This window comes from Achromobacter sp. FW305-C-30-7, from assembly GCF_058783105.1.
This window is the reverse complement of the sequence record NZ_JBYSYI010000008.1, coordinates 55,435-109,310: the sequence shown is the minus strand read 5'-3', so window position 1 is coordinate 109,310 and position 53,876 is coordinate 55,435. Positions and strand designations below refer to the sequence as shown.

The 53,876-nt window shown below is 64.8% G+C and carries 61 protein-coding genes and 1 tRNA gene (2 of these 62 only partly in view); 17 read left to right on the top strand and 45 right to left on the bottom strand.

Going from position 1 to position 53,876, the window contains the following annotated elements:
• The 6 genes in view from AC3WOB_RS23940 to AC3WOB_RS23915 are tightly spaced (at most 55 nt apart) and all read right to left on the bottom strand, a layout consistent with a single transcriptional unit that may run on beyond the window.
• Nucleotides 1–1,133: the 5' portion of an AMP-dependent synthetase/ligase gene (locus tag AC3WOB_RS23940; protein WP_492276359.1), read on the bottom strand. 727 nt of this gene lie to the left of the window's left edge; 1,133 of the gene's 1,860 nt are visible here — the first part of the coding sequence; it begins with the start codon at nt 1,131–1,133; its stop codon lies off the left edge, out of view.
• Nucleotides 1,130–1,924, bottom strand: a complete 795-nt coding sequence (locus AC3WOB_RS23935) for an ABC transporter ATP-binding protein (RefSeq protein ID WP_041655753.1) — start codon at nt 1,922–1,924, stop codon at nt 1,130–1,132. Before AC3WOB_RS23935 ends, AC3WOB_RS23940 begins: the two co-directional genes overlap by 4 nt.
• Before the next feature lie 52 nt (nt 1,925–1,976).
• Nucleotides 1,977–3,158, bottom strand: coding sequence for an ABC transporter substrate-binding protein (locus tag AC3WOB_RS23930; RefSeq protein ID WP_332016385.1), 1,182 nt, complete (start codon nt 3,156–3,158; stop codon nt 1,977–1,979).
• Nucleotides 3,159–3,213: 55 nt separating this feature from the next.
• The gene (locus AC3WOB_RS23925) at nt 3,214–4,251 is read right to left on the bottom strand and encodes a branched-chain amino acid ABC transporter permease (RefSeq protein ID WP_492276358.1); all 1,038 of its coding nucleotides are present in this window, start codon (nt 4,249–4,251) and stop codon (nt 3,214–3,216) included.
• Nucleotides 4,252–4,254: 3 nt separating this feature from the next.
• Nucleotides 4,255–5,133: a branched-chain amino acid ABC transporter permease gene (locus tag AC3WOB_RS23920; protein ID WP_088141197.1), complete on the bottom strand. Its 879-nt coding sequence runs from the start codon at nt 5,131–5,133 to the stop codon at nt 4,255–4,257.
• Nucleotides 5,133–5,957, bottom strand: coding sequence for an ABC transporter ATP-binding protein (locus AC3WOB_RS23915; protein WP_207464376.1), 825 nt, complete (start codon nt 5,955–5,957; stop codon nt 5,133–5,135). Before AC3WOB_RS23915 ends, AC3WOB_RS23920 begins: the two co-directional genes overlap by 1 nt.
• 230 nt (nt 5,958–6,187) lie before the next feature.
• Here AC3WOB_RS23915 and AC3WOB_RS23910 point away from each other — a divergent pair, with 230 nt between their 5' ends.
• Nucleotides 6,188–6,991, top strand: a complete 804-nt coding sequence (locus AC3WOB_RS23910) for an enoyl-CoA hydratase/isomerase family protein (protein WP_013394585.1) — start codon at nt 6,188–6,190, stop codon at nt 6,989–6,991.
• Between the two features lie 26 nt (nt 6,992–7,017).
• Here AC3WOB_RS23910 and AC3WOB_RS23905 read toward each other — a convergent pair whose 3' ends face one another.
• Genes AC3WOB_RS23905 through AC3WOB_RS23895 form a run of 3 tightly spaced genes read right to left on the bottom strand, consistent with a single transcriptional unit; the run spans nt 7,018 to nt 10,006 of the window.
• Nucleotides 7,018–7,803 (bottom strand): enoyl-CoA hydratase/isomerase family protein, encoded by a 786-nt coding sequence (locus AC3WOB_RS23905; protein WP_492276357.1) that lies wholly within the window; start codon nt 7,801–7,803, stop codon nt 7,018–7,020.
• A 14-nt stretch (nt 7,804–7,817) separates the two neighbouring features.
• Nucleotides 7,818–9,011 (bottom strand): CaiB/BaiF CoA transferase family protein, encoded by a 1,194-nt coding sequence (locus tag AC3WOB_RS23900; RefSeq protein ID WP_492276473.1) that lies wholly within the window; start codon nt 9,009–9,011, stop codon nt 7,818–7,820.
• A 20-nt stretch (nt 9,012–9,031) separates the two neighbouring features.
• The gene (locus AC3WOB_RS23895) at nt 9,032–10,006 is read right to left on the bottom strand and encodes a Bug family tripartite tricarboxylate transporter substrate binding protein (protein WP_492276356.1); all 975 of its coding nucleotides are present in this window, start codon (nt 10,004–10,006) and stop codon (nt 9,032–9,034) included.
• A gap of 129 nt (nt 10,007–10,135) precedes the next feature.
• Between AC3WOB_RS23895 and AC3WOB_RS23890 the strand changes: the two genes are divergently transcribed.
• Nucleotides 10,136–11,095, top strand: a complete 960-nt coding sequence (locus AC3WOB_RS23890; protein WP_492276355.1) for a LysR family transcriptional regulator — start codon at nt 10,136–10,138, stop codon at nt 11,093–11,095.
• Here AC3WOB_RS23890 and AC3WOB_RS23885 read toward each other — a convergent pair.
• The 11 genes from AC3WOB_RS23885 to uvrB form a co-directional block, all read right to left on the bottom strand.
• Nucleotides 11,088–11,972: a methylglyoxal synthase gene (locus AC3WOB_RS23885; RefSeq protein WP_013394590.1), complete on the bottom strand. Its 885-nt coding sequence runs from the start codon at nt 11,970–11,972 to the stop codon at nt 11,088–11,090. The genes AC3WOB_RS23890 and AC3WOB_RS23885 overlap by 8 nt on opposite strands.
• 139 nt (nt 11,973–12,111) lie before the next feature.
• Nucleotides 12,112–12,306: a Fe-S cluster assembly protein IscX gene (gene iscX / locus AC3WOB_RS23880; protein ID WP_013394591.1), complete on the bottom strand. Its 195-nt coding sequence runs from the start codon at nt 12,304–12,306 to the stop codon at nt 12,112–12,114.
• On the bottom strand, nt 12,306–12,647 hold the full coding sequence (fdx, locus tag AC3WOB_RS23875; RefSeq protein WP_013394592.1) for an ISC system 2Fe-2S type ferredoxin: 342 nt from the start codon (nt 12,645–12,647) through the stop codon (nt 12,306–12,308). Before fdx ends, iscX begins: the two co-directional genes overlap by 1 nt.
• A gap of 9 nt (nt 12,648–12,656) precedes the next feature.
• The gene (gene hscA, locus AC3WOB_RS23870; protein WP_492276354.1) at nt 12,657–14,519 is read right to left on the bottom strand and encodes a Fe-S protein assembly chaperone HscA; all 1,863 of its coding nucleotides are present in this window, start codon (nt 14,517–14,519) and stop codon (nt 12,657–12,659) included.
• A 72-nt stretch (nt 14,520–14,591) separates the two neighbouring features.
• A complete protein-coding gene (hscB, locus tag AC3WOB_RS23865) occupies nt 14,592–15,104 on the bottom strand; it encodes a Fe-S protein assembly co-chaperone HscB (RefSeq protein WP_013394594.1) in 513 nt (170 codons plus the stop codon).
• A 3-nt stretch (nt 15,105–15,107) separates the two neighbouring features.
• The gene (iscA, locus tag AC3WOB_RS23860) at nt 15,108–15,431 is read right to left on the bottom strand and encodes an iron-sulfur cluster assembly protein IscA (protein ID WP_013394595.1); all 324 of its coding nucleotides are present in this window, start codon (nt 15,429–15,431) and stop codon (nt 15,108–15,110) included.
• Between the two features lie 2 nt (nt 15,432–15,433).
• Nucleotides 15,434–15,838 (bottom strand): Fe-S cluster assembly scaffold IscU, encoded by a 405-nt coding sequence (gene iscU, locus AC3WOB_RS23855; protein WP_013394596.1) that lies wholly within the window; start codon nt 15,836–15,838, stop codon nt 15,434–15,436.
• Between the two features lie 33 nt (nt 15,839–15,871).
• Nucleotides 15,872–17,083 carry an IscS subfamily cysteine desulfurase gene (locus AC3WOB_RS23850; protein WP_013394597.1) on the bottom strand — a complete coding sequence of 404 codons (1,212 nt, stop codon included), beginning with the start codon at nt 17,081–17,083 and terminating at the stop codon, nt 15,872–15,874.
• A gap of 21 nt (nt 17,084–17,104) precedes the next feature.
• Nucleotides 17,105–17,647, bottom strand: a complete 543-nt coding sequence (iscR, locus tag AC3WOB_RS23845) for a Fe-S cluster assembly transcriptional regulator IscR (protein ID WP_013394598.1) — start codon at nt 17,645–17,647, stop codon at nt 17,105–17,107.
• Between the two features lie 194 nt (nt 17,648–17,841).
• The gene (locus tag AC3WOB_RS23840) at nt 17,842–18,333 is read right to left on the bottom strand and encodes a low molecular weight protein-tyrosine-phosphatase (protein WP_006386176.1); all 492 of its coding nucleotides are present in this window, start codon (nt 18,331–18,333) and stop codon (nt 17,842–17,844) included.
• Between the two features lie 250 nt (nt 18,334–18,583).
• Complete coding sequence (gene uvrB, locus AC3WOB_RS23835) at nt 18,584–20,704, bottom strand: excinuclease ABC subunit UvrB (RefSeq protein ID WP_237709918.1); 2,121 nt, start codon at nt 20,702–20,704, stop codon at nt 18,584–18,586.
• A gap of 75 nt (nt 20,705–20,779) precedes the next feature.
• Here uvrB and AC3WOB_RS23830 point away from each other — a divergent pair, with 75 nt between their 5' ends.
• Nucleotides 20,780–21,979, top strand: a complete 1,200-nt coding sequence (locus AC3WOB_RS23830) for an amino acid aminotransferase (RefSeq protein WP_492276353.1) — start codon at nt 20,780–20,782, stop codon at nt 21,977–21,979.
• A 203-nt stretch (nt 21,980–22,182) separates the two neighbouring features.
• Nucleotides 22,183–22,833 (top strand): transcriptional repressor LexA, encoded by a 651-nt coding sequence (gene lexA, locus AC3WOB_RS23825; RefSeq protein ID WP_492276352.1) that lies wholly within the window; start codon nt 22,183–22,185, stop codon nt 22,831–22,833.
• Between the two features lie 123 nt (nt 22,834–22,956).
• Here lexA and lon read toward each other — a convergent pair whose 3' ends face one another.
• The 5 genes from lon to loiP all read right to left on the bottom strand — a co-directional run bounded on the left by lon (nt 22,957) and on the right by loiP (nt 29,959).
• The gene (gene lon, locus AC3WOB_RS23820; RefSeq protein ID WP_013394602.1) at nt 22,957–25,407 is read right to left on the bottom strand and encodes an endopeptidase La; all 2,451 of its coding nucleotides are present in this window, start codon (nt 25,405–25,407) and stop codon (nt 22,957–22,959) included.
• A 259-nt stretch (nt 25,408–25,666) separates the two neighbouring features.
• Entirely contained in the window at nt 25,667–26,965 is a 1,299-nt protein-coding gene (gene clpX / locus AC3WOB_RS23815) for an ATP-dependent Clp protease ATP-binding subunit ClpX (protein WP_013394603.1), read from the bottom strand.
• A gap of 100 nt (nt 26,966–27,065) precedes the next feature.
• Nucleotides 27,066–27,719 (bottom strand): ATP-dependent Clp endopeptidase proteolytic subunit ClpP, encoded by a 654-nt coding sequence (clpP, locus tag AC3WOB_RS23810; RefSeq protein ID WP_013394604.1) that lies wholly within the window; start codon nt 27,717–27,719, stop codon nt 27,066–27,068.
• Nucleotides 27,720–27,723: 4 nt separating this feature from the next.
• Nucleotides 27,724–29,034 carry a trigger factor gene (tig, locus tag AC3WOB_RS23805; RefSeq protein ID WP_013394605.1) on the bottom strand — a complete coding sequence of 437 codons (1,311 nt, stop codon included), beginning with the start codon at nt 29,032–29,034 and terminating at the stop codon, nt 27,724–27,726.
• 169 nt (nt 29,035–29,203) lie between these two features.
• The gene (loiP, locus tag AC3WOB_RS23800; RefSeq protein ID WP_013394606.1) at nt 29,204–29,959 is read right to left on the bottom strand and encodes a metalloprotease LoiP; all 756 of its coding nucleotides are present in this window, start codon (nt 29,957–29,959) and stop codon (nt 29,204–29,206) included.
• Between the two features lie 260 nt (nt 29,960–30,219).
• Between loiP and AC3WOB_RS23795 the strand changes: the two genes are divergently transcribed.
• Entirely contained in the window at nt 30,220–30,771 is a 552-nt protein-coding gene (locus AC3WOB_RS23795; protein WP_013394607.1) for a TIGR00645 family protein, read from the top strand.
• A gap of 141 nt (nt 30,772–30,912) precedes the next feature.
• Here AC3WOB_RS23795 and AC3WOB_RS23790 read toward each other — a convergent pair whose 3' ends face one another.
• The 5 genes from AC3WOB_RS23790 to AC3WOB_RS23770 form a co-directional block, all read right to left on the bottom strand.
• Entirely contained in the window at nt 30,913–31,119 is a 207-nt protein-coding gene (locus tag AC3WOB_RS23790) for a cold-shock protein (protein WP_006225311.1), read from the bottom strand.
• 334 nt (nt 31,120–31,453) lie between these two features.
• The gene (locus tag AC3WOB_RS23785) at nt 31,454–32,017 is read right to left on the bottom strand and encodes a DUF924 family protein (RefSeq protein ID WP_013394608.1); all 564 of its coding nucleotides are present in this window, start codon (nt 32,015–32,017) and stop codon (nt 31,454–31,456) included.
• Nucleotides 32,018–32,247: 230 nt separating this feature from the next.
• A complete protein-coding gene (locus AC3WOB_RS23780; protein ID WP_006220190.1) occupies nt 32,248–32,451 on the bottom strand; it encodes a cold-shock protein in 204 nt (67 codons plus the stop codon).
• 375 nt (nt 32,452–32,826) lie between these two features.
• Nucleotides 32,827–33,147 carry a hypothetical protein gene (locus AC3WOB_RS23775; RefSeq protein ID WP_492276351.1) on the bottom strand — a complete coding sequence of 107 codons (321 nt, stop codon included), beginning with the start codon at nt 33,145–33,147 and terminating at the stop codon, nt 32,827–32,829.
• A gap of 93 nt (nt 33,148–33,240) precedes the next feature.
• On the bottom strand, nt 33,241–33,639 hold the full coding sequence (locus AC3WOB_RS23770; protein ID WP_013394610.1) for a hypothetical protein: 399 nt from the start codon (nt 33,637–33,639) through the stop codon (nt 33,241–33,243).
• 124 nt (nt 33,640–33,763) lie between these two features.
• Here AC3WOB_RS23770 and AC3WOB_RS23765 point away from each other — a divergent pair, with 124 nt between their 5' ends.
• Nucleotides 33,764–34,063, top strand: a complete 300-nt coding sequence (locus tag AC3WOB_RS23765) for a DUF2513 domain-containing protein (protein WP_041655757.1) — start codon at nt 33,764–33,766, stop codon at nt 34,061–34,063.
• Between the two features lie 19 nt (nt 34,064–34,082).
• Here the strand turns inward: AC3WOB_RS23765 and AC3WOB_RS23760 are convergent, their stop codons facing one another.
• From AC3WOB_RS23760 to AC3WOB_RS23750, 3 genes are all read right to left on the bottom strand, one after another.
• Nucleotides 34,083–34,355 (bottom strand): hypothetical protein, encoded by a 273-nt coding sequence (locus AC3WOB_RS23760; protein WP_013394612.1) that lies wholly within the window; start codon nt 34,353–34,355, stop codon nt 34,083–34,085.
• Between the two features lie 79 nt (nt 34,356–34,434).
• Nucleotides 34,435–34,821, bottom strand: a complete 387-nt coding sequence (locus AC3WOB_RS23755; protein WP_013394613.1) for a RidA family protein — start codon at nt 34,819–34,821, stop codon at nt 34,435–34,437.
• 23 nt (nt 34,822–34,844) lie between these two features.
• Complete coding sequence (locus AC3WOB_RS23750; RefSeq protein WP_013394614.1) at nt 34,845–36,002, bottom strand: DSD1 family PLP-dependent enzyme; 1,158 nt, start codon at nt 36,000–36,002, stop codon at nt 34,845–34,847.
• A gap of 98 nt (nt 36,003–36,100) precedes the next feature.
• Between AC3WOB_RS23750 and AC3WOB_RS23745 the strand changes: the two genes are divergently transcribed.
• Complete coding sequence (locus AC3WOB_RS23745) at nt 36,101–37,006, top strand: LysR family transcriptional regulator (RefSeq protein WP_013394615.1); 906 nt, start codon at nt 36,101–36,103, stop codon at nt 37,004–37,006.
• Here AC3WOB_RS23745 and AC3WOB_RS23740 read toward each other — a convergent pair.
• Together AC3WOB_RS23740 and AC3WOB_RS23735 are read right to left on the bottom strand one after the other, a co-directional pair.
• Nucleotides 37,003–37,401 carry a RidA family protein gene (locus tag AC3WOB_RS23740; protein ID WP_013394616.1) on the bottom strand — a complete coding sequence of 133 codons (399 nt, stop codon included), beginning with the start codon at nt 37,399–37,401 and terminating at the stop codon, nt 37,003–37,005. The genes AC3WOB_RS23745 and AC3WOB_RS23740 overlap by 4 nt on opposite strands.
• Nucleotides 37,402–37,463: 62 nt before the next feature.
• Nucleotides 37,464–38,654: an MFS transporter gene (locus AC3WOB_RS23735; protein ID WP_013394617.1), complete on the bottom strand. Its 1,191-nt coding sequence runs from the start codon at nt 38,652–38,654 to the stop codon at nt 37,464–37,466.
• 93 nt (nt 38,655–38,747) lie between these two features.
• Between AC3WOB_RS23735 and AC3WOB_RS23730 the strand changes: the two genes are divergently transcribed.
• From AC3WOB_RS23730 to AC3WOB_RS23715, 4 genes are all read left to right on the top strand, one after another.
• Nucleotides 38,748–39,332, top strand: a complete 585-nt coding sequence (locus tag AC3WOB_RS23730; protein WP_013394618.1) for a TetR/AcrR family transcriptional regulator — start codon at nt 38,748–38,750, stop codon at nt 39,330–39,332.
• 118 nt (nt 39,333–39,450) lie between these two features.
• Nucleotides 39,451–40,893 (top strand): MFS transporter, encoded by a 1,443-nt coding sequence (locus AC3WOB_RS23725; RefSeq protein ID WP_013394619.1) that lies wholly within the window; start codon nt 39,451–39,453, stop codon nt 40,891–40,893.
• 94 nt (nt 40,894–40,987) lie between these two features.
• On the top strand, nt 40,988–41,296 hold the full coding sequence (locus tag AC3WOB_RS23720; protein WP_013394620.1) for a hypothetical protein: 309 nt from the start codon (nt 40,988–40,990) through the stop codon (nt 41,294–41,296).
• A 121-nt stretch (nt 41,297–41,417) separates the two neighbouring features.
• Complete coding sequence (locus AC3WOB_RS23715; protein ID WP_013394621.1) at nt 41,418–41,849, top strand: hypothetical protein; 432 nt, start codon at nt 41,418–41,420, stop codon at nt 41,847–41,849.
• Nucleotides 41,850–41,874: 25 nt separating this feature from the next.
• Here the strand turns inward: AC3WOB_RS23715 and AC3WOB_RS23710 are convergent, their stop codons facing one another.
• Nucleotides 41,875–43,524 (bottom strand): PqiB family protein, encoded by a 1,650-nt coding sequence (locus AC3WOB_RS23710; RefSeq protein ID WP_013394622.1) that lies wholly within the window; start codon nt 43,522–43,524, stop codon nt 41,875–41,877.
• A 176-nt stretch (nt 43,525–43,700) separates the two neighbouring features.
• Here AC3WOB_RS23710 and AC3WOB_RS23705 point away from each other — a divergent pair, with 176 nt between their 5' ends.
• Nucleotides 43,701–44,186, top strand: coding sequence for a GNAT family N-acetyltransferase (locus AC3WOB_RS23705; RefSeq protein ID WP_013394623.1), 486 nt, complete (start codon nt 43,701–43,703; stop codon nt 44,184–44,186).
• Nucleotides 44,187–44,210: 24 nt separating this feature from the next.
• On the opposite strand, the gene AC3WOB_RS23700 is transcribed toward AC3WOB_RS23705, so the two are convergent.
• The 9 genes from AC3WOB_RS23700 to AC3WOB_RS23660 form a co-directional block, all read right to left on the bottom strand.
• Entirely contained in the window at nt 44,211–44,519 is a 309-nt protein-coding gene (locus AC3WOB_RS23700) for a hypothetical protein (protein ID WP_013394624.1), read from the bottom strand.
• Nucleotides 44,520–44,585: 66 nt separating this feature from the next.
• On the bottom strand, nt 44,586–45,443 hold the full coding sequence (gene kdsA / locus AC3WOB_RS23695) for a 3-deoxy-8-phosphooctulonate synthase (RefSeq protein ID WP_013394625.1): 858 nt from the start codon (nt 45,441–45,443) through the stop codon (nt 44,586–44,588).
• Between the two features lie 92 nt (nt 45,444–45,535).
• The gene (locus AC3WOB_RS23690; protein ID WP_013394626.1) at nt 45,536–46,099 is read right to left on the bottom strand and encodes a cytochrome b; all 564 of its coding nucleotides are present in this window, start codon (nt 46,097–46,099) and stop codon (nt 45,536–45,538) included.
• 77 nt (nt 46,100–46,176) lie between these two features.
• Nucleotides 46,177–46,866: an MgtC/SapB family protein gene (locus tag AC3WOB_RS23685; protein ID WP_013394627.1), complete on the bottom strand. Its 690-nt coding sequence runs from the start codon at nt 46,864–46,866 to the stop codon at nt 46,177–46,179.
• Between the two features lie 51 nt (nt 46,867–46,917).
• Entirely contained in the window at nt 46,918–47,631 is a 714-nt protein-coding gene (gene aqpZ / locus AC3WOB_RS23680; protein ID WP_013394628.1) for an aquaporin Z, read from the bottom strand.
• Between the two features lie 257 nt (nt 47,632–47,888).
• Nucleotides 47,889–48,281, bottom strand: coding sequence for a VOC family protein (locus tag AC3WOB_RS23675; RefSeq protein ID WP_013394629.1), 393 nt, complete (start codon nt 48,279–48,281; stop codon nt 47,889–47,891).
• A 148-nt stretch (nt 48,282–48,429) separates the two neighbouring features.
• The gene (locus AC3WOB_RS23670) at nt 48,430–48,759 is read right to left on the bottom strand and encodes a hypothetical protein (protein ID WP_013394630.1); all 330 of its coding nucleotides are present in this window, start codon (nt 48,757–48,759) and stop codon (nt 48,430–48,432) included.
• Nucleotides 48,760–48,803: 44 nt separating this feature from the next.
• Nucleotides 48,804–49,136, bottom strand: coding sequence for a cupin domain-containing protein (locus AC3WOB_RS23665; RefSeq protein WP_013394631.1), 333 nt, complete (start codon nt 49,134–49,136; stop codon nt 48,804–48,806).
• A 279-nt stretch (nt 49,137–49,415) separates the two neighbouring features.
• Nucleotides 49,416–49,502 (bottom strand) — tRNA-Leu (locus AC3WOB_RS23660).
• A gap of 47 nt (nt 49,503–49,549) precedes the next feature.
• On the opposite strand from AC3WOB_RS23660, the gene dapC reads away from it, so the two are divergent.
• The 5 genes in view from dapC to AC3WOB_RS23635 are tightly spaced (at most 25 nt apart) and all read left to right on the top strand, a layout consistent with a single transcriptional unit that may run on beyond the window.
• A complete protein-coding gene (gene dapC, locus AC3WOB_RS23655) occupies nt 49,550–50,746 on the top strand; it encodes a succinyldiaminopimelate transaminase (protein ID WP_013394696.1) in 1,197 nt (398 codons plus the stop codon).
• A 25-nt stretch (nt 50,747–50,771) separates the two neighbouring features.
• Nucleotides 50,772–51,593, top strand: a complete 822-nt coding sequence (gene dapD / locus AC3WOB_RS23650; protein WP_013394697.1) for a 2,3,4,5-tetrahydropyridine-2,6-dicarboxylate N-succinyltransferase — start codon at nt 50,772–50,774, stop codon at nt 51,591–51,593.
• Nucleotides 51,594–52,727, top strand: coding sequence for a succinyl-diaminopimelate desuccinylase (dapE, locus tag AC3WOB_RS23645; RefSeq protein WP_013394698.1), 1,134 nt, complete (start codon nt 51,594–51,596; stop codon nt 52,725–52,727). It abuts the gene before it with no gap.
• 13 nt (nt 52,728–52,740) lie between these two features.
• The gene (gene prmB / locus AC3WOB_RS23640) at nt 52,741–53,637 is read left to right on the top strand and encodes a 50S ribosomal protein L3 N(5)-glutamine methyltransferase (RefSeq protein WP_013394699.1); all 897 of its coding nucleotides are present in this window, start codon (nt 52,741–52,743) and stop codon (nt 53,635–53,637) included.
• Nucleotides 53,634–53,876 carry the 5' end (the start) of an ABC-F family ATP-binding cassette domain-containing protein gene (locus AC3WOB_RS23635; RefSeq protein ID WP_085947807.1) on the top strand. 1,692 nt of this gene lie beyond the right edge of the window, so the window shows 243 of its 1,935 coding nt (coding positions 1–243); the start codon lies at nt 53,634–53,636; the stop codon falls past the right edge of the window. The genes prmB and AC3WOB_RS23635 overlap by 4 nt, the downstream gene beginning before the upstream one ends.

Genomic DNA, 53,876 nt, shown 5'->3' with positions numbered 1-53,876 from the left:
ACGTCGGGCGAGATCGGCGCGGCCCCCGTCATGGCCACGCGCACCCGCCGCAGACCGATGAAGTTCTGCAAGGCGCGCAACACCAGCCAGTACCAGAGCCAGCGGGTCCAGCGCTCGCGCAGCGTGTATTGCGCAGGAGACTTCTCCAGGAACGGCGTGCACGCCGCCAGCGCGCGCCGGTACAGCCATTGCTGCAAGCGCCCCGCTTCCTGCATCTTGATCGAAATGGCGGCGTGCAGCTTTTCCCAGATGCGCGGCACGCCCAGGAATATCGTCGGCGCGACCTCGCGCAGATCTTCCTGCACCGTGCGTATCGATTCGCCGAAGTTCACCTGTGCGCCCAGGTAGAGGGGCACGAAGGTGGAGAGCATCTGTTCGGCCACATGGCACAGCGGCAAGTAGGACAGGTGCACGCTATTGCCGTCCATCGCCAGCCGCTCGGCGATGCCCGGCGCCACGCCGCGCATATTGCCGTAGCTCAGCATCGCGCCCTTGGGCTTGCCGGTGGAGCCGGAGGTGTAGATCATGAGACCGGTGTCGTCCAACCGCTGGGCGTCCAGCGCCTGGTTCAAGGCAGCGAGCTCGGCCGCCTCGCGCCGCGCGCCTTCGGCCTCGATCTCGGCGTAGGTCACGATGCGCTCGCGCTCCGCCGGCGCATAGGAGCGCAGGCCCTTGGTTTCCATCATGACGATGCGGCGCAACAGCGGCAGCCTGTCGGCCACCTGCAGCACCTTGTCGGTCTGCTCCTGGTCCTCGCACACCACCAACTCAACGTCCGCATGCTCCAGCACGTAGCCCATTTCCTCGGCCGGGCTGGTGGAGTACACGCCCACCGCCACCGCGCCGACCGCGCCCGCCCCCATCTGGGTCAGCAGCCATTCCACGCGGTTCTCGGAGACGATGGCGACCCGTCCGCCCGCGCTCAGACCCAGGGCGCGCAGGCCCAGTCCCACGCGGCAGGCCCGGCTCCAGTATTCCGCCCAGGTCATGGGCTTCCAGATGCCGAAGTCCTTCTGCCGGATGGCGATGGCCCCGGGCTGGCGGCGCGCCTGCTCGCGCAGCATCTGCGGCAGCGTCAGGGCCGGCCACGCCTGCGCCGAAGCGCCGGAGATATCCATGTGCTTGTCCGTCATGACAGCCAGCGCTTGCGGCGCTTGTAGTGCTTGATGTCGCGAAAGCCGCGGGCCTCGCCCGTGCCGCCCACGCCCAGGTAGAACTCGCGCACGTCCGGGTCCGCCGCCAACTTTTCGGCGCTGCCGTCTATCACCACCTTGCCGGTTTCCATGATGTAGCCGTAATGGGCCACCGCCAGCGCCACCGAGGCGTTCTGCTCCACCAGCAGCATCGACACTCCTTGCTCGTGGTTGATGCGCGCAATGATGGAAAAGATGTTCTCCACCAGCATCGGCGACAGGCCCAGCGAAGGTTCGTCCAGCAGCATCAGGCTGGGCTGCGCGATCAGCGCGCGGCCGATGGCCAGCATCTGCTGCTCGCCGCCCGACAGATAGCCCGCCAGGCCGCGGCGGCGCTCGAACAGGCGCGGGAAGTAGCCATAGACCAGATCGAAATCGACCTTCGCCCCCGGCCTGCCCGTCAAGGCATAGGTCGCGGCCACCAGGTTCTCTTCGACAGTCAGGTCCTCGAACACCCGGCGCCCTTCCATCACGTGCGCCAGCCCCGCGCGCACCAGGTTCTGCGGCCTGGCGCCCGCGGTGTCGCCGCCATTGAAGACGATCTGCCCGCGCACCAGCGCCCCGTCCTCCAGGTCCAGCAGGCCGGACACGGCCTTCAGCGTGGTGGACTTGCCGGCGCCGTTGCTGCCCAATAGCGCCACGATGCTGCCGGCCGGCACCGACAAGGACAAGCCGCGCAGCACCTGCACCGCCTTGTTGTAGACGACTTCGATGTTGTTGATATCGAGCACCGCCGGAGCCGGCGGCGCGGCCTGCGCCTCATGTCCAGGGTTCACAGGCGCCTCACTTCAGCACGATCCAGTCGGAGGCCGGCACCATCTGCTTCTGCTTCACATCGGCGCGATAGATCCGGCCCACCGGGATCGAATTACCCTTGATCGAAATCGGCACGCCGATCAGGCCGCCCGTGTCGAAATCCTTGATGCCGTCCAGCGCCGCCTTCATGTTGGCGCTGGTCAGTTCCTTGCCGGCGTCCAGCGTGCGCTTGGCGACCTCGGTGAACAGCATGGCGGCCAGGAAGCCCTGCATGTAGCCCGTGCTCTGGTACGTCGGGCGCATCTCGCGGATCTTCTTCAGCATCGGCGCGTCGGCCGCCGTGTCGTAGTAGTAGCGGTACGGCATCACGCCCATGAAGCCCTCGGCGTCCTCGCCCATCTGCATCACGGTGGAGTTGTCCATGGTCCAGAACGTGCCCATGTAGCGCGTCTTCAGGCCCATGCGCTTGCCCTGCCCCACGAACTCGGGAATGGGCGCCAGCACGTAGCCGTGGAAGATGGTGTAGTCCGGATCGGCGCGGCGCAGCTTGATGACTTCGGTCGACACGTCCACGCTGCCCGGCGGCGTCATGATCTCGGTCGCAACCTTCAGGCCCAGCTTTTCCGCCACCGCGCGCGAGCTGGCGATGGGATCGCGGCCGAATTCCGTGTCCGAATACACGAACGCCACCTTGGCGCCGGGCTGCTCCTTGGCGATGTAGCGCAGCAGGATGCCGAACATTTCCGTGTAATCCGGTCCCAGCATGAACTGGGCCGGATACTTGGCCGGATCGTTCAATTCGGTGGCAAACGACGCGCCGGTCATCAGGATATCGCCCGTGCGGTTCAACTCGGCATTGATGGTCTTGGAAAAGCCGGTGGAATCGCCGTAGTAGAAGTTCACCTTGTTCTGGCTGGTGATCTTCTTGAACGCCGCCACCGACGCATCCACCTTGTAGGCCGTGTCTTCCGGCACGTAGCGCAGCTTGCGCCCCTTCACGCCGCCCTGGTCGTTGACGATCTTCACGTAGTCGGTAATGCCGGCATGGATGCCCTGCCCCGCGAAGGCAAACACCCCGCTCAGCGGGATGGAGCCGCCCAGCACCAGGTCCTCGGCCGCCTGCGCGGCCGGCGCTGCCGACAAGGCCGCAGCCAGGCCCAGGGGGGCCAACAACCTCGATAAACCGCTGCCGATCCGGATGCGCTTCATGGTTAGTCTCCTGAGGGTCTTATGGATGGCCGCCGCCGCGCTCGCCTCGCATGGGCTAGGTGCGGAAGGGCCAGAGGTGGAAGTAACGGCGCACGCGCCGCCAGATTTCCGCGAGCCCGTGCGGCTCGAAGATCAGAAAGCCCACGATCAGCAGGCCGAAAACAATGGTGCGCACCGGCGAAATCAGGCGCAGCGCGTCGCCGCCCACCGGCAGCCAACCGACGATCAGCTTGAGCAGTTCCGGCACCATGGTCATGAAGATGGCGCCCAGGATGGAGCCCAGGATCGTGCCCATGCCGCCCACGATAATGGCGGCCAGGAAGAAGATCGACATGATCAGCGGGAAGCTCTCGGGGGTGACGACCCGGAAGAAGTAGGCCCACATGCCGCCCGCCACGCCCGCATAGAACGAGGACAGGCCGAACGACAGCAGCTTGTAGCGCAACAGGCGTATGCCCAGCACCTCGGCCGAGATGTCACGGTCGCGTATGGCGATGAAGGCGCGGCCGATGCGCGTGCGGAACAGGTTGGCTGCGCCCAGCACCATCAGCGCCGTCACCGGCACGATCAGCCAGTAGATCTTGAACGAGGTGTCCAGGTCCACGCCCAACATCCGCGCCGGCGGCACCTGCATCCCCGTCGTGCCGCCCGTGAACTGCCAGTTGGCGAAGATGAAATGCGCAATGAACGAGGCGGCGATCGTGGCGATGGCCAGGTACAGGCCCTTCACCCGCAGGGACGGAATGCCGACCAGCAGGCCGCCCAGCATCGCCACCAGGCCGCCAGCCACCAGATTCAGCAGCACTGGGGTGCCCAGCCGCTGCTCCAGCACCGCCACCGTGTACGCTCCCAGGCCCATGAAGGCCGCCTGCCCCAGGCTGACCAGGCCGGTATAACCCGTGAGGATGTTCAGCCCCGTGGCACTGGCGACATTGATGGCCACCAGGCAAGCCAGGTACAGCCAGTAGGCATCGGCCACGAAGGGGAACATGACCAGGGACGCGGCCAGCAAGACCAGCCACGCCTTCTGCGTACGGGTGTCGAACAGCGCTTCGTCCGCAAGATAAGTCTGCTTGGCAGTCGCGATGCGCATCGGTCAGAGCCTCTCGATTTCACGGGTGCCGAACAGGCCGTAGGGCCTGACCATCAGCACCACCACCAGCACGATGAAGGTAGCCAGCAATTTGTATTCGCCGCCCATGTAGGCGCCGGCCCAGGCTTCCAGCAGGCCGATGAAGACGCCGCCCACCAGGGCGCCGGCCACGCTGTCCAGCCCGCCCACGATCACCACCACCAGCACCGACAGGCCGAACACGCCCATCGACGAAGAAATGCCGCCGATCGCGCCGACGATTACTCCCGACACCGCGGCCAGCGCGCCCGCCGCCACCCAGGCCAGCGAGAACACGCGCGGCACGTTGATGCCCATGGCATACGCCGCGCCCTGGTCCGAGGCCGTGGCGCGCAACGCCACCCCGCCGCGCCAGTAGCGGAACACCACCAGCACCAGCAGCGCCAGCACCACCGCCACCCAGAAGCCGTAGAACACCTTGGGCGCGACGAAGGCCTCGCCTATCATCACCGGCGAACGCGGCATGAATTCGGGCAGGCGGCGCTGGTCGGCCGTCCAGATCAGTTCCACCGCGCCCACCAGGATCGACGCCAGGCCCACCGTAATCATGAACACCGAGATCGGCGCCTCGCCCAGCATGGGACGGATGGTCAGGCGCTCGACCACGGCGCCCAGCGCACCCGACACCACCACCGCGCCCACGATGGCCAGCCAGATCGGCCACTCCATGCCGGTGGCGAAGGCGTAGAACACGTAGGCGCCCAACATCAGGAATTCGCCAATGGCGATGTTCACCACCCGGGTCGCCTTGTAGACAATGACGAAGGCCAGCGCCGCCAGCGCGTAGAGCCCGCCGCTGCCCAGCCCGGCCAGCGTCACTTCCAGGAAAAACAGCATGTCCATCAGGCCGCCTCCCGCAGGCGGCGACGCAGATCGCCGACGTCGCCCGCACCCAGATAGGCCTGGATGACCTGCGGATCGGCCTGCACCTGCGCCGGTGTGCCATCGGCGATCACCTGGCCGAAGTTCAGCACCACCACGTGGTCCGACAGGTCCATGACCATGCCCATGTCGTGCTCCACCATCAGCACCGTCACGCCCCATTCGGAGCGCGCGTCCAGGATGAAGCGCGCCATGTCGTCGGTCTCTTCGCGGTTCATGCCCGCCACCGGCTCGTCCAGCATCAGCACCTTGGGATTCATGGCCAGCGCCCGCGCCAGCTCCACGCGTTTTTGCAGGCCATAGGACAGCGCGGCCACCGGCGCGTGGCGGATGTGGTCGATTTCCAGGAAGTCGATGATGCGTTCTTCGATGTCGGCGCGCAGCGCCATTTCTTCGCGGCGCGCCCGCCCCAGATAGAACAAGGCGTCCAGCACATTGGTGCGCAGGTGGGCGTGGCGGCCCAGCTTGATGTTGTCCAGCACGGTCATGCCGCGGAACAGCGCAATGTTCTGGAAGCTGCGGGCCAGGCCCAACCGCGCGCGTTCCGGCGCGGCCATGCGCGTGATGTCGCGACCCTGGAAGCGGATCTGCCCGGATGCCGGACGGTAGAAACCGGAAATGGTATTGAACAGCGAGGTCTTGCCCGCGCCATTGGGGCCGATGACCGTGGTGATGGACCCAGGCGCCACGCGAAAGCCCACGCCGGTAAGCGCCTTGACCCCGCCGAACGCCAGCGTGACCCCATCCACCTCCAGCAAGGCAGTGCTGTCGGACTGATCCACCATTTGTCTCCTCGCTTTTACATGCGAAGTTTTTATCGACGTCGGTCTGGCGAACCCGCGAGGCAGGAGATGCAACGAACCTGTCTTTACCTACGCCAGTACAGCGCCGGAAAATCGTTCTATGCGTTACGCTAAGCGTGCTTAAAAGAAAACCAAGCAAGCGCTCGGTTCAGACCATAGCATCGCGGTTTTTGGATCGACAGCTGGTACTTACCCGATAACGGAGACTCGCCATGACCCAAGGACTTCCCGTTTTCCAGACGCTGTTTCTGGAGACCGACGGCGCAATCGCGACCGTGACGCTGAACCGCCCCGATGCCCTGAATGCCATCGACGTGGCGCTGGCGCAGGACCTGCAAGGCGCCGCGCAATGGCTGGAAACGCGCGATGAAATCCGCGCGGTCCTGCTGCGCGCCACCGGCAAGGCCTTCTGCGCCGGCGGCGACATCAGCATGTTCATGGGCGACCCGGCCCAGGTGCGCGCCACGCTGCTGGACCTGTTCACGCCGCTGAACGATTTCATCGCGCGCATCGCCCGCATGGACAAGGTCTGGATCGCCCAGGTGCACGGCATCGCCGCGGGCGCGGGCCTGTCGCTGGTGCTGGCCTGCGACCTGGCCATCGCCGATGCCGAGGCCCGCTTCATGACGGCCTATCTCAAGCTTGGAGCGACGCCGGACGCCGGCATGACGCACGGCCTCACGCGGGTGCTGGGCGCCCGACGCGCGCTGGACCTGCTGCTGCGCCATGACGCCTTCTCCGCGAACGACGCGCTGGCCTGGGGCATCGTCACGCGCACCGCCGCATCCGGCGAACTTGCGCAAGCGGCGCAAGCCTATGCGCAGGACATCGCCCGCCACGCGCCGCACGGCATCGCCGGCGCCAAGGACCTGTTGCGTTCGGCCGAACACGCCACGCTGGAAACCCAGCTGGCCGAAGAAACGGCGCGCTTTTTGGACACGGCTGCGCGCCAGGATTTCGCCGAAGGCGTGCGGGCGTTCCGCGAGAAGCGGACGCCGCAGTTCAAGGGAAAGTAGGCCAAGGCACGCACGCGGCGCCGGCTCTACCCGCCGTTGCGCAGCCCGCTCCAGTCCGGCGCGCGCTTTTGCACGAAGGCGCTCAGGCCCTCGCGCGCCTCGGGCGTGGCGGCTGCATTGCAGAACACTTCGACCGCCGTCGCCACCCTGCGACGGTATTCGTTGTCGTTGCTGTAGACGAAGGCGCGCCGCCCCATCGCCAGGACTTGCGGCGGCTTGTCCGCCAGCGAGCGCGCCAGCAGGCGGGCCTGCTCCAGCAATTGCGCCGCAGGCGCGACGCGCGCCACCAGCCCCAGCTCGTGCGCCTCTTGCGCATCGAAGATGCGCCCGGTGAACAGCAGGTCGAACGCCCGGTGCTTGCCCACGATGCCCGGTAGGTGCACGTAGTGGATCGCCGGCAAGACGCCAACATCGATTTCCGGATAGCCGAAAGTGGCGGTATCCGCGGCCACCACCAGGTCGCTGGAAATGGCCACCGTCATGCCGCCACCGCGCACCGCGCCCGACACCACCGAGATCGAGGGCTTCGTCAGGTTGAACTGCGTGTCGTAGAGCTTGATGTACAGCTTGGACAACAGCGCATGAATCCGCGCCGGCGTGCTGTCCAGCAACTTCTTCATGTCCAGCCCGGCGCAGAAGCGCCCAGGCAAATCGCTGGCCAGCAGCACGGCGCGCACCGCGGGATCGGCATTGGCCCGTTCCAGCGCGGCGATCAGCGCGTCCAGCATGTCTTCGTCCAGCGCATTGACGGGCGCATGGCACATATGGATTTCCGCAATCCGATCGCGGACTTCGTAGCGCAGGAATGTCATCTGTCTTCTCGCATTCAGGAATGGGTTTGCACGCTGCCCGACGCCAGCAGCGCTTCGATTTCAGCTTGCGCGTAGCCCAGTTCGGCCAGGACTTCGCGAGTGTGCTCACCCAGCACGGGCGCGGGCAGCGCAGCCTGGCGAGGCTGGCGGCCGAACCGTATCGGCAGGCCGACGTTGCGGACCTCGCCCAGCACCTTGTGCTCACTCTTGACGATCAGTTCGCGCGCAGCGACCTGCGGATGCGCCAGCGCTTCGTCCAGCGTGTGGATGGCGGAACAAGCAATGCCCGCGGGCTTGAGCGCATCCAGCCATTGCGCCACGCTGCGCGTCTGCATGCGCGCCTGGACCAGCGCGACCGTCTCGGCAAAATGGCGGACCCGGTCGGCGTTGGTCGCGAATTGGGGCGCATCGACATGGTCCTGCAGTCCCGCGACCGCGCAAAAGCGCTGCCATTGCGCATCGTTGCCCACGCCCAGCATGATGTCTCCATCGGCCGCGCGAAACGCCTGATAAGGGCACATGGCCGGATGGCCCGTGCCCATGCGGCGCGGAATCTGGCCGGTGCGCCAGTAGTTCTGCGCCATGTACGACATCAGGCCAAGCGAAGTGTCCAATAGGGAAACGTCCAGATACTGTCCCTTGCCGGTCTGGCTGCGCTCCAGCAGCGCGGCCAGGATCCCGCTCAGCGCGAACGAGCCCGTGCCCAGGTCCACCGGCGAGAAGCTGGCGCGCGCGAAATTTCCATCAGGCTCGCCCATGGTGCTGATCATGCCGCTGAAGGCCTGCAGCATGACGTCATAGCCCGGCTCCTCGCCCATCGGGCCCTCGCGGCCATAGCCCGATATCTCGCAGTACACCAGACGGGGATTGAGGCCGCTGAGCGTCTCGTAATCCACGCCCAGGCGCGCGGCGGTCTTGCCGCCAAAGCCCTGCAACACCACATCCGACTGTTGCGCGAGGCGGTGCACCACGGCGCGCCCTGCCGGCGTCTTGAGATCCACGGCCAGGCTGCGCTTGTTGTGGTTCACCGCCAGGAAAGTTGCGGATTGGCCGGCATCCTGCGGCAGCCAGGCGCGCGTGTCGTCGCCCTTGCCCACGGGTTCGACCTTGATCACCCGCGCGCCCAGTTCGCCCAGATACTGGCCGCATAGCGGCCCGGCCAGCACCTTGCTCAGGTCCAGGACGGTGATGTTCTTCAACGGTATCATGCGTGCTTCAGTCGACATGATTACTGCTCGCCCTTCAGGCCGATGGTTTGCGCAGCCTGGGTCCATTGCGCGGTTTCGCGCTTGAAGAACGCATCCAGTTCGGCGGGAGCGACTCGGAAAGCCTCCGCGCCGCGCTCCTGCATCGCCTTGCGGTAGGCATCGCTCGCGACCACTCGGGCCACGGCCTCGCGCAGCTTCTGCACCACGTCCGGCGGGGTGCCCGCGGGAGTCTGCAGGGAGAACCAGAATTTGAGATCCAGGCTGGGATAGCCCGCCTCCTTCAGCGTGGGCACGTCCGGCAACAAGGGCGAACGCTCGGCGGCGGTAATCGCCAGCGCCCTCAGCCGGCCGCCTTGCACCTGGCCGAGGCTGGTCGACATGCTGTCGAACAGGAAATCGACCTGCCCGCCGATGACGTCGGTCACGGCGTTCGCGCTGCCCTTGTAAGCCACGCCCACGGCCTGAAAACCCGCAAGCTTCTGCAACGACGCGCCATAGACGTGCGGCGAACTGCCGGGGCCGAAGGTGGCATAGCTGAGCCCGTTCTTCATGTCGCGGCCGCGCTGGACCAGCTCGGCCAAGGTCTTGACCGGCGTGCGCTCGGGATTGACCACCAGCAGATTAGGCATGGCGCCCGTCGTGCCGACCGGCACATAGTCCTGCAGCGGAGCCATCTTCGCGCTCGGGTACATCAGCGGATTGATGGCCTGCATGGCCACCGTGTTGTGCATCAGCGTATAGCCATCCGCGGGACCGTTCAGCACGCTCTGGTAGCCGACATTGCCGCTGGCACCCGGCTTGTTCTGCACGATGACCTGCTGCCCCAACTCGCGCGCCAGAGGCTCGGCCACCAGGCGCGCGATGAAATCAGTCGGACCGCCGGCCGAAAACGGCACGACCAGCGTAATTGGCTTGGCAGGCCAGGTATCTGCCAACGCCGGGCCGGACAGCGCCGCCGCAGCCGCGCAAGCGGCAAGAATTCTTTGGAACGCCATGATGTCTCCGTTGTGTTCTTAGAGGGATGGCGTCCATTATGCGAAGCGTCTTGATATATTAGAAATACCGTTTAAATATGCAGGCCATAATAAATTTGTGATGGCCTGCCTGCACGAGGTTCACGCATCATGTCGATGTCCATCCGCGCGATGCAATGCTTTGTCGCCGTGGTTTCCACTGGATCGATCAGCCGCGCCGCCGCCGCGCTCCATGTCGCGCAACCCGCGCTAAGCCTGCTGATACGCAATCTGGAAGAGGATCTGGGCGTGGTGCTGTTGCATCGCAGCGCCCGCGGGGTCACGCCAACGGCTGCGGGATCGCGCATGCTGGCGCACGCGCGGGAGATACTTGGCCGCATCGACGCGGCGCGCGCCGACGTGCGCGAAGACCTCAGCGCACCGCGCGGGACCGTCTCGCTGGCCATGTCCATGTCCATGGCCAAACTGCTCACCGTGCCGCTCCTGCGCTTTTCCCTGGAACACTGGCCCGGCGTCTACCTGAAGATCATCGAGTCCAGCACCGGGTACATCCCGGGCTTCGTCAGTTCCGGCCATGCCGACCTGGGACTGACCTTCAGCGACGACGCCTCGGTCGACCTGCGCTTCCAGCACCTGATAGATGAAGAACTGGTCGTGGTTTCGCCGCCGTCGGCCAAGCCGCGCAAAAAGCCGGCCCCAGCCGCGCTACATGCGCTGCCGGTCATGGATCTGCACGCGCTCGCCGAATTGCCGCTGGTATTGCCTGGCAGCCAGCACAGCCTGCGCCGCCTGCTGGACCAGTATCAACAACAGGAACGCGCCGAATTCCGCGTGATTGCCGAGGCCAACGCCATTCCGCAACTGATCGAACTGGCGCAGGCTGGCATCGCGCACACCATCCTGTCTTACGCGGCGGTGCACCAGGAAGCCGCGCGCGGCGAGGTCATCCTGCACCGCATCGTCAAGCCGCGCCTGGCGCGGCCCGTGTTCCTGTGCAGGTCCGATGTCCTGCCATTGTCCATGGCAGCATCCGCCGTGGCCGACCGGGTCAGCCGCATCATCACGGACTCCCGACCTGGCGACGCGCCCACCCGGGCCAGGTTCAGATGACGCGCTTTTCCACCGCCTGCGCCCAGCGCCGCGCCACCACCGGCGAAGTGGCGCAGGTCGCGGACTCGGTCACCACGCGCACCGCGCGTTCCAGCAGCTGGATGTCGGCCTCGTGCTGGCGGGCCACATGCGGATCTTCGAAGAAGATCACGCGCTGGCATTGGTGTTCCAGCACCAGCTCCGCGATCTGGGCGTCGCCGCCCAGCGGCCCGCTCAGGTAGCGGTGCACCCAGGGCGTATCCTTGGGCCAGCCGCGCGACCAGGCCAGGTCGTTCAAGCGGCCGCCGGTGGTGCCTGTGGCCACGCGCCGCGCAAACCGCGACAGCACGTCGAAATGCTCGCTGGCGAACGCCACCATCTCGTCCTTGAGCGCATCGTGGGCGATCAGCGCGACGGTCTGGCCGGTGAAGTTGAAATGGCGCGAAGCCGAGACATCCGGCGGCAAGCCGGCATGGACGCGTTCGACTTCCATCCATTCGATGGCGCCCGCGAGCGTCGAAATGAACGGACGGCCGTGCGTGATGCACTGGCGCTTGAGCGCCAGCGCCTCCGGGAAAATCGATGACGGGTCGACGGGATCGATCAGGTAGATCGCGCCGTCGAACGGCGCCTGCCCGTCGCGCCCTTCCGTCACCCGGGCCACCAGCTTCATCAAGCCGCCCTCACGGCCGTAGGGATAGCGGATCAGCCCACCGTAGCCCTGCAGCATGCCCTCGCGCACGATCGCATCGTGGGTGCGGCCGACGGTGTGCAGCTGCACACCCAGCTCGCGTATCGTGCCCGAACATGCGCGCAGCCAGGTAAACAGCGCGGCATCGGGAGTTTCGTGGTGCAGCCGGTTGGCGGCCAGGCCAAAGCGCAATTGGGCAGCGGGCATCGGTGGACTCAGGGAGGTAGGGACGACAGGAAGATCCTTGATGATACCGTGGCGGACATGGCCGCGGCGGGTTCGGCCCGCATCTGCAGCGCTCCAAAACAAAAAACGCTCCCCGCAGGGAGCGTTTTCGACTCAGCGATCAATCCGCCTCATCGATCCAGGCCATCTGGATGGCCTCCAGGATCTTTTCACCACAATGCGCGGGGTCGTCGTTGAAGCCCGGCAAGGCCAGGACCCACTCGCGCAGCTGCACGAAACGCAGCGTCTTGGGATCCTCGTCGGGGTGCGCGTCGAGCAGCGCTTCGGCGATCTGGTAGGTGTCGGTCCACTTCATCAATGGCCCTCTTTGGCGTGGTTGATGGTGTACTTGGGAATCTCGACCGTCAGGTCGGCGTCGGTCACCAGCGCCTGGCACGACAGGCGCGAGGTCGGGGTCAGGCCCCAGGCCTTGTCCAGCAGATCCTCTTCGTCGTCGGTGGCGTCTTCCAGCGAAGAGTAGCCCTGCTTGACCACCACGTGACAGGTCGTGCACGCACACGAGAGTTCGCAGGCATGTTCGATATCGATGTGGTTGTCCAGCAGCACGCGGCAGATCGACACGCCCTTGGGCGCGTCTTCGATTACGGCGCCTTCCGGGCAGTAGTCGGGATGAGGCAATACAGTCAGTTTCGGCATAGCGTGTTATCAGGCAATCTCATCAAGTTTGCGGCCCGCCAGCGCGGCGCGGATGCTGCGATCCATCCGGCGCGCAGCGAAATCATCGGTCGCGGCCGACAAGGCCTGGACTGCGTCCTTCACCGTGTCCACGTCCTGGGCGTCCTGGGCTGCCATGGCGGCCTGCAGGCATTCGTCCACGCGCTTGCGTTCCTCGGCGTCCAGCAGGTCGCCGTCGGCGGCCAGCGCGGCCTGCACCGACTCGACCAACTGGCGGGCGTCCACTTGTTGCTCGCGCAGCATGCGGGCGCGGGCATCGGTATCGGCTTGCGCCACGCTGTCGGCCAGCATCTGCGCGATCTCGTCATCCGTGAGGCCGTAGGACGGCTTGACGGACACCATGGCCTCGACGCCTTTGCTCTGTTCGCGCGCGGTCACGCTCAGCAGGCCGTCGGCGTCCACCTGGAAGGTCACGCGGATGCGCGCGGCGCCAGCCACCATGGGCGGAATGCCGCGCAGTTCGAAACGGGCCAGCGAGCGCGAATCGGCGACCAGGTCGCGTTCGCCCTGCACCACGTGGATGCTCATGGCCGTCTGGCCATCCTTGAAAGTCGTGAATTCCTGCGCGCGCGCCACGGGGATGGTGCTGTTGCGCGGGATGATGCGCTCCACCAGGCCGCCCATGGTTTCCAGTCCCAGCGACAGCGGAATCACGTCCAGCAGCAGCCAGTCCTCGCCAGGCGCACGATTGCCTGCCAGCAGATTGGCCTGCAAGGCGGCGCCCAATGCCACCACCTGGTCCGGATCCAGATCGGTCAATGGCTGCGAGCCGAACAGCTTGCCCACGGCCGCGCGCACGACCGGCATGCGCGTGGCGCCGCCGACCATCACCACACCGCGCACGTCGGCCGGCGTCAGCGCAGCGTCGCGCAAGGCGCGGCGCGCGCAGTCCAGCGTACGGACGATGAGAGGCTGGGCCAATTCTTCGAATGCCGCCCGCGTCAGGCTCGTGTCCACGGTCCTGCCGTCGGACAATGCCAGCTTCAGGCTGGCGGCATCCGCATCCGACAGAGCTTCGCGCGCGGCGCGCGCCGACATCAGCAGGCGGCGGCGATCCGCCGGCGCAAACTCGCCGGGAGCAAGCCCCACCACCACATGATCGACGATCAAGGCATCGAAGTCGTCGCCGCCCAGCGCGGTATCGCCGCCCGTGGCAATGACTTCGAACACGCCCTGGGTCAGGCGCAGAATGGAAATATCGAATGTGCCGCCGCCCAGGTCGTACACGGCATACACGCCTTCGGCGGCATTATCCAGGCCGTAGGCGATAGCCGCCGCCGTGGGTTCATTCAGCAGGCGCAGTACGTTCAGACCGGCCAGACGGGCGGCGTCGCGCGTGGCCTGGCGTTGCGCGTCATCGAAATAAGCGGGCACAGTGATGACAGCGCCGACCAGATCGTCGCCCAACACGTCTTCGGCGCGCTGGCGCAGGACGGCAAGAATCTGCGCCGATACTTCGACCGGGCTCAGGTCGCCCTGGACGGTACGGATGCGCACCATGCCGGGCGCGTCCACGAATTCGTAGGGCGCGCGGCTGGCGCGCGCCTCTTCCAGCGAACGGCCCATGAACCGCTTGACCGAAACAACGGTGTTCAACGGATCCTCGGCCTGCTGCGCCAGCGGCTCGCGGCCCGTGGTGACCTTGCCGCCCGCGAAATAGCGCACGGCGGAAGGCAGCAAGGCGTGGCCCTGCGCATCCGTCAGCACTTCGGCGACGCTGCTGCGCACAGCCGCGACCAGGGAATTGGTAGTGCCCAGATCAATCCCGACCGCCAGCTTGCGCTGGTGCGGCGCGGGCGATTCGCCAGGCTCGGATATCTGCAATAAGGCCATGATTCTGCTTTTATGGTCAGTAGGCGGCGCGATGCCGGCGCCCGCCTCGCGGGCGCTCCGGCGCGCCCTGGGCTATGCGGCGGGCTGGGCGTGCGCCAGTTCTTCCGCCAGCTTCTCCACGAACATCCATTCCCGCACCTTGAGCCCGGCCGCCGCGTAGTCGCGGTCCTGGTCCAGCAAGCGGGTCAGCGTGGCGCGCATGGTGGCGCGCGCCTGCTGCAACTCCGCTTGCAAGGCCGCCAGGCCGTCGGCGTCGTCGCGCGCGTCGTCCAGCATCTCGCGCCAGGTCATCTGCTGCATCAGGAACTCGGGGTCCATGGCCGTGTTGCTCTCGGTCTGCAGGTCCACGCCCGCCTGCTCGCACAGGTAGCGCGCCCGCAGCAAGGGATCGCGCAACAGGCGGTAGGCCTCGTTGGCGCGCGCCGCCCACTGCATGGCGACGCGGCGTTCCGCGGGGCTGGCAGTGGCATAGCGGTCGGGATGCACCTGCGCGGCGACAGCGCGCCAGGCGGACTCAAGCGCCTGGGCGTCCAGATCGAAGCGCGCCGGCAAGCCGAACAGGCTGAAGTGATCGTCTACAGCCAAGACCTACACCGTGAACGACTCGCCGCAGCCGCAGGTCGCCTTCTCGTTGGGGTTGCGGAACTTGAAGCCTTCGTTCAGGCCTTCGCGGGCGTAGTCGAGTTCGGTGCCGTCCAGGTAGGACAGGCTTTTCGGGTCGATGAAGACCTTCACGCCGAAGCTTTCGAACACCACGTCTTCCGGCGCCACGTCGTCCACGTATTCGAGCTTGTAGGCCATGCCGGAGCAGCCCGTGGTCCTAACGCCGAGCCGCAAGCCGATACCCTTTCCGCGCTTCTGCAAGTAGCGGCCGATATGGGTGGCAGCCTGTTGGGTCAGGGTAACGGACATGTTCAGCCCGCCACAGCTTCGGCCGGGGCCGTATGCTTTTCTTTGTAGTTCTGCACCGCGGCCTTGATCGCGTCTTCGGCCAGGATGGAACAGTGGACCTTCACGGGCGGCAGGGCCAATTCTTCGGCGATCTGCGTGTTGCGGATGTTCATCGCTTCGTCCAGGGTCTTGCCCTTGACCCATTCGGTCACGAGCGAGCTGGAAGCGATGGCCGAACCGCAACCGTAGGTCTTGAAGCGCGCGTCTTCGATCACGCCGGCTTCGTTCACCTTGATCTGCAGCTTCATCACGTCGCCACAGGCGGGTGCGCCGACCATGCCGGTGCCCACCGATTCGTCCGACTTGTCGAACGAACCGACGTTGCGCGGGTTTTCGTAGTGATCCAGAACTTTGGTGCTGTAAGACATGTTAATTCTCCACGAATTTCTAGGCGCGGGCGCTTAGTGCGCAGCCCACTGAACGGTGTTCAAGTCGATGCCTTCCTTGGCCATTTCCCACAGCGGCGACATATCGCGCAGCTTGCCGACGCGGCTCTTGAGCAGTTCGATGGCGTAGTCCACTTCCTTTTCGGTCGTGAAACGGCCCAGGGTGAAACGGATCGAACTGTGCGCCAACTCGTCGTTGCGGCCCAGGGCCCGCAACACGTAGGACGGTTCCAGGCTGGCCGAGGTGCAGGCCGAGCCGCTGGAGACGGCCAATTCCTTGATCGCCATGATCAGGGATTCGCCTTCGACATAGTTGAAGCTGACGTTCAAATTGTGCGGAACGCGCTGATCCATGTCGCCGTTGAGGTAGACCTCTTCGATCTGCGACAGGCCTGCCCACAGGCGGTCGCGCAGCATGCGAATGCGCTCATTTTCGGTGCCCATTTCCTCGCGGGCCAGGCGGAAAGCCTCGCCCATGCCGACGATCTGGTGCGTGGCCAGCGTGCCCGAGCGGAAACCGCGCTCATGGCCGCCGCCGTGCATTTGCGCTTCGATGCGGATGCGCGGCTTGCGGCGCACGTACAGCGCGCCGATGCCCTTGGGACCGTAGGTCTTGTGGGCGGAGAACGACATCAGGTCGACCTTGAGCTTTTGCAGGTCGATGGCCACCTTGCCGGTCGCCTGCGCGGCGTCCACGTGGAAGATGATGCCCTTCTCGCGGCAGATTTCGCCCAGGGTTTCCACGTCCTGGATCACACCGATTTCGTTGTTCACCATCATCACCGACACCAGCACGGTATCGGGGCGCAGCGCGGCCTTGAAGGTGTCCAGGTCGATCAGGCCGTTGTCCTTGACGTCCAGGTAGGTCACCTCGAAGCCCTGGCGCTCGAGTTCGCGACAGGTGTCCAGCACAGCCTTGTGCTCGGTCTTGACGGTGACGATGTGCTTGCCGCGTTCGGAGTAAAAGTTCGCGGCGCCCTTGATCGCCAGGTTGTTGGACTCGGTCGCGCCGGAGGTCCAGACGATTTCGCGCGGGTCGGCGTTGACCAGCTTGGCGACTTCTTCGCGGGCACGTTCGACGGCATCTTCGGATTCCCAGCCAAACGCGTGGCTGCGCGAGGCCGGGTTGCCGAAGTTCTCGTACAGCCAGGGCACCATCTTGTCCACGACGCGGGGGTCGACGGGCGTCGTGGCCGAATAGTCCAGATAGATCGGGCGGGTGGTCATTTCTACAACTCCTGATACTGCTTATACGGTGGCGTTGGCGGCGACGGTCGCGGCCGGTGCGTTGGCGGCGCTTGCGGCGCCCCCCACCCGGTTCACGCGTACCGCGCAAGCCTGCGCTTGATTGTTGGCTTCCTGCAATTGGCGCACGCGCTGCTGATCGACCAGATCTTGCAGGGACACCGAATCCAGGTAATCCACCATCTTGCGATTCAACGTAGCCCAGAGTTCGTGCGTCATGCACTTGCCCGGTTTGCCGTCGTTGCCGCTCGTACAGTCCCGCTTGCCGCCGCAACTGGTGGCGTCCAGGGGTTCGTCGACGGCAAAGATGATGTCAGCGACGGTAACGTTACGGGCCAGGCGTGCAAGCGAATAGCCGCCGCCGGGACCGCGCACGCTGTCCACGAGTTCGTGGCGACGCAGTTTCCCGAACAGCTGTTCCAGGTAGGACAGCGAAATATTCTGACGCTGGCTGATGGCCGCTAGAGTGACCGGACCGCTATGCTGCCGCATAGCCAGATCGATCATGGCAGTCACGGCGAAACGCCCCTTGGTAGTTAGCCGCATGGTAGGTTCCCTGTGATTCGGCAATGGCCGCAGGCGAATCCAGCGGTCAATACCCGAGTAATTGGCTCAAGTATAGCCTATTCCCGACTAATTTGGTATGGCTCCCGGCTAGAAAAAACCGCGCATTCGCGCGGTTTTTTTCTGCCCAGTTTCTCCGAGAACCGCCCGGCGGGCAGCCCTGCGGAAAAAGCGGATCACGCCGCCTGATACTGGGTAGCGCGCTTGCGCACCAGCTCGAGCACACCCTGACAGGCATCTTCCAGGTAGTCCAATACCTTGCCGAAACCATCGGCGCCGCCATAGTACGGATCGGGCACGGTGGCCTCCTCGAACTCGTTGGCAAAGCGCATCAGCAGCATCAGCTTGTGCTGGTAGGCCTTGGGGCACTGCTGCTGCATGGCAGACAGGTTGTCCCAGTCCATGGCGAGGATCAGGTCGAAATCGCGGAAATCCTCCGCGGTGACCTGACGCGCTTCGCAGTGCGTGATCTCGTAGCCGCGCTTGCGCGCTGCGGCCTGCGCCCGGGCATCAGGCGCCTCGCCGATGTGAAACGCGTGCGTGCCCGCGGAGTCGATGCGAACCACATCGCCCAAACCCGCGTCGTTCACCAAATGGCGAAACACGCCCTCTGCGCTCGGCGAGCGACAGATATTGCCCATGCAAACGAAAAGTACCTTGGTCATCATGGAAGTAAGTGTGCGGGAAAACCCGAGATAAGGCAAGCTTTTTTTGCGTTTGCGAGATTCGGGCCGAGCCAATACATCGCCATCATCAACTCAAACAAATCATACACTTACGATTGAATCCGGATCCTGCGCCTGAACACTGGACCCGGAGAATTCGCCTGATTGCGACAGCTTGATTGCAACGCAACAGATTTTCTAAAAATTCAGCAGACCGTCAGCCAATAGAAACATTTAGGTACATCAATCTCGCCTATACCGCCCCATCCAGAAGCACCCGCTGCTTCAGTGCGGTCAAGGCGTCGCGGGCGGCCGCAGCTTGCTCGAACTCCAGATTCCGGGCATGGTCCATCATCAGCTTCTCCAGGCGCTTGATCTCGCGGGCCAGGGCCTTTTCGTCCTTCAGGAACTCAGCCGGCACCGCCGCCTCGAGCGCATCGTGTTGCGTGGGCGCGACCACGCCGTCGATCAGCTCGCGCACGGCCTTCTGCACGCCCCTGGCAGTGATGCCATGATCGGCGTTGAATTTCTGCTGCTTGGCGCGCCGTCTCTCGGTTTCTTCCATGGCGCGCTGCATCGAATCGGTGATGCGGTCCGCATAGAGGATGGCGTGACCATTCAGGTTGCGCGCCGCGCGGCCTATGGTCTGGATCAGGCTGCGCTCCGACCGCAGGAAACCTTCCTTGTCCGCGTCCAGTATGGCGACCAGCGAGACTTCAGGGATATCCAGGCCTTCGCGCAGCAGGTTGATCCCCACCAGCACGTCGAACGTGCCCAGGCGCAGGTCGCGGATGATTTCCACCCGCTCCACGGTGTCGATATCCGAGTGCAGGTAGCGCACCCTCACCCCGTGCTCACTGAGGAAGTCCGTCAGGTCCTCGGCCATGCGTTTGGTCAGGGTGGTGACCAGCACGCGCTCAGCTTGCGAGACGCGCGCCTTGATCTGCCCGAGCAGATCGTCGACCTGCGTGCGGGCAGGCAGGACCTCGACCAGCGGATCCACCAGCCCGGTGGGCCGGACGACCTGCTCCACGACGTTGTCGGTGTGCTCTTTCTCGTACGCAGCCGGCGTGGCCGATACGAATACGCACTGGCGCATCCGGGCCTCGAATTCTTCAAGCTTCAGCGGGCGGTTGTCCAGCGCCGAGGGCAGTCGGAAGCCGTACTGGACCAGCGTCTCCTTGCGCGCACGGTCGCCGCGGTACATGCCGCCCAACTGCCCGATGGTGACGTGGCTTTCGTCGATGAACATGAGGGCATCGGACGGCAGGTAGTCGATCAAGGTAGGCGGAGGTTCGCCTGGCGCCGCGCCCGACAGATGGCGGGAATAATTTTCGATGCCCTTGCAGAAACCCAGTTCCTGGAGCATTTCCAGGTCAAAACGGGTGCGCTGCTCCAGCCGCTGGGCCTCGACCAGATGGCCGTCGTCGACGAAGCGTTTGACGCGTTCGCGCAGCTCTTCCTTGATGGTTTCGATGGCGCGCAGCACGGTATCGCGCGGCGTGACGTAGTGCGAACCGGGATAGACGGTGAAACGCGGCAGCTTCTGGCGGATGCGGCCGGTCAGCGGGTCGAACAGCTCCAGGCTTTCGATTTCGTCGTCGAACAGCGTCAGGCGCAGCGCCAGCTCCGGACTTTCCGCCGGGAAAATGTCGATAGTCTCGCCGCGCACCCGAAAAACGCCACGGGTGAACTCGGCGTCGTTGCGGGTGTACTGCATGGCCACCAGGCGCGCCAGGATCTCGCGGCGGGCGATCTGATCCCCAGCGCGCAGGATCAGCACCATGGCATGGTAGTCGCCCGGGTTGCCGATACCGTAGATGCACGACACGGTGCCCACGATGATGGTGTCGCGGCGCTCCAGCAGGCTCTTGGTCGCGGACAGCCGCATCTGCTCGATGTGTTCATTGATGGACGAATCCTTTTCGATGAACAGGTCGCGCGTCGGGACGTAGGCCTCAGGCTGGTAGTAGTCGTAATACGAAACAAAGTACTCGACCGCGTTCTTCGGGAAGAACTCCCGCATCTCGGCGTACAACTGGGCGGCCAGCGTCTTGTTGGGGGCCAGCACCAGCGCCGGCCGTCCCATGCGGGCGATCACGTTGGCCATGGTGTAGGTCTTGCCGGAGCCCGTCACGCCCAAAAGCGTCTGGAACATCAGGCCGTCCTCTACCCCCTGCGTCAGCCCCTCGATGGCGGTGGGCTGATCCCCGGCCGGCGGATAGGGTTGGTACAGATGAAACGGGCTGCCCGGGAAGTCGATGAATCCAGGGCCTGGCGCGGACGGGTCCGCCACGGCCGATGCCGCCACGGGATCGGCCGCCGGGTTCGCCGCAGCCCCCGCCGTAATCGGGTCTATTGCGCTCTTAGGCATGCTAGACTCTTCCAGGGTAAACCCCTCATTATCCACAGCAGCCTGTACTGCGTCCACCCACCTCATCAGACTCCCATGAGCACCCTTTTCGATTCCGTCGAACTCGCGCCGCGCGACCCCATTCTTGGCCTGAACGAACAATACAACGCTGATACGCGTCCCGGTAAGGTGAATCTGGGCGTGGGCGTGTACTACGACGATCAGGGTCGCATTCCCCTGCTGGGCGCGGTGCGCAAGGCCGAGGCCGCCCGCATCGAGGCCGCCGCCGCCCGCGGCTACCTGCCGATCGAAGGCATCGCCGGCTACAACACCGGCGCGCAAGCCCTGTTGCTGGGCAAGGATTCGGCGCTGGCCGCCGCCGGCCGCGTGCTGACCACCCAGGCCCTGGGCGGAACCGGCGCGCTGAAGATCGGCGCCGACTTCCTGCGCCAGCTGCTGCCGACCTCCAAGGTCCTGATCAGCGATCCCAGCTGGGAAAACCACCGCGCCCTGTTCGAGCGCGCCGGTTTCGAGGTCGGCACCTATTCGTATTACGACGCCACCACCCGCGGCCTGAACTTCGACGCCATGCTGGCCGACCTGAAGGCAGCCCCGGCCAAGACCGTCGTCGTGCTGCATGCCTGCTGCCACAACCCCACCGGCGTGGACCCCACCGCCGACCAGTGGAAGCAGATCGCCGCCGTCGTCAAGGAAAACAAGCTGGTCCCGTTCCTGGACATCGCCTACCAGGGTTTCGGCGACGGCCTGACCGAAGACGCCTCGGTCGTGCGCATGTTCGCCGACCTGGACCTGACCATGTTCATCAGCTCGTCGTTCTCGAAATCGTTCTCGCTGTACGGCGAACGCGTGGGCGCGCTGACGGTCGTGGCCGGCAGCAAGGACGAAGCCACCCGCGTGCTGAGCCAGCTCAAGCGCGTGATCCGCACCAACTACTCCAACCCGCCCACCCACGGCGGCACGGTGGTGTCGACGGTCCTGAACACGCCTGAACTCTTCGCCATGTGGGAAGAGGAACTGGCCGGCATGCGCGACCGCATCCGCGAGATGCGCAAGCAACTGGTCGACAAGATCAAGGAACACGGCGGCAAGCAGGACTTCAGCTTCGTGCTGCAGCAGCGCGGCATGTTCTCGTACTCGGGCCTGACCGCCGCGCAAGTGGATCGCCTGCGCGAAGAGCATGGTGTCTACGCCGTGTCCAGCGGCCGCATCTGCGTCGCCGCGCTGAACAGCGGCAACATCGACAAGGTCGCCAAGGGCATCGCAGCAGTGCTTTAAGGCCGCTTGCCGCGCACAGGCCCATCCGGGCCTGCCGCCAGGAACGGGACCTTCGGGTCCCGTTTTTCTTTTGGCGCGGGCCGGCTTTTTCTTATGGCGCGGGCCGGCTTTTTCTTTTGGCTCGGGCCGGCTTGCTTTTTTGCGCTGTGTCCCCCAGAATGGCGCTGTATATATGTACAGTCCGCTAGCACCGGATCATCGCCATGGCCAGCAAACTCACTGATCGCCAACAACAAATCCTGGACCTCATCCGGCAGACCGTCGCACGCACCGGCTTCCCGCCGACGCGCGCCGAAATCGCCCTGGCCCTGGGTTTCCGTTCCCCCAATGCAGCGGAAGATCACCTCAAGGCGCTGGCGCGCAAGGGCGCCATCGAACTGACGGCGGGCGCCTCTCGCGGCATCCGCCTGAAAGACACCTCCCCTGCCTCCACGCAAAGCTCGCTACCGATGCCGGGCCTGGCGCAGTTACTGCTGCCCCTGGTCGGCCGCGTGGCTGCGGGCAGCCCCATCCTGGCCGCCGAGCACGTCGAACGGGAAGTGGGCGTGGACCCCAACCTGTTCGCTCAGGCGCCCGACTACCTGCTCAAGGTCCGCGGCATGAGCATGCGCGATGCCGGCATCCTGGAAGGCGACCTGCTCGCCGTGAAGAAAGCCTCGGAAGCCCGCAACGGCCAGATCGTGGTGGCTCGCCTGGGCGACGACGTCACGGTCAAGCGGCTGCAGCGCCAGAACGGCCACATCGAACTCCTGCCCGAAAACCCCGATTTCGAACCCATCGTGGTCGAAGCCGGCCAGGATTTCGCGCTGGAGGGCATCGCAGTAGGCCTGATCCGCACACACGCACTGCACTAGACCCCGGCGTTCTGCGTCCGCGCACCACGCAAAAAAACCCCGCCGATTTTCTTGGCGGGGTTTTTTGTTGAAGGCCCTGTCTTGGAGAAACGCCACCCGAGGGCGGCGTCCTCCAGGCGTTCATCAGTGCTTGAGCACCGGATCGGTCGAACCGGGTTCGGCAGGCTTGGCCACCAGGGGTTCCTTGACGGCCTCTTCCTCGGCCAGGGGCTCCGGCAGACGCTCCAAGGCCATTTCCAGCACCTTGTCGATCCAGCGCACCGGCACGATTTCAAGGTGGTTCTTGACGTTGTCCGGGATTTCCGCCAAGTCCTTGACGTTTTCTTCCGGGATCAAGACCGTCTTGATGCCGCCACGGTGAGCTGCAAGCAGCTTTTCCTTCAGGCCGCCGATGGGCAGGACTTCGCCGCGCAGCGTGATCTCGCCGGTCATGGCGACGTCGGCGCGCACCGGGATGCGCGACAAGGCCGACACCATGGCCGTGGTGATCGCGATACCCGCGGACGGACCGTCCTTGGGTGTCGCGCCTTCCGGCACGTGCACGTGCATGTCGTGCTTCTCGAAGACGCTGTCGGCAAAGCCCAGGCGGCGGGCGCGCGAACGCACCACCGTGCGGGCCGCTTCGACCGATTCCTTCATCACGTCGCCCAGCGAACCGGTGCGTTGGATGACGCCCTTGCCCGGCATGTCCGCGACTTCGATCGTCAGCAGATCGCCGCCGACTTCGGTCCAGGCCAGACCCGTCACCTGACCGATCTGGTTTTCCTTTTCGGCCATGCCGAAGGCGTAACGGCGCACGCCCAGGAAATCGCTCAGGTTGTCGCCCGTGACGTTGACCGGCTTGACCTCGACGGTCTTGCCTTCAGCCTTGGCGCGGTCGTTCTGGGTCAGCAACTGTTTGATGACCTTGCGGCAGATCTTGCCCACTTCGCGCTCGAGCGCACGCACGCCGGCTTCGCGGGTGTAGTAACGCACGATGTCGCGCAGCGCGCTGTCGTCGACCGTGAGTTCGCTATCCTTCACGCCGTTGTTCTTCATCAGCTTGGGCAGCAGATGGTCGCGGGCGATGTGGATCTTCTCTTCCTCGGTATAACCCGACAGGCGGATCACTTCCATGCGGTCCAGCAGGGCCGGCGGAATGTTCAGCGTGTTGCTGGTAGCCACGAACATCACGTCGGACAGGTCGAAGTCGACTTCGATGTAATGGTCCTGGAATGTATGGTTCTGTTCCGGATCCAGCACTTCGAGCAGCGCCGAGGAGGGATCGCCACGGAAATCCATGCCCAGCTTGTCGATTTCGTCGAGCAGGAACAAGGGATTGCGCACGCCGACCTTGGACATGTTCTGGACGATCTTGCCAGGCATGGAGCCGATGTACGTACGACGATGGCCGCGGATCTCGGCTTCGTCGCGCACGCCGCCCAGCGCCATACGCACGAACTTGCGGTTCGTTGCCTTGGCGATGGACTGGCCGAGCGAGGTCTTGCCCACGCCAGGAGGGCCGACCAGGCACAGGATGGGCGCCTTCACCTTGTCCACGCGCTGTTGCACGGCAAGATATTCGAGGATCCGTTCCTTGACCTTTTCCAGACCGTAGTGGTCGTTGTCCAGCACCGTTTCCGCGTTGCTGATGGAATTGTTGATCTTGCTCTTCTTCCTCCAGGGGAGGTTGATGAGCGTATCGATGTAGTTGCGCACCACGGTGGCTTCGGCCGACATGGGCGACATGAGCTTGAGCTTCTTGAGCTCGGCATCGGCCTTCTTGCGCGCCTCTTTGGGCATGTGGGCAGCGATGATCTTCTTTTCAAGCTCTTCGATGTCCGCGCCCTCTTCGCCTTCGCCCAACTCTTTCTGAATGGCCTTGACCTGCTCATTCAGGTAGTAGTCGCGCTGGCTCTTTTCCATCTGCTTCTTCACGCGGCCGCGAATCCGCTTTTCGACCTGGAGGATGTCGATTTCGGTTTCGAGTTGCGTGAGCAGGCCTTCGAGGCGCTCGGAGGTGCCGACGATCTCGAGCATCTTCTGCTTCTGCTCGAGCTTCAGGGGAAGATGTGCGGCGATCGTGTCGGCCAGGCGCCCGGCATCATCAATGCCAGCCAGCGAGGTCAGGATCTCCGGGGGGATCTTCTTGTTCAGTTTTACGTACTGCTCGAACTGAGCCACGATGGCGCGGCGCAGGGCCTCGGTCTCGGAGCCTTGCATGGCGTCCGGTTCGATCGGGCTCACCTGGCAGGTGAAGTGCGAATCGGCGTCTTCGATGCTGTTGATACGGGCGCGCTGGGTGCCTTCGACCAGCACCTTGACGGTGCCGTCGGGCAATTTGAGCATCTGCAGGATGCCGGCTACGCAGCCGATCTCGTAGACGTCTTCGGGGGTGGGATCATCCTTGCCGGCGGATTTCTGGGCCACGAGCATGATGCTCTTGCCCGCTTCCATCGCAACCTCGAGCGCGCGGATAGAGCGCGGACGGCCGACGAACAGCGGGATGACCATGTGCGGAAACACCACGACGTCGCGCAGTGGGAGCAGGGGCAGGTCGATCGGGTCGGAAGGCAGGGTCTGGCTGGCAGACATAGGAGGTTCCTCGGTATGACTCGGCGTATCGGGGACGGGAGATCCGGGTATACCCGGGCAATCCACGTCGGTTACGTCTGTTATGGGAACAATAGCCGAAAATTCAAGATCTCGGCGCCCGGATAACCCAAAGGCTGGAAAAAACCCCGGGGCGGCACTCCCAGTATGCAAGCGTCGCGCCTGCGGGAAAAGCGTGTTTGCACCCGGGAATGCGCCTTAGGCAAAAAAACCCGTTACAGGAACGGGCTTTTTTGAAATATCAGGCTGCGGCATCGCGGACTTCTCCGCGCTCTGGCTTGTCGGCAGCCGCGTCCTCGTCGGCGTAGATGAGCAATGGCTTGCCCTCGCCTTCGATGGCGCCCTCGTCCAGCACCACGCGCTTGACGTTGCCTTGAGAAGGCAGGTCATACATGGTGTCGAGCAGGGCCTGCTCGATGATGGAACGCAGGCCGCGCGCGCCCGTCTTGCGGCGCAGCGCCTTGCGGGCGATCGCCTTCAGGGCCGCGGGCCGCACGTCGAGCTCAGCGCCTTCCATGGCGAACAGCTTCTGGAATTGCTTGAGCAAGGCGTTCTTGGGCTCGGTCAGGATCTGCACCAGGGCCGCTTCGTCCAGTTCGTCCAGGGTGGCGACCACCGGCAGACGGCCGACCAGTTCGGGAATCAAGCCGAACTTGATCAGGTCTTCCGGTTCGACTTCGGAGAACAGCTCGCCCACGCCGCGTTCCGACTTGGCGCGCACCGAGGCCGAAAAGCCGATGCCCGATTTTTCGGTACGGTCGCGGATGACCTTTTCCAGTCCGTCGAAGGCGCCGCCCACGATGAACAGGATGTTGGTCGTGTCGACCTGGACGAAGTCCTGGTTGGGGTGCTTGCGGCCGCCCTGCGGGGGCACCGAAGCGACCGTGCCTTCGATCAGCTTCAGCAAGGCCTGCTGCACGCCCTCGCCCGACACGTCGCGGGTGATGGACGGGTTGTCGGACTTGCGGGAAATCTTGTCGATTTCATCGATGTAGATGATGGCGCGCTGCGCCTTTTCCACTTCGTAGTTGCAGTTCTGCAGCAACTTCTGAATGATGTTCTCGACGTCTTCGCCCACGTAACCGGCTTCGGTCAGCGTGGTGGCGTCGGCCATGACGAAGGGCACGTTCAGCATGCGCGCCAGCGTCTGGGCCAGGAGCGTCTTGCCCGACCCGGTGGGGCCGATCAGCATGATGTTGCTCTTGGAGAGCTCGACTTCGTCGCCCTTGATCTCGCCGTGGCGGATGCGCTTGTAATGGTTGTAGACGGCCACGGCCAGCATGCGCTTGGGCGAGTTCTGCCCGATGACGTACTGGTCGAGGAAGGTCTTGATTTCAGCCGGAGTGGGCAGTTCGGAACGAATCGCCGCGCGCGCGGTGGCTTGCGCCTCCTCGCGGATGATGTCGTTGCACAAGTCTATGCATTCATCGCAGATGAATACCGACGGACCCGCGATCAGCTTGCGGACTTCATGCTGGCTTTTATTGCAAAACGAGCAATGCAGCACTTTTGCGTCTGCCGATCCCTTTTTTTCAGGCATATTTCTTTCGTATCTCAGGTAAAGATGCGCCAGGCTGGAACTTAGCCTAGCGCATGCGCTTACTCAAACATGATGGCAGCGGGTCAGATCAACCTGGAAGTCAGCCTTCCGAGCGGGAGGTCATCACCTTGTCCACCAGTCCATACGATACCGCATCTTCGGCCGACATGAAGTTGTCACGCTCCGTGTCTATGCCGATGCGTTCCATGGTCTGGCCGGTGTTTTCAGCCAGGATGCGGTTCAGGCGTTCGCGCAGGTCCAGGATCTCGCGAGCCTGAATCTGGATGTCCGAAGCCTGCCCTTGGGCGCCGCCCGAGGGCTGGTGGATCATGATGCGCGAGTTGGGCAGGGTGAAGCGCTTGCCCTTCTTGCCTGCGGCCAGCAGGAACGCGCCCATGCTGGCCGCCAGGCCGGTGCACAGGGTGGACACGTCCGGCTTGACGAACTGCATGGTGTCAAAAATGGCCATTCCCGCGTACACCGACCCGCCGGGCGAGTTGATGTACAGGGAAATGTCCTTGTCAGGATTCTCCGATTCCAGGAACAGCAACTGCGCCACGACCAGGTTGGCCGTTGCGTCATTGACCGGACCCACCAGGAAAATGAGCCGCTCGCGGAGCAGACGCGAATAGATGTCGTAGGCGCGCTCGCCGCGCCCCGACTGCTCGATCACCATGGGAATGTAGCCCAGGCCGGTGGGGGTCACCGAAGACCCGCCATTCATTGCCGCATAGAAATCGGTGAATCTCTGCATAGTGTTACGCCATCCCCATCAACTGATCGAAAGGCACCTTCTCTTCGGTGACCTTGGCCTTTTCCAGCACGTGCGCGACGACATTGTCTTCCAGCACGATAGCCTCGATTTCAGCACGACGCTGGCGGTCAGCCAGGTAATAGCTGACAACCTGGGCGGGTTGTTCGTAGTTCTCGGCGAACTCTTCGATACGCGCGCGAACTTGCTCGGGCTTGGCTTGCAGCTGGGCTTGCTTGACCAGTTCCGACACCAGCAGGCCCAGGCGCACACGGCGCTCGGATTCGGTGGCGAAGGCTTCAGCCGGGATCGGCACGGACTCGGCGTTCGGGATGCCGCGCTGCTTGAGCTCTTCGCGGGCAGCGGCGACGCGGCCTTGCACGTCGTTGTCTACCAGTGCCTTCGGCACGTCGAACTTGCCGGCTTCGACCAGGGCGTCCATGACGCTGGACTTGGTGCGGCCAGCCGAGCGGACCTTGACTTCGCGTTCGATGTTGCTGCGGATGTCGGCCTTCAGCTTTTCGACGTCGCCTTCGGCCTGGCCGAGGGACTTGGCGAATTCGCTATTCAGCTCGGGCAGCACGCCTTCAGCCACTTCCTTGACGGTGATGGTGAATTCGGCAGTCTTGCCGGCGACTTCCTTGCCTTGGTAGTCATCGGGGAACTTGAGCGGGAAGACCTTGCTTTCGCCAGCCTTCAGGCCGCGGGCGGCTTCTTCGAATTCCGGCAGCATGCGGCCTTGGCCGAGCACGAACGGGAAATCTTCGGCCTTGCCGCCTTCGAACGGCACGCCGTCGATGGTGCCGGCAAAGTCCAGCGTGACGCGATCGCCGTCTTGCGAGGCGCGGCCTTCACGGGCTTCGAACGTGGCGCGCTGCTTGCGCAGGACGTCCAGCGTTTGCTGCACTTCTGCGTCGGTGACGGCCGTTTCGTAGCGGGTCACGGCCAGGGTCGACAGGTCCGGCACGGCGACTTCGGGATAGACCTCGAACGTGGCGGTAAACGCCAGCGTGTCGTCGGCAACGCCGTCGGTCTTGGGTTCGAGGTTCGGGGCGCCAGCGACGCGCAGCTTGGCGCCGTCGACGGCTTGTTCAAAGGCACGGCCAACTTGGCCATTGATCACGTCGTAGCGGATGCCGGGGCCATGGCTGCGCTCGAGCATGGCAAGCGGAGCCTTGCCAGGACGGAAGCCGGGGACCTTGGCGGTCCGTGCCACGCGCTTCAATTGCGCCTGGACTTCCTTTTCGACGTCGGCCACCGAGACGGCCAGATCAACACGGCGCTCCAGGCCGGAGAGGGTTTCAACCACAGGCTGCATTAAAAGACCTATTTTCCGAGAGATAAAGAGATGACGGGCGGATAAACGCGGCATTTTACCGGAAACTTCCGGCCCCCTGACGCAAAGGGGCGCGAGCACCCGGATAAGTCCGGATACTCGCGCCCCGTTTTCCACCCGGGACGGGAGGAGAAACGCCTGTACGGACGCTTTATTTGGCCTTGGCGATGCGCTCTTCGATGTGCTGCGCACGCTTGGCCGAGGACGGGTGCGAGCTCATCATATCGCTCTTGCCGCCGTCGAGTTCGGCCAGCTTCTGGAAGGCCGTCACCAGGCCGCGGGTATTGAGACCCTTGGCCTGCAACTGGTCGAAGGAGTAATCATCGGCGGCGCTTTCCTGCGATTGCGAGAATTGCGCGTTGATGAACTTCTCGGTCAGGTCGCCCAGTTGCGACGAGCTCAGCGCGGCCACGGTAGCGCCGCCTGCCGCATTGGCGGCGTCGCGCGCGGCGGAAACGGTGTAGGCGGTCTGCATTGCCTTCTTGCTGTGGCCCAGCGCGACGTGGCCGATTTCGTGGCCCACCACGCCCAGCACTTCATCGTCGGTCATCATGTCCATCAGGCCGCTGTAGACGCGGATGCAGCCATTGGCCATGGCCCACGCGTTGACGTCCTTGGTGACGTAGACCTTGTAGCTGGCCTTCTGGCCGTTGACGGTGCCGCCCAGTTGCTTGGCGATCTTCTGCAGGCGGGCGTCGTACTTGCTGCCGGGAGCAGCAATCTTTTCCTGCGAATCGCTTTGCGCGCAAGCCTTGTCCGACAGGGTCTTGATTTCAGCATCGCTCAGCGTGGCAGCCTGAACGACCTTGCTGCCGGCGCCGACCAGGCCGCCGATGTCCAAAGCCTGGGAGGCGGAGAAAGGGGCGAGCGCAACGCTCAAGGCGGCAACGGTGTAGCGGATCTTCATGGGAACAAACTCCTCTTTACTGGCTCTATGCGAACGAGGCCGCAATTCTATATACGACCAATGCACACAAAGCGTTTCGCCACACAGTTTCGCAAATGCCAGCTTTTCTTACATAAAACCCCAACAAGATCCGCGCAGTCATGCTAGCCGGCGCTTGCGCCGGACTGGATCGCTCTTAAAAAACTGATATCTGCGGCAACGCGGCATTGATAGAATTGCGCCCGCCTTTTTCGCACATACCATTCGGCTCGCACCCACAAATGAACTCCAACACCCCTCCCCGCCTGGGCTTGCTGCCCAGCCTCATCTTCAGCTCGCGCTGGCTGCAACTGCCCCTGTACCTGGGCCTGATCGTCGCCCAAGGCGTCTACGTCATGCTGTTCCTGAAAGAGCTGTGGCACCTGGTGACGCACGCCAGCAGCTTCGGCGAAATGGAGATCATGCTGCTGGTGCTGGGCCTGATCGACGTGGTGATGATCTCGAACCTGCTGGTCATGGTGATCGTGGGCGGCTACGAAACCTTCGTGTCCCGCCTGCGCCTGCAGGGCCATCCTGACCAACCGGAATGGCTCAGCCATGTGAACGCCAGCGTGCTCAAGGTCAAGCTGGCGATGGCCATCATCGGCATCTCCTCGATCCACCTGCTGCGCACCTTTATCGAAGCCGGGACGCTGGGCACCCCCAACGCGCGCTTCTCCGAGGCCGGCGTGATGTGGCAGACCGTCATCCACGCGCTGTTCATCCTGTCGGCGCTGGGAATCGCGCTGGTCGACAAGCTTGCCACGCCGCCCGCCAACCACGCCAAGCACTGACGCCAAATCAGTCTCCGCGAGCCTCGCCCGCCTTGCGGGACGCACCAGGCCTCGGGAGCAAAAAAAGCCCCCGCACATTGCGTGCGGGGGCTTTTTTCTGGGCGGAGCGCCGGGCCGGCCCGGGGCGCTGCCCTGCGAAGGTCAGGCCGCTACCTTGATGTTCTTTGCGCTGGGACCCTTGGGGCCGGTGCCGACCTCGAAGGTGACGCGCTGGTTCTCCTGCAGCGACTTATAGCCTTCGCTGCGGATCTCCGAGTAGTGAGCGAAAAGATCCTTGCTGCCGTCGTCGGGCATGATGAAGCCATACCCTTTTTCGGCGTTGAACCACTTAACGATGCCGGTTGCCATGGAATGTCCTTGAACCTAGAAAAAGCGATTGCTCGCGGGGCGCCAGATCATCAAGGATGGGAGAGGAAGCAACCGCAGTACCACTGACGGCGACAAGTGAAACGCAGACCGCGTCGCTTGAGAATCTCGCTAAACCCAGTGTATTGGCGAACCCCGAAAAACGTCAAATATCCGCAAGTTTGACGGCGCCCCGAAAGCGGCGGAAAGCAAGGCCGGGCAAGGGTTTGCACCGGCGCGATCCATCTGGAATTTTCAACTTGCCACGCGTGGACACAAGCGGATACCTGATGCCGCGCCGCCGCTCGAGCAGCCGTTTCCCACGGCCACGACAGCGCTAGCCAGCGAAGCCGCCGGAATCGAGGAATTCCTGCTCTGCCTGCGAGGTCTGCCGGCCAAGCGCGGCATTGCGATGGGGAAATCGTCCAAAGCGCTTGATGATGTCGCGATGCAGGACGGCCCAACGCAGCGTGTCGGCATCCAGCGGCTCCATCAAGGCCACGCCGCGGTTCTGCGCCGCGAGGTTTTCCGCATGTTCGAAAGGCAGGTAGAAGAACGGACGCAGCTGCGGGTCCACCGCCAGGTCGTGGCCCGCGGCAATGGCGCGATCGGCGAAATACTGGGCCAGCGGGTCCGTGGCGAACATGTGCGCGGTGCCGCGGTAGGCATTGCGGGGAAACTGGTCCAGCAGAATCATCAGCGCCAGGGCGCCCGTGGCGTCATCCAGCCACGCATCCAGCTGGCGCGCCGCGGCTGCCATGTGGGCGGCTTCGAAACGGGCGCGGAAGGCAGCGTCGAACTCCGCGTTCTTACTGAACCATTGCTGCGGACCGGCATCGATCCAGAACGTGACCACGTCCTGAGCCTGCGGGGCAATCTGCGTGGAAAAAGATGAAGTCATGAGAACGCGCATCCTGAAGTCTGAGCAAGGGCGACGATAACAGAGACCGTGCCGGCATTAGGGCTCATACACCAGATGAATGAATCGGGTGCGACTTCAGTATCAGGAATTACCGCATTCTAGGGATTACCCTGACATTATTGGCGGACAGATACTTTCCATGTTTAGGAAATGCTGCCGCAGAAAACAAAAAAGCCCCACGAGGGGGCTTCTACCGAAAACTCAGACCCTTACAGGACCTGGATCTTCGTGGCTTGCGGGCCCTTGGGGCCATTGGCCGTCACAAAGCTGACGCGCTGGTTCTCTTCCAGAGACTTGAAGCCCGAGCCCTGAATTTCGGAGAAGTGAGCGAACAGATCCTTACCACCCGCTTCCGGAGTGATGAAGCCATAGCCCTTTTCCGAGTTGAACCACTTGACGACGCCGGTTTCCATACTGTATTTCCTAGAGATAATGGGCAAATGCCCGGAGGTCACGAATCAATCAAGGAGGGGACAGTAGAACAATAACGCTGAGCCGGAAAAGGCACGGCACTGAACGAAAATCGCAACGCTTGTGATCGTGTGCCGACACTATCGTTAGGTTCCCCTCACAAGTCAACATAATCCTAAAAAATGCGTGCCAATAATGCAACAAAGAGAAACTGCACGCGGATTTCACACATTTTCATAGGCAATAAGAAGTCCTGCATAGGTGTTTACACCCACGCATCATAAACAAACTATCAAGGCTTATATAAATGCCGCCTGCCCGCGTACGAGGATTTCTTCATACGCCGTTCGGGCTAGCACTTTGGTTTGCCGCCAGGCTTACTCGTCGATAGGTAAACCCAGCAGATCGAGCGCCGCGCCAAAAGCATCGGGGCCCGAGCAAAGGAAAACCGCCACGTCGCCGGGATTCATATTCTCCAGGACTTGGTCGATCTGTTCTTGCGCATTATCAACATTGTCGACACTAGAGGCGTGTATGTCAGCCCCAGCTTCGACCTTTTCACGCGGCACGATGTCTGCGATCGCATTGAGATCCGTCACGCCCTCTACGACGTAGACGCTGATGCTCTCGCCATCCAGCGTGGTGTGCAGCTCGACGCCGCCCGCTATGTCGGCAACCTGCCGACTTACTATTTCCATGATCCATCTTCCTTGATTTGCGGGCACCGCCCGCCTGGGCACGCACCTTGCAGGTGCACTCGCACGCCCAGGCGCGACTATAACAGCCTTGGGCTAATGCTTCTTGACAGTAGGACCAAGTGACTGCCGCGCGGCCCCCGAAGTGGCGGCGACGGAACGGGTGCGCACCCCGGCGTCGGCCAGCGCGCGGATCAGCGGCTTCTGCGCCGCCAGGAAGGCGCCCTTCTCCTCTCCGGCCAGCTTGCAGATGAACATCTGCGCCAGCAACTGCGTGCGGCGGGCCTTGCGGTTGTCAGCCTCCTGGGCGAGCCAGTCGCCGACCCAGGCCGCCGCCGCGTCGGCATCTGCCTGCAGCTTGATGTGGCCAAGCAGGTCGAACACGGTCACGCCTGCGATGCGGCCGTCCTCGCCGCGCGTGAGAAAGAGCTTGGCGGCCTGGCCCGTATAGCCGGGGACCAGCGCGAGGCAATCGCGCTCTGCGGGTTTCTTCATGGGATCTGCATGTATCGGTTGTCGAGAACCCTGGACTGTAACCCGGCCGCGCGGCTGTCGCGTGGCAGCAATGGATCTCTGCTATCGTCGCCCTATCTTTTACCCCCAATGAATGGTGGACATCATGCAACGCGATTTCGATCTGGTCGTCACTATCCTGGGCGCCCTGCGCGACGCCCCGGGCCCCAACCTGAGCACGCACGACATCAAGAACGTGGCGCTGGCGCCCCATCCCGAAGAACAGGGCCTGCAGGTAATTGCACACCACCTGGACCTGCTGGAGGACGCTGGCCTGGTCAAGCAGATCAGCGAGACCGCGGCGACCGCGGGCGCAACGCGCTGGCGCATCACCTGGAAGGGCTACGACGCCCTGGAGCAGGATGAGGACGACGAAGACGACGAGGATTTCGACGCGGAAGAATAAGGCGCCGGGCGCCCCAGGCTCAGCGGCGCAGCAGGATGCGCCGCGTCAGCAGCGACGCGGCGGCGCCGATCACCAGGCTGAACATGAAAGCGGCGATCGACAGCATCGCCGACAGCTCGCTGAAGCCGCCGTGGCGGGACAACAGGAACACTGCCACGCCCACCGCCGCCGCCAGCGCGGCAACCCCCAGCAGCACATGCTTGACGGAGCCCAGGCGGCCGCATAGCGAGCCGCCAACCAACGCCGCCGCCACCATCGCGGCCATGGACCAGAACAGGTATTCGTACTGCATGCGGACGGTCTCCCCCGAAGGTATTGAGGCGCAGGCATTATAGGCGCGGCCTCGCACGCGTCCGCGCGTGCGCGGACCGCTAGGCTACGGCGACCACGCTGATCTCGACCAGGGCGCCGTAGTGCAGTTCGCGGGTGGGCACGATGGCCCGCGCGGGCCGGTGATCGCCGAAACACAGTTCGTACACCCCGTTGACCTCGTCCCAGAGCGCCACGTCCGGGATGTATACCGTCACGCTGGCGACGGTGGCAAGCGAGGCGCCGGCCGCTTCCAGGATGGCGCGGACGCTGCGCAGCGCTTCCCGGGTCTGGGCGGCCGCGCCGCTGGCCAGCGCGGGCCGCTCCCCAGGAGCTGCGGGCGGCAAAAAGCCCAACTGCCCCGAGACAAAGATGAAGCCGTTGGCGCGGACCGCCTGCGAATAGTGGCCGGCGGGCGGCGTGGCCTGATGCGTATGGATGAGTTCCATGCGTGCCTCCTCTTGAATGACGGCTACCAGCCGCGAAAGCGTTCCCAATGCGCCACCACTTCGGGCGAACCCGGGCGCACGACCTCGTAGGCGTCGTGCTGGGCGCAGGTGGCGCAGGCGTGGTTGGGCACGATGCGCAGCTTCGCGCCCAGCGGCAGTTCGGGCAGGGCCGCGCCGCTGCCGGGGCGTACCTTGATGATGCCCTGCTCCTGGTTGGTCTCGGCCAGCAGCAGGTCGGGATAGACCGTGCCGTCCGCATCGCACACCAGGCCGTACAACTGATCCACCCGCTGCCTGGCGGTGCCCCGGTCGCGCGACATGGCCATCCATCCGGCGTCGACCAGGATCCAGCCCTTGTCGGGTTGATGGCCGATTACGGTCGTCAGAACGGTGGCTGCAATGTCATCCACCGAACACACGCCCAGCCCTGCCATCACCAGGTCGAAGAATACGTACACGCCGGCGCGGACTTCCGTCACACCATCGAGCCTGTGGGCGAAATGCGCGGTGGGCGTGGACCCCACGCTGACCACCGGACATGGCAGGCCGGCCTGGCGGATCGCCTGGGCGCAGGTAACCGCCGCCAGGCGCTCCTGCTCGGCCATGTCGGCAATGGCTTCGACGCTGTCGCAACCGTAGGACTCGCCGGCATGGGTCATCACGCCCCTCAGGCACGCGCCGTCCTCGTGCAGGACCCGCGCGATCGCCAGCAGTTGCGCGGTGTTGCCCGGCTGCACACCAGCGCGGTGGCCGTCGCAATCGATCTCGATCAGCGCGGGGATGGCGTCACCCGCTTCCCGCCCCCGCTGGGCGACGGCGCGCGCCGCCTCCAGGCTGTCCACCACCACGGTGAGATCCACGCCGCGCCGCCGCAGCGCCAGCACGCGGTCCAGCTTGGCGGGCGACACGCCCACGGCGTATAGCAGGTCGGTGACGCCGGCGGCCGCGAACTGCTCGGCTTCCTGCAGCGTGGACACGGCCGCGGGCCCCTGCGGCGAAGACATGAGCCGGCGCGCGACGTCGATGGATTTGGGCGTCTTCAGGTGCGGGCGCAGTTGCACGCCGTGCCCGGCCATCAGCGCGTTCAGGCGCTCGATGTTGCGCGCCATGCGCGTTTCATCCAGCAGCAGGCATGGCGTGTCGAGGGTATCGAGGGAGGAAGGCGTGGCGTTCTGGTTCATGGCGCTCTCGGCATGGCGGATTGGAATGGCTGAAGTATGGCGCGGCGACAGTTCCGCGTGTTTAATCTGGACTTAATCATCCATTAATCCATGCCTGCATGATCACGACCGAAGACCTGCGTTTCTTCCTCAGCCTGGCAGCGACCCGCTCGCTGGCCGAAGCGGCGCGCGCGCTGGACGTGACCCCGCCTGCCGTCACCCAGAGACTACACACGCTCGAGAAGCGGCTGGGCGTCAGGCTGGTCAACCGCTCGGGGCGCGGCACCGCGCTGACCGACGAAGGCCGGCTGCTGGCCTTGCGGGCGGAACAGATCTGCGGCGAGCTGGGCGACCTGGCCGACGAACTGGCCGGACGCCGGGACGTGGTGGCGGGCCATCTGCGCGTGGTCGCCCCCCTGGGATTCGGCCAGCGCTACATCGCCGGGCTGGTCGCCGAATTCCGCGGGCAGAACGCGGACGTCACGGCCAGCCTGACGCTGTCCGACGGGCCGCCGCGGCTGGCTTCCGACGACTGGGATGTGATGGTCCATATCGGCGAGCTGCGCGATTCGACCCTGGTCGCCTACCCGCTGGCGCCCAACCGCCGGATCCTGTGCGCGTCGCCCGCCTACCTGGCGCGTCGCGGTGCTCCCGCCAAACCCGAAGATCTGCGCGCGCACGACTGCATCGCGCTGCGTGAGAACGATGAAGACGTGACCTTGTGGCGCTTCAAGCACGGGCGTGGCCCGGCCGTGGGAGTGCGCATTGCGCCGGCGCTGTCGAGCAACGCAGGCGAAACCGCCGTGGAATGGGCGCTGGCCGGGCACGGCATCATGGTGCGGTCGGAATGGGACGTGGCCGCGCATCTGCAGGCGCGCGCGCTGGTGCCCCTGCTGCCTGGCTGGAGCCTGCCGTCGGCCGACGTGGTGGCCCTGGTCAAATCGCGCCAGGAACTGCCCGCGCGGACGGCGGGTTTCCTGGCTCATCTGCGCGCCGCCTTTGCCGCGGCGCCCTGGCGCCGCTAGTCCAGCATGGCCTCCGCCTCGATCTCGATCAGCCATTCCGGCAGCGACAGGCCGCTGACGATGACCCAGGACGACGGCGGGGGATCCTTCTTGAAGCGGTCGCGCAGCGCCTGGGCGATGACTTCCTGATCTTCCCTGGCCGTTTCGCAGATGTAGATGCGCAGCATGATGACCTGCGCCAGCGTGCCGCCTGCCGCAGCGAGCACGCGCTCGACATTGTCCAGCGCGGCCTCGGTCTGCTCCTGCAGGCCCGGCCCCGCCGTGCGTTCGTTGGCATCGACGCCAACCTGGCCGGACAACAGCATGCGGCGCTGCCCCGTGACGATGACGGCCTGGCTGAAACCGTATTGCACGGTGTTGGGCACGGTATCGGGATTGACGACGGTTCTGGACATGAGCATCTCCGGGCGGCGCGCCTGAACAGGCGCCGAAACCGCCATTCTATCGACGTGCCGCCTCAGGCGCCGGCACGTCCCGCCACGCGGCCGCGCCCGGCCGGCAAGGCAGCCAGCAGCACGATCGCCCCCGCGCAAACCGCCGTCCAGAACCCCGCGCCCACGCCATGGTGGTCGACCACCCAGCCTGCCAGCGCCGCGCCCGCCGCGACGCCCGCGCCCAGACCGGTCACCAGCCAGGTCAGCCCCTCGGTCAGACGATGGCCCGGCACGCTGCCTTCCACCAGCGCCATCGCGATGATCATGGTCGGCGCAAAGGACAGGCCGGCCAGCAGCACGCCCAGCGCCAAGGTGAGCAGATCGTTTACCAGCAGCAGCGGAACCGTCGTCAACGCCGTGACCGCCGCCGCAACCACCAGAAGGCGGGCAAGCGGCATCTGAAACTTCAACACGCCGAACACCAGACCCGCGACGCAAGAGCCCAGAGCATAGGAGGACAGCACCAGGCTGGCGCCGGCCGGGAAGCCCTGCTGGCGGGCGAAAGCGACGCTCAATACATCGATGGTGCCCACGATGACGCCCATGGCGGCCATCATTGCAAGCAGCGATAGCATGGGAGGCATACGCAGCACCGACGCCTGGCGCCCCTCCTGCCTGAACCGCACCGCGGGCGCCGTGGCCCGCTGCAGGACGAAGGCCGTGACGCCCACCGCCAGCAGCAAGGCGGCGAACAAGGGGCCGGCCTGGGGAAAGAACAGCACGCTCAGCCCGACGGCCAGCGGCGGACCGACAATGAAACTCAGCTCGTCGGCCACGGACTCCAGCGCATAGGCGGTACGCAACTGCGGCTGGTCCCTGAATATCTCGGTCCAGCGCGCGCGTATCATCGCCGGCATGCTGGGCAAGGCGCCCGCCAGCGCGGCGAAGAGGAATAGAGTCCAGTCGGGCGCTCCCCATTGCACGCAAGCCGCCAGGCCGACCAATCCCGCGACGCTCAGGCCCGCCGCCACGGGCAGCACCCTGCCCTGACCGTGGCGATCCACCAGACGGGAAATCCGCGGAGCCAGCAAGGCGGTGGCCAAGGCGAAGGTGGCCGCGACGCCGCCCGCCAGCGCATAAGCGCCGCGCACTTCGGACAGCATGGTAATGATGCCTATGCCGATCATGGGCAACGGCAGGCGCGCCACGGCGCCAGCCAGGACAAAACCCAGGGCGCCGGGCGCCTGGAACAACTCGCGATACGGATTCGACACCGGAAACCCTTGAATGGCATGGACAGCGGCATCGTATTCACATACGATGCGTATGTCAATTTACATACGCACCGTATGTCTTTGGAGAGGAGCATGACGCGTTCCCGCGCCGAGATGATAGAAGCCACCCGCGCCAAACTGCTGGCCACGGCCCGGCAAGCCTTCCGCGAGGCCGGCTACGCGGCCACGTCGATGGACGATTTCACCGCGGCGGCGGGATTGACGCGGGGCGCGCTGTACCATCATTTCGGCGACAAGAAAGGCTTGCTCGCGGCGGTGGTCGAACAGATCGACGGCGAAATGGACCAGCGCCTGGCCGCCATCGCGGCGCGGGCGCCCGATGCCTGGAGCGCCTTGCGCGGACGCTGCCGCGCCTATCTGGAGATGGCGGCCGAACCCGAGATCCGGCGCATCGTGCTGCAGGACGCGCGGGCGGTGCTGGGCGCGGCGGCGGACAGCTCGCAGCAGCAGTGCATTGCTTCGCTGGGCGCGCTGCTGCAGACGATGATGGACCAGGGCGTGATCGAGCAGGCGGCGCCGCAGGCGATAGCGCGGCTGATCAATGGCAGCCTGGTCGAAAGCGCCTTCTGGATCGCGCAGGATTCCGCCGATGGCCCGCGCTTGGCGCAGGCGTTGCAGGCGCTGGACCTGCTGCTGCGCGGGCTGCGCAAGTCCTGACCACGGCCGCGAGCATGGCTGCGGCGCCGCGATACGGGCGTTTGCGGTTGCGCCCAGGCATGCGTATTATCCAATATAAATCTTGTTTAAATAATTTCTCTCGAAGGCGGAAGACCGCGTGAGTACCGGCACAACCCATGTTTCAAGCGCGTCCTGGGCAGATCTGCTGCATGGGACCAATGCCCTGCGTTCCATCGCGCTGGCGGGCGGCGTGGCGTTGCACGCCATCAACGTCTACATCGTCACCACCATCCTGCCCAGTGTCATCAAGGATATCGGCGGACTGGAGTACTACGCCTGGAACACCACGCTGTTCGTCGTGACGTCCATCGTCGGGTCGGCGTTGTCCGCCCGGTTGATCGAAACGCTGGGACCGCGCGCGGCCTATCTGCTGGCCGTCGCGGTGTTCACCGGGGGTTCGGTGGTGTGCGCGCTGGCGCCCAGCATGCCCATGCTGCTGACCGGACGCAGCATCCAGGGCCTGGGCGGCGGCATCCTCTTCGCGCTCAGCTATGCCTTGATCCGCCTGGTGTTCGAAGCGCCGCTCTGGTCGCGCGCCATGGCCCTGGTGTCGGGCATGTGGGGCGTCGCCACCCTTTGCGGTCCCGCCATCGGCGGCGTTTTCGCCCAGACCGGGCACTGGCGGCTGGCGTTCTGGGCCTTGCTGCCCGTTGCCGCGGGCCTGGCCGCGATCGTGGCCCTCAAGGTCGGCGGCAAGGAGTCAGTCCCGCCGGCCCGGCCCAGCCCCCTGCCCCTGACCACGCTGGGTCTGCTGGTGGCCAGCGTGCTGGCGATCACGCTGGCCAGCCTGTCGAAGGATCTGCGCTGGAACCTGGCAGGCATTGCCGCCGGGCTGGCCATCGCCGCGCTGATCGCGGCGGTGGACAAGCGCGCCGCGAAGCGGCTGCTGCCTACCGGCGCGTACTCCATCGCCACGCCCTTGGGCGCGCTGTATGCGGTCATGTGCCTGGTGGTGGCCGCCATCACCACTGAAATCTTCGTGCCGTATTTCCTGCAAGTGATCCATGGCATGACACCCCTGGCCGCCGGCTACATGACGGCGGCCATGGCGGCGGGCTGGACTCTGGCGGCCATGCCCAGCGCCACTCGCAGCGGCCCGGCCGCCAATTTCCTGGTGCGGCTGAGCCCGGTTGTGATCCTGGCCGCGCTGGCAGCCCTGGCCTGGATGACGCCGCGCGCAACGCAGCTGCAGTCCTACCCTGGCCTGGCGGTCTATGTGCTGGCGCTGGCTGCCGTGGGTTTCGGCATCGGCCTGAGCTGGCCGCATCTGCTGACGCGCATCTTCACCGCTGCGCCTGCCGGTGAAGAAACCTTGACCTCTTCGTCCATCACCACCGTGCAGCTTTATGCGACCGCGTTGACGGCGGCGCTGGCGGGCGTCATCACCAACAGCGCGGGCCTGGCGGATCCGGGCGGCGTGGCGGGCGCGCAGCATGCGGCGCAATGGCTGTTCGCGGCGTTCGCGCTGGCGCCGGCCGGGGCCCTGCTGTTGCTCGGCCGGATCACCCGCAACCACGCGCCAGGGGCCATCCAGAAATAGGATTCGACCGGGCCTGCCAGTTTCCGCCAAAGGAAGGATGGAAGGCCCGGGCAGCTTTTGCTACGCTGGGCTCCATCTGCAAGGGGTCCTCGCCATGATCAACAGAATCCGCGTGCTGACCGTACAGCCTTCGTCGCTCTCGGCGCGTTTTGCATTCCTGGGAATCGCCCTGCGCTGGACCCTGGGCGCGACGCCCCGTCCCACCCGCCTGCTGATCGGACCGCACGATCTCGAGCCGGTGGGTTCCGAGGCCGCGTTCTGGCAATTCGCCTTGCGCCATGCGCTTGTCGGCCGATCCTTCCTGGTGACGCGCGGCGACCGCTGGGACTTGGCAGCGTCAGTGGACGGCGACGAAGTCCGCGCTTTCGGCCGCAAGTTCGCCTTGCGGCAATGCCTGTTCTGACTCGGCCGGCGCGGACACTGGTACGCTTACGCGCCCGCCAGTACGGAAAGGACCCGCCATCTCGAATCCCGGCATTACCGTCATCCATATCAACGGCCCGATCAACAGCGGGAAATCCACCGTGGGCGCCGCCTTGGCCGCCCTGCTACCGGCTGCGCGCTTCGTCGACGGCGACGACCACGACGCCCCCAGCCATCTGCCATACCCCGAGCAGTGGGCGCTGGCATTGGCCCGACTCGCCAATCTGATCGCTACCGCGCAGGACCGCTATCTGGTCATCGCCTACCCCTTGGAGCAGGACAGCTACGAACAGATCCTGGCTGCGTGCCAACAACGTGGCGCCCTGCTGCGGGTGGTGACGCTGGCACCCACGCTGGCAGCCGCGCAGTCGGACCGGGGCGGACGCGTACTGACCGAATGGGAGCGCCAGCGCATCGCGCAGATGTACCTCGAAGGCTATGCCACGCGTCCGTTCAGCGACCTGGTACTGGACACCTCGGACACAGATGCGCAATCCAGCGCCCGCCAGATTGCGCAGTGGCTGGGTAGATAGCCAGGGCCAGCAATATTGACGGGCTCTAGCGCGCCGGCTGGCGCTGGTACTGGGCATCCGGTGCGCGGCCGCGCAGCAGCGACTCCGGATGCGCTTGCAGGTAGTCCGCCAGTTCGCGCAGGGACCGCGCGGTGCGCGACAGTTCCTGCAAGACCGCGTTGGCATTGAGCGGCAGGCCGGCGTCGGGACTCAGCACGCTTCCCACGGCAGCCAGCGATTTGCCAGCCTGCCGCAGCATGGCTTGCGCCTCGGGCGCGAGGCGGGTATCCAGCCGCTTCATCAAGCTGGAGGTGGCGCGCAACAACTGGCCCAGATCGGCCCCCAAGCCTTCGAACGGCACCCTGTCCAGCTTGGTCAGGATGCTGTTGATCTGCTGCTGCAGCTGATCCAGGTTGTTCGGCACGGTAGGAATGAAGGGATCCTCTTCCATCTTGAACGACACCGGCTCGGCCTCCGGGAACACCGCCAGTGCGACATACAACTGGCCGGTCAGCAGGTTGCCGATGCGCAGCTGGGCGCGCAGGCCCTGTTTGATCAAGGCGGCCAGCAGCTTGCCGTTGGGATGCTCCAACGTCGAGCCCGAATATTCCTTGATTTCCTCGACCGTCTGCGCGCCCAGGCGTTCGGGATAGACGGTGGCGCCAACCAGGGCGTAGAACTGCTTGATGGCCGGGTCGAACTCCAGGCGGATAGAGTCCACCTGGCCGATAGCCGCGCCATAGGCGTCGATGGGCGCACCTACCACCAGCCCCCGCACCGACTGGTCAAAGCGCATGCGGATATGCAGCGGCGCGCCATCGGGTTGCGCGCGAGCCGCGCCTTCCGACGGAAAAATGGTGAACTCCGTGTCGGCTTTGGCCGTCACGTGCGCGTGCCGCTCGATGGTGTCGAACGCGACGCCCCCCACGATTACCGACAGCAGAGATTGCGAACGCACCTGCAGGCCGCGCGCATCGACACTGAAGTCCACGCCGCTGGCGTTCCAGAAGCGCGTGGCGCTGTTGACGAAATCGTCATTGGGCGCGTCGATGAATACCTGCACATTGACGCCTTCGCCGCTGCTGTCCAGGTGGTAGGCCACCACCTGCCCCACCGCGATGCGCCGGAAGTAGACGGGTGAGCCTATGTCCAGCGAGCCCAGGTCGCGGGCCTTGAGGGTGTAGCGCTTGCCGGCGCGGTCCTGCGGCACTTCGGGCGGGGTCTCCAGGCCGACGAAGCTGTATTTGGTGGCCCGGCTCTCTCCCTCCTGGCGGAACCGGTCGGACGGGTCCACGCCGATATACGCCCCGGAGAACAAGGTGCTCAGGCCCGACACGCCGCTTAGCGTCAGCCTGGGCCGCACCACCCAGAACACGGTCCCTTCCTGCAGCAGGCTGCCGGCTTCCTTGTTGATGCGCACGGTTGCGACGACGCCCGAGCGGTCGGAATTCAAGGCCACGCGCTCGACCACTCCGACGTTGACTTCCTTGTAGCGGACCTGGGTCTTGCCGGCCTCCAGCCCTTCGGCGGTCTGGAAACTGATGGTTGCCGTGGGGCCCGCCTCCATCCAGACGCGCACCACCAGCGCCAGCCCGCCCAAGGCTGCGATGAGAGGCACCAGCCAAATCCATGACAGGCGACGCCTTTTACGGCTTGCTGCAGGCGTGCTGGCGGTGGCGGAGCCAGACTCAGGCATGGGAGATGTCCCCTGTTGTACGCATTGGACTCGAGGGCAGAACGCTTTCAAGAATCGCCCCCGAGCGCCCGACGCGCAAGTAAGGGTATTCCCGAAATCGGCGCGCCAGGCGGCCATGCACGCGGACGGATTCACGGGTAGGATAAGGCCCCCTAAAGTAGTAGTAGGAAGTACCCGTGACTATCGAAATTCGTCCGGCCGTCGCTTCGGATGCGGCCCAGATCCATGCCTTCATCACCGAGCTGGCCGTGTACGAGCGCGCCGCCCATGAAGTGATCGCCAACGCCGACGATGTCGAGCGCACCCTGTTCGCCGCTGACGCGCCCGCCAAGGCCCTGATGTGCCTGCTGGATGGCAAGCCCATCGGCTACGCCGTCTACTTCTACAGCTATTCGACCTGGCTGGGAAAAAACGGCATCTATCTGGAAGATCTGTACATCACGCCGGAGCAGCGCGGCATCGGCGCGGGCCGCGACCTGCTGCGCCATCTGGCGCAGGAAGCGGTGGCCAATGGCTGCGGCCGGTTGGAGTGGAGCGTGCTGGACTGGAACACGCCCGCCATCGATTTCTACAAGTCGATCGGCGCGCTGCCGCAAGACGAATGGGTGCGCTACCGGATGGCTGGAGACGCCCTGCTCAATTTCGCGCAGGGCCGGCGCTAGGCGCCGCCAGCCGACCTGGCGGGATCAGAATTCCGGCAGGTCGAAGAGCGTATACAGGGTCGAACTGGCAACCGGCACGGACGCGAGATGCTCGCGCCCGTCGTCATCCACCAACACGCGCACCGGCCGCAGCGCCACGCTCATGCCGTCCTGGCTGATGGCGGTTTCGACTTCCGCTCCGTCCTTGATGGCCTCGATGACTTCGGATGCCGCCGCCGTCACCGGTTCGGTGACCCAGCCCGGGACGCCGCGTTCGGCCTGGCCCCAGCGCACATAGGCCACATGCCCGCTGACGGGCTCTTTTCGAACGGCGACGATCACATACAAAGACATCCCGGCCTCCCCAATGTTTGGCCCGGATCGTATAACAACTTTGCGCAGCCGTTATGACCGCCAGTCTCAAGGTTCGATGTCGATGGGGGCAAAGGACTTCACCAGGTCGTCCAGCCTCTTCAGCTGGGTCAGGAAGGGCTCCAGCTTGTCCAGCGGCAAGGCGCTGGGACCGTCGCACTTCGCGTTCTTGGGATCGGGGTGGGCTTCCAGGAACAGGCCGGCCAACCCCACGGCCATGCCTGCGCGGGCCAGTTCGGCCACCTGTTCGCGGCGGCCGCCGGATGCCGCGTCCAGCGCCGAGCGCTGCTGCAAGGCATGCGTGACGTCGAAAATGAGCGGCCGGTTGCCGGACACTTTCTTCATCACGCCAAACCCTAGCATGTCTACAACCAGATTGTCATAGCCGAAGCTGGTGCCACGGTCGCACAGGATCAGCTTGTCGTTGCCGGCCTCGGTGAACTTCTCGACGATGTTCAGCATCTGGCCCGGGCTGAGAAACTGCGGCTTCTTGATGTTGATGACGCGCTGGGTCTTGGCCAGCGCCACTACCAGGTCCGTCTGCCGGGCCAGGAAGGCCGGCAGTTGCAGGATGTCGACGACCTCGGCCACGGGAGCGGCCTGCCAGGGTTCATGCACGTCGGTGATGACGGGCACGCCGAATTCCTTCTTGACCGCTTCGAAGATCTTCATGCCCTCTTCCAGGCCCGGACCGCGATAGGAATGGATGGAGGAACGGTTGGCCTTGTCGAACGAGGCCTTGAATACGTAGGGGATACCCAGCTTGCGGGTGACGCGCTGGTATTCCTCGCCGGCGCGCAGCGCCAGATCCATGGATTCCAGCACATTGATGCCGCCGAACAGCACGAAGGGGCGATCATTCGCGCAGCTGATCGAGGAGGAGATAAACACTTCTGGGGCGGTCATGATGGGTGCATCCTGTGGAAATTGGGCAGTGATAGTGCGTAATGTACAACCTGCCCGCCCCGGTTTTCACGCCGCGTCCCTGACGCGCGGCCTTAGCGGCCCGACAGCATGCGGCGCAGCGTCCCGTCGCGCAGGACGTAATGATGGAAGAGCCCGGCCAGCGCGTGCAGCAGCGCCAGCGCGATGATGCACCACGCCACGGTGTTGTGCAGCCCGCCGATGAAGCGGCGCTGCTCGTGATCGATGGCGATCAGCGTGGGCACGTCGAACAGGCCGAAGAACGCGAACGGCTCGCCCTGCGCCCAGCGGAACAGAAAGCCCAGCACGATCTGCGCCGCCATCAACAGGTACAGCAATCCATGTACGCCCGTACTAGCCGTGCGCAGCCAGCCGCTGGACGCCGGCGGCAAGCGCCTGCCCGCGGTGAGGCGCCAGACGGCGCGCAGCACGAACACGGCGGCAAACAGCAGGCCGAACGAAATGTGCAAGTGCTGCAGCAAGCGCCGCGCGGGTGTGCCGCGCGGCAGGAAACCCCAGGTTTCGGCCAGCGCGAACAGGCCCACCACCAGCAGCGCGGTCAGCCAGTGGAATGCGATGGTGATGCGGTCATAGTGCGCAGGGCCGGTGGGCGCGGCAAAGGAAATCGGTGTGGTCACGGAATACGCTCATCATCTGGAGGCAGGTGTGCAAGCGTATTGACATCGGACTTACGGCGTCCTGATTCCGGGCGGCATCAGGCGTTGCCGGTGTCCGAAGTCCATCTGGCCGAGTAGGTCTGCGGCAGCAGGCTGAGGCTGCCCACCAGCTGTTCCACCCGTTCGTCTTCCTGGCGCATGGAATAGACCACCGCGGTCACTTCGGAGCGGCCGCCGTCGCGCTGCTGGCTTTCAACGCCGCGCAGGCGCAGGCTGTGCTTGCCCAGGGCGTTCAGCAGTTCCGCACGCACCAGGGCTTCGTCCGTGGAAGCGCAGGTCAAGGCGATGTTGTAGTAGCGCTCTTCGGTTTCCGCTTCAGGCACGTAGCGGTCCACCAGCCTGGCGCCGCGCCGCAGCAGCACATTGGTAACCAGGATCAGCGCCGTCACCGCACTGGCTTCGGCCAGGAAGCCGTAGCCGGCCAGCACGCCCACGGCGCCGGTAGCCCAGATGGTGGCCGCCGCGCTCAGGCCGCGTATGGTCAGGCCGTCCCGCATGATCAGGCCCGCGCCCAGGAAGCCGATACCGGTCACGACCTGGCTGCCCAGGCGCATGTCGTTACTGGCGTCCAGCAGCGCGGGCAAGGCGGTGTAGGCGGCCGCGCCCAGCGAGACCAGTGCATGCGTCACCACGCCTGCGTAGTTCTGGCGCCATTGGCGCTCGACGCCGACGGCGGCGCCCAGCAGCATGGCCAGCGCAAGATTGATGGCAATCGTAAATTCGTTCATGGGACCAGGATCAAAGATTTGGCCCCATTATCGCCCGGTGCAAGGCCAGGCTTAGCTGCGTTCCTGCGCCGGATCGCTGACCAGCCGGTAGGCGATGGCGCCGACGATCGCCCCGGCGATGGGCGCGACCCAGAACAGCCACAGCTGCTCCAGCGCCCAGCCGCCCACGAACAGCGCGGGGCCGGTGGAACGGGCCGGATTGACCGAGGTGTTCGTCACCGGGATGCTGATCAGGTGGATGAGCGTCAGCGCCAGTCCGATCGGGATCGCCGCGAAACCGGCGGGCGCGCGCTTGCTGGTGGCGCCCAGGATCACGAAGATGAAGCCCGCGGTCAGCACGACTTCCGTCACCAGGGCGGACACCATCGAGTACTTGCCCGGTGAATAGGCGCCGTAGCCGTTGGCCGCGAAGTGGCTACCCTTGAGGTCGAAACCCAGCTTGCCGCTCGCGATGCAGGCCAGGACCGCTGCCGCCACGATCGCGCCCAGGACCTGGGCAATGACGTAGGGCAGGATTTCCTTGGCGGGAAAGCGTCCGCCCGCCACCAGGCCTACCGTGACGGCCGGGTTGAAATGCCCGCCGGAAATGTGGCCTACCGCGAACGCCATGGTCAGCACGGTCAGGCCGAAGGCCAGGGCCACGCCCGCGAACCCGATGCCCAGCTCGGGGAAACCAGCTGCCAGCACCGCCGCGCCGCAGCCCCCCAATACCAGCCAGAACGTGCCAAAGAACTCCGCTCCGCAACGCTTAGAAAGCGAATACATTTCGACTCCCCCGAAAAACGAAAATGCAACGGTATCGCGGGGCGGGAACGGCGACTTTAAAGCAATGTAAATCTTGACAATTCTTGAGCGCAGCCGGACGTGAACACCCCTGCCGCAACCACGGTAACTTCGCCGCGCGGGCTAGGGGATCGCCCGGACCGGCTAGACGGAAAGGTTCACAGGCTGGAATAGCTTGGCAGAATCGGCTGCGCCGGACGGCATCCGGCGCATGGCCTGCACTGCGGCAACGAATGCGCCTAGCCGTGCACAGGCGTGCAAAGCTCCACCAGCGTGCCGTCCGGACAACGCACATACGACACGACCTGCCCCCAGGGCTTGGGCGCGGGCGCGCTCATTTCCCGAGCGCCCGCCGCAAGCGCTCGGGCATGCGCGGCGGCAACGTCGTCGGTCACGAAAGCCACTTCCATGCCCAGAGGCTCGGCCGAAGCGGAAGCCGCCACATGGCCGCCATGGAAATTCGCCTCGCCTAGTTCATGCGCGGCGAACGACAGCGTGGTCTCGCCGGTTTCCAGTTCGCCGTAGGTCTGGGATTCATGCAGGAAGCGCCTGGCGAATCCGAACGCCTGTTCAAAAAAGGATAGCGATGCGGCGACGTCGGGCACGTAGATGATGGTGTATCCGAATTTCATGGTTCGTCCTGGTCGTGGGGATGGGCACCCTGCCCGTGCGTGCACGGGGACGGGAGGCAGCCGAGGGCATGTTCAGATTGAACCAGATAACTGTTTATTTATCCAGTATTTTATGGAGCACACATATACCGGGCGACCGGTCCCCATCCTAGGCCGCGCTCTCTTCCAGCCCGCTGCTGGACCAGCGGTCCACGTCGCGGATCAGATACAACAGGAATTTGGTGTATGCCACGTCCAGCGCCAGCATCCAGGCGGAATTGTCCTGGCGGGCGCAGGAAGCGCGGATGGCGCAATCCAGCGTCTCGGCCAGGTGGCTGATCGTGGCGCCGGACATCCGGAAGCAGATCGGCGCCAGACAGGAGTGTCTGTGGGCATGCCGTAACGCGCTATCGCGCGCCTGCGTCGTGGCTTGGGCGTTGGCCACGTCGCGCAGCAAGCGGTTCAGGATTTCGCACCAGTCGGCCAGCAGCTCATGCACGGCTCACCTCTCAGGGAACACGTCTGCGTCAGGAAGAAGGAGTACTAGGCGGCGGCGTGCAGCACCGTCACCAGCACGGTGGCATCGCGCACACCCAGCAATGCGTGCGGCTCGTGGGCAGCCAGCGCCATGAGCTGGTCTTCGCGCAATTGGCGGATGCCATCGCGCGATGTCACGCTCACTTCGCCGGTGATGCACTGGATGGTGATTTCGCCCGCCACGGCGTGCTGCGGGAGGCCCTTGCCCGCTGGCAGCACCAATTGCAGCAATTGCATGTGCGCGGTCTTCATCAGGCTGACGCTGACGGCCTCCCCGTGCTCGCGATGCGGGGTGCGCAGATCGATGACATCCAGAAATGCAGCGTGCTTGAGCGCCATGGGAGGCTCTCCTTATCGTGCTGTTTTGGGTGCTGTGTTTGATGCGGCCGAGGCGCCGTATGGAAGGCTGTCTGCCGCGCCTCCTGCTGAGAAGCTTTTACCGCGCCTATCGGCAAGCCTTTGCCGAAGAGCGCGAAGATATATCAAAAATGTGCTTTCAGCACGGGAGGTTATCCCTAAGCGCGAAACCCGTGCCGGCAAAAGAAAAGCCCCCGGCACGGATGCGGGGGGCTTTCAGGGCGCTGTTGGCGACATGCCAGATCAGTACCCAAATAGGGTTGGTGCGAAGGAGGGGACTCGAACCCCTACACCTGTTACGGCGTCAGGACCTAAACCTGGTGCGTCTACCAATTTCGCCACCTTCGCGTTAAGCCAAGCCCGCTATTGTAGCTTGCTTGTTAAAATCTTGCGTCATGAATCCGCGCCTCGATGCCCTACACCCCTATCCGTTCGAAAAACTGCGCGCTTTGCTGGCTTCGGCCAGCCAGCAGTCGGACGGTCTGACGCCCATCAATCTGTCGATCGGCGAGCCCAAACACGCCGCGCCCGAGCGCGTCGAACAGGCCATCCGCGACAGTCTCGCGGGCCTGTCCGTGTACCCGTCCACCAAGGGCGACCCTGCCCTGCGCAGGGCGATCTCGGAGTGGCTGGCGCGGCGCTACAGCATCCCTGCCCCCGATCCGGAAACGCAGGTGCTACCGGCGCTGGGCTCGCGCGAGGCGCTGTTCGCGTTCACGCAGACCGTCATCGATCCGTCCGCCGGTTCGGTGGTGATCTGCCCCAACCCGTTCTATCAGATCTATGAAGGCGCGGCCCTGCTGGCCGGCGCCACGCCCTACTTCGTCAACGCCGACCCGGTGCGCAATTTCGCCAGCGACTGGAACCAGGTGCCGGACGACGTCTGGAAGAAGACGCGCATGGTGTTCGTCTGCTCGCCGGGCAACCCGGCCGGCAACGTCATGTCGCTGGACGAATGGGAAACGCTGTTCGAACTGTCCGACCGCCACGGCTTCGTGATCGTATCGGACGAGTGCTATTCCGAAATCTACCTGGACGAAGGCAATCCGCCGCTGGGCGGGCTACAGGCGGCGCGCCGTCTGGGTCGCGATACCTACCGCAACCTGGTGGCGTTCTCCAGCCTGTCCAAGCGCTCCAACGTGCCGGGCCTGCGTTCGGGTTTCGTAGCGGGCGACGCCGCGCTGATCGGCCGCTTTCTGCTGTATCGCACGTATCATGGCAGTGCCATGAGTCCGATCGTGTCCGCGGCCAGCATCGCGGCCTGGACCGACGAGGCGCATGTGAAGGACAACCGCCGCCTGTACCGCGAAAAATTCGACGCCGTCGTGCCCATCCTCCAGAAGGTGCTGGACGTGTCCCGCCCGCAGGCCTCGTTCTATCTGTGGGCGGCCACGCCGGGCTCGGATACGGCCTTCGTGCGCGACCTTTTTGGCCGTACTGGTGTTACCGTGCTGCCGGGCAGCTTCCTGGCGCGCGAGGCGCACGGCGTGAACCCCGGCCAGGGCCGCATCCGCATTGCTTTGGTGGCGCCTTTGGCTGACTGCGTGCAAGCAGCCGAGCGCATCGCCCATTTTGTGCATACTTCCGTTTGATCAACCTTTTAAGAGCTGAGCCGCTATGACTCTCGACCTGCAGACCACCATCGAAAAAGCCTGGGACGACCGGGCCAACCTGTCGCCCACCGACGCCAGCGCCGAAGTGCGCGAAGCGGTCGAGCGCACCATCGACGGCCTGGATCTGGGCCGCTTGCGCGTGGCCGAGAAAATCAACGACGACTGGGTCGTGCACCAGTGGATCAAGAAGGCCGTGCTGCTGTCGTTCCGCCTGAACGACAACGCCATCATGGGCCAGGCTCCGCTGCAGTTCTACGACAAGGTGCCGCTCAAGTTCTCGGAATACGGCGACAACGCCTTCAAGCAAGGCGGCTACCGCGTGGTGCCGCCGGCCGTGGCCCGCCGCGGCGCCTACCTCGCCCGCAACGTGGTGCTGATGCCCTCCTACGTGAACATCGGCGCCTACGTCGACGAAGGCACCATGGTCGACACCTGGGCCACGGTGGGCTCCTGCGCCCAGATCGGCAAGAACGTGCACCTGTCGGGCGGCGTGGGCATCGGCGGCGTGCTGGAACCGCTGCAAGCCAACCCGACCATCATCGAAGACAACTGCTTCATCGGCGCCCGCTCGGAAGTCGTGGAAGGCGTGATCGTCGAAGAGAACTCGGTGCTGGCCATGGGCGTGTTCCTGTCGCAAAGCACCAAGATCTATGACCGCGCCACCGGCAAGATCACCTATGGCCGCGTGCCCTCGGGTTCGGTCGTGGTCCCGGGCTCGCTGCCGTCGGCCGACGGTTCGCACAGCCTGGCTTGCGCGGTCATCGTCAAGCGCGTCGACGCGCAGACCCGCGCCAAGACCAGCATCAATGATCTGCTGAGGGCCTAAATGAGTACTGCCGTACTGGATCTGGTCAAGGACCTGATTGCCCGCCCTTCGGTCACGCCGGCCGATGAAGACTGCCAGGCCACGCTCGCCGCGCGCCTGGAACGCATCGGCTTCACCTGCGAGACCATCGCCCAGGGCGGGGTCACCAATCTGTGGGCGCGGCGCGGTAGCGCGGCGCCGCTAGCCGTGTTCGCCGGTCACACGGACGTGGTGCCTCCGGGTCCGCGCGAAAAGTGGGACAGCGATCCTTTCGTTCCCACCGAGCGCGATGGCTACCTGTACGGCCGCGGGGCGGCCGACATGAAGAGCTCGATCGCCGCCTTCGTGGTGGCGGCCGAGGAATTCGTGGCGGCCCACCCGCAGCATGGCGGCTCGATCGCCCTGCTGATTACCTCCGACGAAGAAGGCCCGTCCATCGACGGCACCGCCATCGTCTGCGACGCGCTGAAGGCGCGCGGCGAACAGATGGACTATTGCATCGTGGGCGAGCCCACTTCGGGCGACGTGCTGGGCGACACCTGCAAGAACGGCCGCCGCGGCTCGCTGTCGGGCAAGCTCACGGTCAAGGGCATCCAGGGCCACGTGGCCTACCCGCATCTGGCGCGCAACCCCGTGCACCAGTTGGCGCCGGCCCTGGCCGACATCGTCAACATCGAATGGGACCAGGGCAACGAGTACTTCCCGCCCACCACGTTCCAGGTGTCGAACCTGAACTCAGGCACCGGCGCCACCAACGTGGTGCCGGGCGAGGCCGTAGCGCTGTTCAACTTCCGCTTCTCGACCGCCAGCACGCCGGAAGGCTTGCAGGCGCGGGTGCACGAAGTGCTGGACCGCCATGGCCTGGAGTACACGCTGGACTGGGAGCTGGGCGGCGAGCCCTTCCTCACGCCGCGCGGTTCGCTGACGGATGCGCTGGTCTCGGCCATCCGCGACGAAACCGGCGTGACGGCAGAACTCTCCACCACCGGCGGCACGTCCGATGGCCGCTTCATCGCCAAGATCTGCCCGCAGGTCATCGAATTCGGTCCCTGCAACGCCACGATCCACAAGGTCAACGAACGCGTCGAAGTGGCATCGCTGGATCCGTTGAAAAACATTTATCGGCGCACGCTGGAAAACCTCCTGCTCGCCTAGAAAGAAGTCCCCTATGTACCAATCCGCCCGCCAAGAACTGCTGACCCTGCGCGACCTGATCCGCTACGGCGTATCACGCCTGAACGCCGCCCAGGTGGCGCTGGGGCACGGCAGCGACAACGCCTGGGACGAGGCGGTCTACCTGACGCTGCACGCCTTGCATCTGCCGCTGGACACGCTGGAGCCCTTTCTGGACGCCCGCGTGCTCAGCGAGGAACGCAACCGCGTGCTCGAACTGATCGACCGTCGCGTGACCGAGCGCCTGCCCGCCGCCTACCTCACCAACGAGGCCTGGCTGCGCGGCCACCGCTTCTACGTGGACCAGCGCGTCATCGTGCCGCGCTCGCCCATCGCGGAATTGCTGGACCAGGGCCTGGCGCCCTGGGTGCAGGATGCGCTGGCGGTCGAGAACGTGCTGGACATGTGCACGGGGTCCGGCTGCCTGGCGATCCTGTCGGCGCTGGCCTTCCCCTACGCCCACGTGGACGCGGTGGACGTGTCGCCCGACGCGCTGGAAGTGGCGCGCCGCAACGTCGACGACTACGGCCTGGCGGACCGCCTGGACCTGCACGCAAGCAATCTGTTCGACAATCTGCCGCCACGCCAGTACGACGTGATTATCTGCAACCCGCCTTACGTCAACAGCGGCTCGATGGACGCGCTGCCCCAGGAATACCGCCACGAACCACAGCTGGCCCTGGCCGGCGGCGACGACGGCATGGACCTGGTGCGCCGCATTCTCGACGCGGCGCCGCGGTTCCTGACCCCGGAAGGCGTGCTGGTGCTGGAGATCGGCCACGAACGCGACTTCTTTGAAGCCGCGTTCCCGCAGCTGTCGCCCGTGTGGCTGGACACCGAAGAAGCCTCCGACCAGCTTCTGCTGCTTACCCGCGAGCAACTCAGCCTGTGATACGCGCTACTGGATTGACCCTGCGCCGCGGCACCAAGGTGCTGCTGGACGGCGCCGAATTCGTCGCGCACCCGGGTGAACGCGTGGGCATCGTGGGCAAGAACGGCGCGGGCAAGTCCTCGCTATTCGCGCTCTTGACCGGCGCGTTGGACCTGGACGCCGGCAACCTGGCGATGCCGGCCGGCTGGCGCATCGCCAGCGTCAAGCAGGAACTCGAAGCGGACGAACGCCCGGCGCGC

Coding starts and splice junctions, on each gene's coding strand:
- dapC (WP_013394696.1), top strand. CDS start 49,550: ATGAATCCGCGCCTCGATGCCCTACACCCCTATCCGTTCGAAAAACTG.
- AC3WOB_RS23755 (WP_013394613.1), bottom strand. CDS start 34,821: ATGGAACTCATCCATACGCATCAGGCCACGCCGCCCGCCGGCCACTAT.
- AC3WOB_RS23765 (WP_041655757.1), top strand. CDS start 33,764: ATGCAACGCGATTTCGATCTGGTCGTCACTATCCTGGGCGCCCTGCGC.
- AC3WOB_RS23925 (WP_492276358.1), bottom strand. CDS start 4,251: ATGCGCATCGCGACTGCCAAGCAGACTTATCTTGCGGACGAAGCGCTG.
- AC3WOB_RS23770 (WP_013394610.1), bottom strand. CDS start 33,639: ATGAAGAAACCCGCAGAGCGCGATTGCCTCGCGCTGGTCCCCGGCTAT.
- AC3WOB_RS23920 (WP_088141197.1), bottom strand. CDS start 5,133: ATGGACATGCTGTTTTTCCTGGAAGTGACGCTGGCCGGGCTGGGCAGC.
- AC3WOB_RS23685 (WP_013394627.1), bottom strand. CDS start 46,866: ATGAACGAATTTACGATTGCCATCAATCTTGCGCTGGCCATGCTGCTG.
- fdx (WP_013394592.1), bottom strand. CDS start 12,647: ATGCCGAAACTGACTGTATTGCCTCATCCCGACTACTGCCCGGAAGGC.
- AC3WOB_RS23885 (WP_013394590.1), bottom strand. CDS start 11,972: ATGCCCGCTGCCCAATTGCGCTTTGGCCTGGCCGCCAACCGGCTGCAC.
- AC3WOB_RS23700 (WP_013394624.1), bottom strand. CDS start 44,519: ATGTCTTTGTATGTGATCGTCGCCGTTCGAAAAGAGCCCGTCAGCGGG.
- prmB (WP_013394699.1), top strand. CDS start 52,741: ATGTACCAATCCGCCCGCCAAGAACTGCTGACCCTGCGCGACCTGATC.
- AC3WOB_RS23780 (WP_006220190.1), bottom strand. CDS start 32,451: ATGGAAACCGGCGTCGTCAAGTGGTTCAACTCGGAAAAGGGCTATGGC.
- AC3WOB_RS23675 (WP_013394629.1), bottom strand. CDS start 48,281: ATGAAATTCGGATACACCATCATCTACGTGCCCGACGTCGCCGCATCG.
- AC3WOB_RS23850 (WP_013394597.1), bottom strand. CDS start 17,083: ATGACCACCCGCCCGATCTATCTGGACTATTCGGCCACGACGCCCGTC.
- aqpZ (WP_013394628.1), bottom strand. CDS start 47,631: ATGTATTCGCTTTCTAAGCGTTGCGGAGCGGAGTTCTTTGGCACGTTC.
- clpP (WP_013394604.1), bottom strand. CDS start 27,719: ATGCAGAGATTCACCGATTTCTATGCGGCAATGAATGGCGGGTCTTCG.
- iscR (WP_013394598.1), bottom strand. CDS start 17,647: ATGCGGCTAACTACCAAGGGGCGTTTCGCCGTGACTGCCATGATCGAT.
- AC3WOB_RS23750 (WP_013394614.1), bottom strand. CDS start 36,002: ATGAACCAGAACGCCACGCCTTCCTCCCTCGATACCCTCGACACGCCA.
- iscX (WP_013394591.1), bottom strand. CDS start 12,306: ATGAAGTGGACCGACACCTACCAGATCGCCGAAGCGCTGCTCGACGCG.
- AC3WOB_RS23840 (WP_006386176.1), bottom strand. CDS start 18,333: ATGATGACCAAGGTACTTTTCGTTTGCATGGGCAATATCTGTCGCTCG.
- AC3WOB_RS23895 (WP_492276356.1), bottom strand. CDS start 10,006: ATGGCGTTCCAAAGAATTCTTGCCGCTTGCGCGGCTGCGGCGGCGCTG.
- AC3WOB_RS23905 (WP_492276357.1), bottom strand. CDS start 7,803: ATGACATTCCTGCGCTACGAAGTCCGCGATCGGATTGCGGAAATCCAT.
- hscA (WP_492276354.1), bottom strand. CDS start 14,519: ATGGCCTTATTGCAGATATCCGAGCCTGGCGAATCGCCCGCGCCGCAC.
- AC3WOB_RS23830 (WP_492276353.1), top strand. CDS start 20,780: ATGAGCACCCTTTTCGATTCCGTCGAACTCGCGCCGCGCGACCCCATT.
- dapE (WP_013394698.1), top strand. CDS start 51,594: ATGAGTACTGCCGTACTGGATCTGGTCAAGGACCTGATTGCCCGCCCT.
- AC3WOB_RS23760 (WP_013394612.1), bottom strand. CDS start 34,355: ATGCAGTACGAATACCTGTTCTGGTCCATGGCCGCGATGGTGGCGGCG.
- AC3WOB_RS23890 (WP_492276355.1), top strand. CDS start 10,136: ATGTCGATGTCCATCCGCGCGATGCAATGCTTTGTCGCCGTGGTTTCC.
- tig (WP_013394605.1), bottom strand. CDS start 29,034: ATGCAGCCTGTGGTTGAAACCCTCTCCGGCCTGGAGCGCCGTGTTGAT.
- AC3WOB_RS23730 (WP_013394618.1), top strand. CDS start 38,748: ATGACGCGTTCCCGCGCCGAGATGATAGAAGCCACCCGCGCCAAACTG.
- kdsA (WP_013394625.1), bottom strand. CDS start 45,443: ATGACCGCCCCAGAAGTGTTTATCTCCTCCTCGATCAGCTGCGCGAAT.
- AC3WOB_RS23930 (WP_332016385.1), bottom strand. CDS start 3,158: ATGAAGCGCATCCGGATCGGCAGCGGTTTATCGAGGTTGTTGGCCCCC.
- uvrB (WP_237709918.1), bottom strand. CDS start 20,704: ATGCCTAAGAGCGCAATAGACCCGATTACGGCGGGGGCTGCGGCGAAC.
- AC3WOB_RS23790 (WP_006225311.1), bottom strand. CDS start 31,119: ATGGCAACCGGCATCGTTAAGTGGTTCAACGCCGAAAAAGGGTATGGC.
- AC3WOB_RS23710 (WP_013394622.1), bottom strand. CDS start 43,524: ATGCCTGAGTCTGGCTCCGCCACCGCCAGCACGCCTGCAGCAAGCCGT.
- AC3WOB_RS23795 (WP_013394607.1), top strand. CDS start 30,220: ATGAACTCCAACACCCCTCCCCGCCTGGGCTTGCTGCCCAGCCTCATC.
- clpX (WP_013394603.1), bottom strand. CDS start 26,965: ATGCCTGAAAAAAAGGGATCGGCAGACGCAAAAGTGCTGCATTGCTCG.
- lexA (WP_492276352.1), top strand. CDS start 22,183: ATGGCCAGCAAACTCACTGATCGCCAACAACAAATCCTGGACCTCATC.
- AC3WOB_RS23915 (WP_207464376.1), bottom strand. CDS start 5,957: ATGGTGGATCAGTCCGACAGCACTGCCTTGCTGGAGGTGGATGGGGTC.
- iscU (WP_013394596.1), bottom strand. CDS start 15,838: ATGTCTTACAGCACCAAAGTTCTGGATCACTACGAAAACCCGCGCAAC.
- iscA (WP_013394595.1), bottom strand. CDS start 15,431: ATGTCCGTTACCCTGACCCAACAGGCTGCCACCCATATCGGCCGCTAC.
- AC3WOB_RS23745 (WP_013394615.1), top strand. CDS start 36,101: ATGATCACGACCGAAGACCTGCGTTTCTTCCTCAGCCTGGCAGCGACC.
- AC3WOB_RS23740 (WP_013394616.1), bottom strand. CDS start 37,401: ATGTCCAGAACCGTCGTCAATCCCGATACCGTGCCCAACACCGTGCAA.
- AC3WOB_RS23785 (WP_013394608.1), bottom strand. CDS start 32,017: ATGACTTCATCTTTTTCCACGCAGATTGCCCCGCAGGCTCAGGACGTG.
- AC3WOB_RS23665 (WP_013394631.1), bottom strand. CDS start 49,136: ATGGCGCTCAAGCACGCTGCATTTCTGGATGTCATCGATCTGCGCACC.
- loiP (WP_013394606.1), bottom strand. CDS start 29,959: ATGAAGATCCGCTACACCGTTGCCGCCTTGAGCGTTGCGCTCGCCCCT.
- AC3WOB_RS23720 (WP_013394620.1), top strand. CDS start 40,988: ATGATCAACAGAATCCGCGTGCTGACCGTACAGCCTTCGTCGCTCTCG.
- AC3WOB_RS23900 (WP_492276473.1), bottom strand. CDS start 9,011: ATGATACCGTTGAAGAACATCACCGTCCTGGACCTGAGCAAGGTGCTG.
- dapD (WP_013394697.1), top strand. CDS start 50,772: ATGACTCTCGACCTGCAGACCACCATCGAAAAAGCCTGGGACGACCGG.
- AC3WOB_RS23910 (WP_013394585.1), top strand. CDS start 6,188: ATGACCCAAGGACTTCCCGTTTTCCAGACGCTGTTTCTGGAGACCGAC.
- AC3WOB_RS23775 (WP_492276351.1), bottom strand. CDS start 33,147: ATGGAAATAGTAAGTCGGCAGGTTGCCGACATAGCGGGCGGCGTCGAG.
- lon (WP_013394602.1), bottom strand. CDS start 25,407: ATGTCTGCCAGCCAGACCCTGCCTTCCGACCCGATCGACCTGCCCCTG.